Here is a 56,446-nt window from a genome sequence, read left to right as displayed (position 1 = left end):
AAATAACTGTCGCTAAATAAGGCACTCACATCAACTTTCCAGCCTTTTGAGTTAAAGAAGGGCAAGTACTGCAGCGATCGAACTCGGCTGCTCGCGCCGAGCCTTCCATAACGGCTTAATAAAAGAACTCTCATATTTAAGAAATTTTAGATTTATCAAAAATATTAGGCAAATCACGATACAACATCCTGTAACCACGCCAGGTATTACTTACATCTTGTGTTCCGCCACGAAGTAGTGAGAAAACCAAGCGATTAAGTGGTTCTAAAAACAATGTCACCCCCAAAAAAACCCAAGCTTGAAATGGCGAAAAGTGCTTAAATCCATATAACAAACGGCTACGTAATGAATAAAAAAGTCGGTGTGCTTTTACTTGGCTTGATGTACCTCCACCCAGATGAAAAGCTTGTGCTTCAGTGAGGTAAGACGTTTCCCAGCCTGACTGTTTAGCACGCAGTGAAAAGTCAACGTCCTCAAGATATACAAAGAACCGTTCATCAAACCCACTTAAGGATTCAAACATAGTCCGACGCATGAAAAAGAAAGCTCCAATCACGTGGTCGACTAATTTATCCGAATAATGATTCCATTCATCCATATGCACACCGCTTCCTCTTAGCCCTTGGAGTTTATTAAGCCCAACGGCCTGAGTAAAAAATCGTGATAGAGAAGGAAAGTATGCACAGGTACGAGCAACTTGCCCTTTTTCATCCACCAACTGAATCCCACAAATACCTACACCTTTGTTCACTTCATTTTCCATAAAGGCCATAGGTATATCCAATGAATTATCAAAAAGCTTAGTATCAGGGTTCAAAAAAAGAAGGTAACGAGAATTACATAGAGCCGCTCCTTGGTTACAGGCCGCACCAAAACCACGGTTAACTGAATTAAGAACAATATCAAGAGGTAAAGAAAGGGAGTCTAGACCCTTAAGTGAAGAGTCGCTTGAGCCATTATCCACCACGACTACACGACCTAGTGAAACACCACTATTCTGAGCCAAGATAATAGACTCTAAACAGTCGCGCAATTGCTGCCCAGCATTCCAGTTAACAATAATTATATCTAGTGATGCATTCATAGTTTTTTTTCAGAATTATTGATATTACCTGTATCTAACAACCAAATATTAATCAGACCGACTGGCAAAAATATTACCCAGATATAATCAAACTTTGCTAGATATGGGTTAGTCGCATTTGCAATCAAAAAACAAACAGTGCCTACAAAAACGGGCAACATATACACATTCAACCAGTGATCAGAGTGCATAATTTTCAAGCTCATCCAAAATATCCAAATCACTCCAACACTATAAAAAAGAAACCCGATTAACCCTGTTTGGAATAATAATGCAACATAACTCAACTCATAAGCCCAAGGCATATCTATAGAGCGTATAGAAGCAGAAGCTGATGCGCCATGACCTGCACCAAAAAATGGGTTTTTCTGCCACGCATCAAGTAGTGCAAAAAATTGCTCAGCACGCAACGATTCACCTACTCCCCCGCCACTAAATTTAAATCCAGCAACCAACTGCCCCCATATCATTACAACATCCAGACCAGCCACTAGAGTACCAAAGAAAAACAAAGTGCCTACCATCATCGATAAACCTGTAACTAAGCGCCAAAACTTCCTACTGGTAGCAACCCGGAATTGTCTGGCCATAAACATTCTCGCTATTATTACAATCAACGGAGAAATTGCCAATATTAGCCAAACAGCCCGGCGACCACTCAAAATCGCAATCACAATACCGAGAAAACAGGCAATCCATAACCATAACCTAAAAACAGATGTATCCTTATTAACAGGCCAAATAAGCACCATAGCAATAAGAAAAGGCACTAAGAAGTTAAGTGATGATATGTTATAAAGCCTATATTCTATATAGCCTTTATAAATCCCAATAGCCTGCCCCATATCTAATTTCAAATAAAGAAATTCAGGAAGCCATCCAATGGCATGTAACAAAAAAAGAATGGTATACAATGAAATAATTATCATCGAAAAAACCATTACCTTAAAAAGACCGTCTATGATTTTTTTACTACTAATCCCTGCAATCAAAAGCATATAAACAAAAGGCCATAACACATACACAGTACTCACTCGCAAAGCACCAGGAGCATTATTCAGCACACCTACCACTATAAACACCAACCCAATACACATCATAAATAATGTCCATCGTAAAATATCCATGTGCAGATGCACCGTGCCGTGCCTTAATAAAGCAATGCAAATCATCATTAAAATTATTGCCAGTAAAATAGCTTTAATTGGCTGATAAGTTGTAGGTACAAATAGCATCATAAAAAACAAAATATACGCAGGCCATACCAACCATTCATATCGGTATTGGAAAAACCATTTTCGAATATCAATATTCATATCGTGACAACATGTTTAATAAAAATTTTTGAAAGTGCTGCTTCAGAAAATTGAGGTGGAACATCATAACTATTATCTGTAATTATTTCACAGGCAGAAATAAATGATTCAGCCACCAAACCATCAGGATTTCTATAGTCTGTTAAAAAGAGTTGTTCCAATAATTGCCCAACACTCCATACCGCACCCGACTGTGTTGTTACAGTAAAAACTGGCTTTATAAGAGGTAAGTATTCGAATAACTTACTGGGTATTGCCGCTTGTGATACAGACAAAAGCAAAAGCCCATCAGCCTGCTGAAGAATCATCATCATTTCATCGCGTGGTACAGCATTCTTAATCTCGATTACCCAGCCTTTAGATTTAAATCGCTCTTTCCACAACGCGACCTCATCTACATCTGTCGCCTCTAGTTTTCCAAGCAATGTAACAACACCACAGGCTTTGCTACTTTCCAGACCCAAAAACAGCGCCTCAAGTAAGTGACCAACCTTTTGAGAAAGCCTAGATCCAGTAAATCGCCCTGCATGAACCAACTTAATTGGATCACTTTCGGAGCGGTTAATTATTTGTGTTAAGTTAAACAGCCCATCAGGGGGATAACCATTGGTTAAAACAACTGTTTTATCTTGGGTCAATGGCAAGCGACCGTTTAAAAGGGACTTCCAGACAGGTGATGTAACAAATATTTTATTCGCCTGCTCTAGTACTGTACGTTCAAGTCTAGCTTCACGCCATCGCTGTAACCTTGAATCACGTAAAAGTGGCTTCAATGGTTCATCTAACCATCCATCTCGCATATCAACAATCAGTTCAGACTTCAAATTTTTAGCTAAAATAGCAGCACCTATATGGGCTGATTCAGGTGGACTTGATGAAAGCACAAATGAAGCTCCAGATGAGTGTTCTAATACCGTTGGGTGTTTACCTGCTGCACGAGCCCACTGAATACCTGGATCGGGACAAAACAGCAAGTATGCCAATAAGCGACGTAGCCTATTCGGTTTACGCGTTTTAACTGGCTTACCATCCGGCTCAACATCACGATAAAGCCCTAATGGATCCCGAACAGTCAACTCTTCTCCCCACGCTTCAGAGCGCTGCCCTGTAACAGAGCCTGCACGAACCAGAACAATATAAAAACCTTCCGCAGCCAACCAGCGCACGAAACGATCAATCCGATAATTACCCACATGGCCTGCTTGTCGCCAGAAAGGAGCAAAGATAACTGCTTTTTTCATTTATTTAGATATCTCGTTATAATAATCAGCCAAATGCTCTGCCTGGCGTACTTGATGATACTCACTTTCTATATGCTTGCGCCCTTCTTTTGTCAAACTCAACCAATCGTCTGATTTAGATATCAGTGAATGTATGCATTCAGCTAGTTTCTTAACATCACGTTCCGGTGCTAAAAAATTAGCAAATGCAGAACCCACGACCTCAGGAATATCGCAGTGAGTGGTTGCCACTACCGGCATACCCGTTGCTAACATCTCAATGATAGAAACTGGTGCACCACCTTCGGTATCCCCATCTTTTGCAGTAACACTCGGCTGTAGAAAAAAGTGATGATTATAAGCCTCTTTTAACATTGATTGATGGGTTTGGTAACCAAGTAATCGAGTATGCTCTTTCAGACCACTATGCTCTAATTCCGAAAGAATAAATTCTTTTTCCCGGTGGCTCTCCAGATCCTGTCCTGCATCACCAATGATCGTCAATTGAATAGGTATCTTACGAGCAACAACTTGTAGTGCCTTAATCGCATAAGGGATACCTTTTTTTTCACGAAATGAGGCGGCAATCAATACCTTCAAAGGCTCATCGATACACCAACTACGAGGCTGAAATAGAATACTATCTACATCAACACCAAGATGTTGAACTTTAACTTTATGACTAGGACAACCTAGCAGCCTCACTACACACTCAGCCATGTGCGAACCTTCACACAACACCAAATCAACTTCACTAAATAATTGACGATACCGCTCTCGCCAAACGGGGCGCTGCATTGGAAGTTTATTTACATCCAGTCCGTAAAAAGTCACCACATGTTTAGCTTTGAGCTTTCGAATTGCTCCGAGGTTTGCCCACCCTACGTTACCGAAGTGAGAGTGAATAATATTTGTGCCAGATTTCCTGCTAATTTTCACCAAATAATTCAGGTACCGACGAACTCTTAATTTACGTAGCCCTTTATCCCACACCTGCCTAAAGCGTGATTCATATTCCAGGCAATGGAGATTTTCAACCGAAAATTGATCCAGATTTTCAGTACGTTCACAAACTACATGAGCTTCCACACCGAGTCGCTGCATCTGCTTAACCTGACTATACATCCAGGTCTGCGTCTGCGGCAGCCAAACGGGAAAGCTATGAACCACCTTCATTTTTTTATACTGACTTTCAATTTTTGAATGGCTCATTTCTTTATTACCGCTTAAAAAATAGTTGCAACTGCTCTTTCACAAACTCTTTCCTGAAAACAAAGTAAAGACCAACATAGGTCGCCCCTCCAAACAGAACCTGAAGAGTCAATTGAGCGACCGCTGGCAATGTTGATAAAAGTGGTGTTATACCAACAACTACCCCAACCATAGGTACAGCAAAAATGACTGGCTTAATCATCGAGCCAATAAACCCTGAAAAACAATTTCCAAGCAACCTTTTAACTATCGAATAATACCAAGCAAACAACAAAAGTGCTTGTAAACCCAGCAATGACCATGCAACCCCTTGAAGCCCCCCAACTTTAGCCCCTATAAATATTGTCAACGGAATAAAGGTAAACAACATCAAATTCCAGTAAAATGACCAATCTGCACGACCACACGCGAGAAGCAAACTCCCTCCAGCATTACCCGTAGAACGTATCAGTGAAAATAGGGCGAGCACCTGAATCAAAGGAACAATAGGCAACCATTGCTCTCCCAATACAACAGGAATCAATACGGGTGCCATAGCGGCAACCCCCATCAACACAGGTGCATTAATACTTGTCAATAAGTCTAACATTCTGAAGTACCCTCGTTTGAGCCTTACTTTGTCAGAGCTCACCTTGGCAAGTATGGGAAAAGCAACCTGGGTTAATACAGGGTTGATTTTGGAAATAGGTTGCAGTACCAAATTAAAAGCCATACTGTAATAGCCTAGTGCTTGAGAACCCAGTAATACTCCAATAACTAATTGATCGATACGGGAGTTAAAATAATTTAGTACATTTGCCCCCATTAAATGTAAACCAAATGACAGGTAAGATTTAACAGCCATATAATTAAAATAGAAACTGGGTAACATTTTCCGTTGCCACCCCACAAAAACCAACGACAGAGCTATCACTGAACTCTGAGCCAATTGCCCCCACACAAGTGACCATACCCCATACCCCTTCCATGCCAACATAATAGCCAACACAGTCCCAACAACTACGGCAAAAATTTCAATGATAGCCAACGGCTTAAACTGAAGCTGCTTTTGCAGCAACGCCTTGAACTGAACTCCCCAAGGCGAAATAAGAAAAGCGAGCGCAACCCACGGTAGTAACTGGTTCAGCTCTGGAGTGGAATAAAGAGCAGCAACGGCTGGAGTTATCAGCAACAATACGACGTACAACAAACCACCTAGCGCAATATTAAGCCAGTAGAGGCTGGATAGTTCAATATCCGTTGGGTTAGGTCGCTGAATAATCGCTTCACTCAAGCCCATCTGAGCAAACAATTCTGCAAAGCCTATTACAACTAACATCATCGCCAACAAACCAAATGCTTCCGGCCCCAGAATACGACCCAATACTACCAAGCGTATTACCTGGGTTATGGTAACCAGTATCATAGAGAGCGTAGTCCAGCGAACACCTCCCACTGCCGCTTGTGTAAGTGACATTTATAACTTCCTGACGACTACCATATACATCCATGCCCATTGTTCGCTTTTGTCAATACGATCCAGGATACAACTAATATCCTTAATTTTTTTAAGTGTACTCTGAAGAATCACTTGAGCCAAAAAAAAATTTGTAGAAGCATTAATTAGTCTGAACATAGTTTGTTTTACGCCTGCTTTCGAATTACTCTTGCAGGAATGCCTCCAGCAAATACATTTTCAGGAATATCGGTGGTAACGACTGAGCCAGCAGCGATAACAGCTCCAGACCCAATAATAACACCAGGGCTGATTACTACGTTTGCAAATACAGTAACATCACTACCTATAAGGACAGCTTCAAAAATATGATGGTTAATGTCTTTAGAATAATCTGTTCTACTAGCAAAGATGGAAACATTTGGACCACAATCAAACCTTTCACCAATATGCACTCCTCCATATCCGCACCCATAGATCACGCAGTTTGGAGAAATAATGCTACCATCGCCAATCACAATTGCCCCAGCAAAGTCACACCAGTCCATTCCACCTAAATGAAATATTGTTCCTGATTGAATTTTAACACTTAGCCCTAACTGAAGGTTCCTAATATCGCCTTTAAACATCACCCTCTGCTCAATAGAAACAGTAGGAAATTTTTTAAGCACATAAGACGAAGACTTACACTCACTCCAAAAATTCTTGAGATGCCTGAATATCACCTTTATTCGGCTCATGCTTTTTTCACTTTACTAATTATACTTGCTACTCTTGAGATGACCTTAAATCCAAAAGAATGAACCTGGATGACAGGACAAACAAGTTCCTTTGCACCAAAACTCCTTTTAAAACTCCGTACCCCTTCATGAGCACCGCTAGGATTAAAATCAAACCACCGATAACCATGTTCAGAGGAGTTTTTGATTATTTCATACATTAACAGATTGACAGGACGCATTTTAAAATACTCAGCCGAAGCTGCCCCATGCCAATAACCTACATGTTTTTTTGCATAAAGACATAATGCCCCCGCGACAACTTGATCATCATATATGGCCAACCAAAGTTTTATATTAGATGACGAAAGATCATACATATTTCGAAAAAGCATCCAGTCATATCTAGATGATACAGAGTCACCCCACCTCTTTAGCGAACCTTCATAAATTTCATAATAATCCTTCCAATCTTGAAGTGTAATTGCCTCTCTAATTTCAACCCCTGCTTTGCGTGCTTTGCGTGCGGCGGAAGCATGCCCCTTTGTCCATCCTTTGTATATCGTCTCGAAACCACATTTCAAGTCCAAAACATGGGTTTCATCGCTCTTTATATTTTTAGTATTTAGATTATGCTCAAAGGAATTATAAGGATTTAATCGCCATGTTAAATTTTTATAATTAGCTGCGATATATCCATGCAAAATACTTGCATGACTCTCCAATAGTTCACTAGCTGATAGCCAGCCACCAAATGTTCCTGCTGGGGACAACATATATTGTTTGACAAGCCCCTTTAATACCTGTTGCGACGAAAATGTTAATAGCGCTGACTTTCCATCTGAAAACGTAATAAGCTTCGCTTCAGGTCTCAATTTTCCTTGAGTATATTTTTGCCATACCTCTGCCCATTCACGAGAATGATAGTAGGTTGCATAATCACACTCTTCCCAAACACGACCCCACTCTTCTGCAGAAGGCAATCGTTCTTCCACAATCCTCAATTCCATTTTTATAAAACCTCCCCTACCACATCAATCACATCCGTCACATCCTTATCCGTCAATTTCGCAGACAAAGGTAAACTTATCGTCTGCCGTCCAATGCTCATCGCGTGCGGATAGTCTTCTGGCTTCCAGCCAAATGTCTGTTGATAGTAAGGGTGTTCGGGAATACTGAGGTAGTGCACCCCCACACCAATATTTCGTGCCGACATGGCACCAAGAAACTCATCCCGGCTAATACCACAATGCTGTTCGCCGATCAAAATGGTATAGAGGTGGTAGGCGTGACGGGTATCTGCTTCAATTTGTGCCGGTAAAGTAATAGGCAGATCGGCAAAAGCCTCATTGTAACTTTGCCATATTTCCTGACGTTTCAACCAGTACGTCTCAACTCTTCGCAACTGGTGGATACCGATGGCTGCTTGTAGATCCATCATGTTGTATTTGTAACCACACTCCACCACTTGATAATGTTTGTACCCCTCATCGCCAAAGCGCTTCCAGGCATCTTTACTCATACCGTGCAAACCCAACATTTTGATACGTGCGGCATCTTCCTCACACGTTGTGATCACCATGCCACCTTCACCTGTGACAATATTTTTGGTCACATAAAAACTGAAACAACCAAAATCACCAAAAGTACCTGCCTTTTGTCCATGATATTCAGTTTCTATAGCGTGAGCACAATCTTCAATAATTTTAAGTTCATGCTTATTGGCAATCTCACATAGAGCGTCCATATCGCAAGACCGCCCCGCAAAATGAACGGGGAGAATCGCCTTGGTTCTGGAAGTAATTTTTGCTTGCACCTCATTCGGATCAATATTCATAGTTACTGGATTAACATCAGCCAGCACTGGAGTGGCTCCAGCATGAATAATGGCATTAATCGTCGCACAGAAGGTGAGTGGTGTAGTAATTACTTCATCCCCTGCTCTAATGCCCGCAGCCAAAATACTAAGGTGCAGAGCAGCAGTGCAGGAATTTAGTGCCACTGCATTCTCTATTTCCTTATACTCGGAAAAATCCCGTTCGAACTGAGCCACCTTAGGGCCAGTACCGAGCCAGCCACTTTCCATTACGGCAATGACTTCCTCTATTTCGGCATTCTCAATGGCAGGGGAACCATAAACCAGCAACTCTTTTCTCATTTTATTCTCCGCTCAAATGTAACTGATTCATGCTAGTAATTTTTCTCAATCCAGTTTTGATAACTGCCATCCATCACCCTATGCCACCAATTTTCATTATCAAGATACCACTGCACAGTCTTCCTGATCCCCGCCTCAAAAATTTTTTCAGGTTTACAGTCCAACTCTTTAGTATCAAGAGGTCAGCTTGATCTTTATAATCAATGAGAACTATCCACTCCATTAAGTAGCCATTTACAAAAAAGGATTATCTGCAATTATTCCATAGTATTTTTGTGATGAATTAAAATCTTCAGAAAAGAGTCTGGAACATTTGGATCTTTCAGCAGCAGAAATTATCATCGAATCCCAGTAAGTCGTCCCATATTTTTGGTGCGTGTCAATGGCTCGGTATACAAGCTTCATATCCATTTTTGTAATTTTCAATAAAGATAATGCACTAATGGCTTCTCTTGCTTCTTCACTGGTTAAGGGTTCTGGGATTCGTTTAGTAACCACATTGAAAAACTCGCCAAAAACCTGAATCGACAACCAACCTTGGGCATTTCTAATATTTTTCAGAATCAAATCCTTTGCAATTTTTTGTTTTGCAGGATCTGAAGTATCATAGGCATACACCAAGATATTGGTGTCAAAAAATACACCTTCAGTCATAAAGATCTTCTCTAGTCCAGCTACGTTTCCCCATATCCCGCCCTAAAAGGTCAAAACTTCTTTCCAGCCTATTGATTTTACGTTCCTTTTCTGGATTTTCACGCTCGGCAACAGATTGAAGAAAATCCCTTATCATTGCAGTCATAGTGCTATTTTCATCAATTGCTATTTTCCTAACCTTTTTGATGACTTCATCATCTATATTTAGTGTAATATTTGTCATGATACACCCCTATTAAGTTTAACCCTTATTATGGTCGTAATCGTGAGATTGATCAAGCGCATCAAGGATGCCAGTCCGCTTGATCTCTTTTATTAAAGGCGTATATAAATGCTATTTTGAATAATTCCTATCCAGCCACTTTTTATAACTTCCATCCATCACCTCGCGCCACCAGTTTTCGTTATTTAGATACCATTGAATAGTTTTTTTAATCCCCGTCTCAAAAGTCTCTTTTGGTTGATAACCCAATTCATTCATTATCTTTGAGGCATTGATTGCATAGCGTCTATCATGTCCTAGGCGATCAGTGACGTGATTGATTAATTTGTTATGGGGCGCTCCTTTAGGATGATGCTCATCCATCAGTTCACAGACTAGGTTAACTATATCGATATTGGCCCATTCGTTGTTGCCTCCGATATTATAGACTTCTCCGATTTTGCCTTTTTTGAGTATCAACTCTATACCTTGGCAGTGGTCTTCTACATAGAGCCAGTCACGTATCTGTTTGCCATCTCCGTAGATCGGCAGTGGTTTGCCTTCCAGGCAGTTAACTATAGTTAATGGGATCAGTTTTTCCGGAAAGTGATACGACCCGTAATTATTGGAGCAGTTGCTGATTGTGGTGTTGAGGCCGTATGTATGTTGGTAACTGCGCACAATGTGATCCGATGCTGCCTTGCTCGCCGCATAGGGTGAGTTAGGCTGGTATTGGTGTTGCTCCGTAAAGGCTGGGGCTTTGGGTTCGAGTGTGCCGTAGACTTCATCGGTGGAGACGTGGTGAAAGCGATGCGCTGTTTTTTTATCGTCAAGCCAGACTTTTTTGGCTGCTTTTAGCAGTGAGTGTGTACCTTCAATGTTTGTTTTCAGAAAGGCATCAGGGCCGTGGATGGAGCGATCTACGTGTGATTCTGCTGCAAAGTGTACGAGGGTATCGATTTTCTCTTCTCGCAGCAGTTGTTCGATGCGATCGGTTTCGAGGATATCGGCATGAACGAAACTGAAGTTTTTTTGGCCTTCAACTGAGTCTAGGTTTGCTCGATTTCCCGCATAGGTAAGGGCATCAAGGGCAACCACTGTGCTCTCGGAATTTTGTTTTAACCAGTAGTGTACGAAGTTTGAGCCGATAAATCCGGCAGCACCCGTCACGAACAGTCGTCTGGCTTGGTGGCTCATAATTTTTTCCACTCTTTTAGTGTGTTATTTAAAGCGGCTTGCCAGTCGGGTTGCTCTATATCAAATATTTTCTTGATCTTACTGCAATCTAGTTTTGAGTTTTCGGGTCGTACCGCAGGGGTTGGATAGTCTGCGGTGGTGATGGCGTTGAGCTTGGGTATTATTTTTATTAAACCCATTTTTTTGCCTTGTGTGAGTATTTTTTCTGCAAAACCGTGCCAGGTTGTTGTTGGTGTACCGCTGTAGTGATAGGTTCCCCAAGGAAATGATGTTTGATCTTTTTCTGATAGCGCTTGCTCTGCGAGCTTTAATAGTGTGCTTGCGATATCCGCAGCGCAGGTGGGGCCGCCGTGCTGATCAGCGACGACACTGATTTCATCTCGCTCAATGGCAAGTCTGAACATGGTTTTGACGAAGTTGTTGCCTTCTGTTGCAAACACCCAGCTCACTCTTAAAATAATATATTTTTTGAGTATTTCTCTTATGGCTTGTTCTCCTTGCCATTTGCTTTGCCCGTAAACTCCGGTCGGGCTGGCTGGATCGTCTTCTTTGTAGGCTTGTTGTTTTTTGCCATCAAAGATGTAATCGGTGGAGATGTGAAATAAAGGTATATTGAGTGCTTGACTGATCACTGCCAAGTTGGTTGCGCCTTCTTTGTTTACTGCGTACGCAACTTCTATTTCTTGCTCAGCTTTATCTACGGCAGTATAGGCAGCTGCATTGACGATTATGTCGGGCTGGTGTTCGTTGACTATTTTTTGAACACTGTCCGCCTGGGTGATGTCCAGTCGGTCTTGGTCAAAGGCAACTATCTCATGATTGAGTGCTTGACCTTGTTTGACCAGCTCTGTTCCGACCTGGCCATTACAACCTGTAATTAATATACGCATCTTTTTACTCTCCAAAAACGGGCAGCTTGTCTTTGCTCTGCTCATTCAGTTTTGGATTATGGTTATCTTTTTCGGACAGGGTGTAATCCATTTGTGGCCATTCGATGCCGATATCGGCATCATTCCAAGCGATGCCTTGCTCTGACTGTGGATGGTAATAGTCGGTGCATTTATAGATGAAGTCGGCTTCATCGGAAAGCACGCAAAAGCCATGGGCAAACCCGGGGGGCACGTAAAACATACGGTGTGTTTCATCGTCTAGTATAATGCTTTCCCATTGGCCAAAAGTCGGCGAACCTTGTCGAATATCGACAGCAACATCGAATACTTTTCCACGACTGACACGCACCAGTTTTCCCTGAGGTTGCGTGAGTTGGTAGTGTAAACCACGTAAGACACCTTTTTGTGATCGCGAATGGTTATCTTGTATAAAGGACTTTGTAATACCCGATTTTTGAAACGCTTCTGCTCTATAGGTTTCGAGAAAAAAACCTCGGTTATCTCCGAAAACTTTAGGCTCAATAATGAGTACGCCTGACAGTTTGGTTTTTATAATATTCATGTTTTGCCCTTATATTTGAGCACTTCTTTTAGATATTGTCCGTAGTCATTTTTTGAGAGTGGCTGTGCAAGCTTGGATAGTTGCTTTGCATCAATATAACCCAGACGATAGGCGATCTCTTCTGGGCAGGAAATTTTTAATCCTTGGCGCTCCTCTATGATTTGAATGTAATTCGATGCTGCTAACAGAGATTCATGAGTGCCTGTATCAAGCCATGCATAACCTCGCCCCATCACTTCTACATTAAGTTCGCCGCGTTCAAGATAGACTTTGTTTACATCGGTAATTTCAAGCTCCCCTCTTGGAGAAGGCTTTATGTTTTTTGCGATATCGATGACATTATTATCGTAAAAATAGAGTCCCGTGACGGCATAGTTCGATTGTGGATTGACTGGTTTTTCTTCCAGATTAATCGCTTTGCCTTGCTCGTCAAAACTGACAACACCGTAGCGTTCAGGGTCTTTGACGTAGTAGCCAAAGACGGTGGCTCCTTTTTCTTTTTGGGTGGCGGCATGAAGTAGTTTAGGAAAGCCATGACCAAAGAAGATGTTATCACCCAATACAAGGCTGACGGAATCATTTCCTATGAACTTTTCACCGATAATAAACGCTTGCGCCAATCCATCGGGGCTTGATTGGACGGCATATTCAATAGAAAGCCCCCATTGACTACCATCTCCGAGCAAGGCTTCAAAGGAAACTTGGTCTCTAGGAGTCGTTATTATTAATATTTCCCGTATGTCCGCCAGCATTAATGTTGATAGCGGATAGTAAATCATCGGCTTGTCATACACCGGCATCAGTTGCTTACTGACTGATAGAGTCAGCGGGTAAAGACGGGATCCTGTGCCTCCTGCTAATATAATACCTTTCATTTAATATTTCCTATTCCAATAAACCCACTCTGCCGCCAAGCTTCATAAAGAATAATCGAAACCGCATTAGACAAATTTAAACTACGACTATTTTCCACCATTGGAATTCGAATACATTGACCTTCAGGAATCGTTTCTAATACTGAGTCAGGCAAACCTCTGGTTTCAGGGCCAAAAAGCAATGAATCTCCTGTTTTAAACTCGATTTCCGTATGATTTTTTTTACCTTTCGTCGAGCAGGCAATAATTCGCTCTGGCTGAGCGGCTTCAATATATGCATCTAAACCCGAATAAACACTCACTGATGCAAATTCACTATAATCCAGACCTGCACGACGTAATTTTTTATCGTTCAGTTCAAACCCCAGTGGCTGAATCAGATGCAACCTTGCTCCAGTATTGGCACAAAGGCGAATAATGTTACCCGTATTTGGAGGAATTTCTGGCTCAAATAGAACAATATGAAACATAACATACAAACGCTGGTCGAAATTGAGAGAGATTATACATGCAAAGAATAACAGCATGTATAAATTCTGTTTATTTGTGTAGATAACATGTGGATAAAAAAAGGGATTATTAAAACTCTAAGTTATCCACATTTTATTCAGAGCTAATACAACCTTTAAAACTAACTTATCATGAGAGATATATATAAACTAACTGTTTAATAGTAAAAACTATTTTTAACTTATCAACAGATTTATAGGGCTCTAATAGTAATAATAATAAGTTTTTTTTAATATCTTTCTATTTAATAAATAACAAAGAAAGGTCATAAAAATGGTGCCGATAAGGGGAATTGAACCTCTGACCTACTGATTACGAATCAGTTGCTCTACCAACTGAGCTATATCGGCACATAAAAAAGGATACAAACTTTAACTACTAAATCTCAGTTTGTTGGAAACAATTATAAAAAAAGGAATAATTTGATACAAGATCTTGTAGTATTTATTTATACGAGATAAAAAATTTGAGTAAAGAATAAAATATGGCCTCTATAAAAAGCAGCTTATCTATTTTACTGATTATTTTTCTTATTGCAGTCACGGCTGTGCTATCAAAGAATATTTCAGTTCAATCTATACAAAAAAATGAATCTGTTTTTCATAATCAACCGCTTGTTTTTGAAAAAAATATGGGACAGTTTGATTCAGGTATCGATTTTGTCTCTCGCAATGATCATCTGAATCTCTATTTAGCTGCAAATTATGCAAAAATTTCATTTTCTCGATCAAACACAGCCAACAATATAAAAATAAAATTTCTTGGTGCAAATAATCTTTCTAAAGTTCAAGGAATAAATCAAAAATCAGGAAAAATTCATTATTTTTCAGGACAAAAAAAAGAGGCTTGGCAGAATAATGTGTCTCTTTATGAAAAAGTGACTTATCAATCCATTTATCCTGGTATTGATTTGATTTATCATGCTAATCATGGTGTGCTTGAATATGATTTCGTTGTGGCACCGAATATTGACTATCAAACAATCAAATTAAAATTTGAAGGGACTGAAAATATTGAGCTAAGTGAAACAGGCGATCTTCTGCTTTACTTTAATCAAGGCACTATTGTTCAAAAAGCACCGCTGGTTTATCAGGAGAAAAATAATATAAAACAAATAATAGAGAGCCAGTATTTATTGGCAGATAATAACGAAGTCTCATTTTTGATTGCTGATTATGATGAAACAAGAGCGCTTATTATTGATCCTGTACTCACTTATGCCAGTTATTTAGGGGGCGCAGACAACGAAGAGGGTAATGATATTGCTGTCGATAGTGATGGCAATACTTATATCATTGGAAGTACAAAATCTGTTGATTTTCCCATAAATAATTCACTTCAAGATCAATATGGGGGTGGAGAGTACGATCTATTTATCAGCAAATTTGATGTTGATAATACCCATATTTTTACCTCCTATTTAGGCGGGTCAGGTGATGATAAAGGCTTATCTATTGCTGTAGATAATAATTATATCTACATTGTTGGTGAAACCAATTCCAGAGATTTTCCAACGATGCTACCGATACAGTCCGCTTTGGCTGGTGATAAAAACTGTAATGAAGGCAAAGATGATTGTAATGATGCTTTTATTGCCAAGCTGAGTGCTGATGGATCAACACTTCTTTTTTCAACTTATTTAGGGGGTGATAACAAAGAAATTGCTCGCTCTATTGTTGTTGATGATGAAGAAAATGTTTATATCGCAGGTGTGACAACTTCCTATAATTTTCCAGTACAAAATGAAATTCAAAGTACTTTAAAACAGCAGGAAGCTTCAGCCAGTGAATTAAGAAGAAAGTGCGGGGTTAATCTAAATATCAAAAATCATGGTGATGCTTTTATCAGCAAGATTGACACTAATAATTTCAATTATATTTTTTCCACTTACTTCGGTGGCACATGTGTCGATGCCGCTTTTGGTATTGATCTGGATAATAGTAAAAATATATTTGTAACTGGGATGACAGCATCGCCTGATTTTCCAGTTCAAGTTGATAGTGATCTTTGTTCTAATTCTGAAATAGAAGAGGAAACATGTTTGCCATTCCAGGAAGACTTTAAATTTCAAACTGATATTTTTTTACTAAAACTGAACCCTGAAGGTAACAAGATATTATATTCAACCTATTTTGGTGATGATGGCGCTGAAGTCGGTTTGGATATTGCTGTTGATCATGCTGGAGCCGCGTATATCACCGGCTATACTGACTCACCAAATTTAGCTCACTTAAACCCTTTTCAAGGAAGTCATGGAGGTCAAAGAGATGCTTTTGTTGCCAAATTCAGTTCAGAAAAAGGTGGGCTTCTCTACTCCAGTTATTTAGGGGGAGATAAAGATGATGAAGGTCACAGTATTGCGGTTAATACTCAATATGAAGTTTATATTGCTGGAAAAACAAGCTCTGATAATTTTCCTGTTTGTAATCCAATAAGGAGTGTTTATGGAGGAAAAGGTGATGCTTTTATCTCTAAGTTCTATCTCCCTTCTGATGAAAAAAGACTGGATAGTAACCTTTGTAAAATCCCCATGAGTAACGATGACCCAGGTTTACTTAAACTCGAGTATTCCAGTTATCTCGGTGGAAGCGCTAAAGACTCCATAAAAAGTATGGTACTAGATGAAGATATAAATTTTTCTGAAGTTCTTTTGGTAGGAAAAACAAAATCAACTGATTTAACAACAGTTAACCCTTTAGCAGGGTTCACAACGAACCAAGGCAAAGAGGATCTTTTTATTGCCAGATTAGAAGATAAGGGTAACCCGATTGATCTTTCCATTCTTGTCGATGATGTGCAAGATCCCGTGGAAGGTGAAGAAGATCTAAATTATATTATCACTCTGACAAACCAAGGTTCAAATGATGCAAATGACATTGTTATTTCCAGCACCTTATCTGAAGGTTTGGATTATATTTCGCATACAGTTGATGAGGGCGAATGTATTTATTCAAATTTAGTGGTGAAGTGCACTTTTGATCGGCTTGTGGCGAATAATCATGTGAATGTCAATATATTAGTTCGTGCAAGTCGGGGAGGTGTGCTGAGTAATACGGTACAAATTATAAGAGCCAATGAATCTGACCCGAATCTTTTAAATAATCGCTCTTTTGAAGAGACCAAAGTAGGTATTAAAGGCGGTGGTGGTGGTACTTTTAGTGCTATTAATTTATTATTTTTATTATTTTATACGGTTTTATTATCGAGAAAGCGTTTATGAAATATTCAATGAAAACCTTTTTAACTGTTATATTTTTAGCTCTCTTTATTTCATTTAAAGTTACTGCTAATCCTCTTGCTAATTCATCATTCCCAAGTGTGGATGGTGTGGTTCATTCGGTGGTTGAAGATAGTGCGGGTGGCTGGTTTATTGGGGGTGAATTCAGTGCTGTAGCAGGGGTTTCAACTAAAAATATTGCACGTATCAATTCTAACTATACTTTAGATGAAACCTGGAGCCCTAGCATTAATGGCTCGATACAGTTTATGATTTTATCAAAAGATGTCCTTTATGTTGCAGGGAAGTTCAGTGAAGTAGATTACCTGGCAAAATCTGACTCTGAAGAAATAACAACCATTACAAGAAACAATCTTGCGGGATTTAATCGTATTAATGGACAGCCTATGGCCTGGAACCCTGATGCAAATGGCTCTGTTCGTCAAATTATTTTAGATGAAAGTTGTAAAATGGCATTAGTCAAAGGTGAGTTTAGCCAGGTTGGGGGAACTCCATTTATAAATGAAGCACGTGTATCAACCATTCAACCATCAGCAGTTTGGGTGATTGATGAAACAATCAATCAACAAGATGTCGCAAATAGTGATCCAGATGCCCCCACGGTTTGGGTGACTCCGGCAGGTGGGATGTTTACAAAATCACAGGTGGCTACTTTTTCATGTAATGCGGGGGCAGGCAAAGCAGAAAATGAAGGGTGTACAGTTTACTGTGATGCTAGAAGCTTTCCTGGCCCGCCAACTACAGAAGAGTTAAATGAGTTTACGGGCCCTGTTGCTAACTCTGAATTTGCTTGTGATATACGCAAGCGACTCGGTGGCATTACAAATCAAATTGTCTATATTAAATTTTTAGCTGTAAATGAAAATGGAACCCCAAGTGAGATGCAGACAAAAGTATTTCTATTTGATCCCAAAAGACCCTTAACAACGGCGTGTCCATCAACAACAGTTTTCGATTCAAAAACAAAAAAAGTCACACTCCATTGCAGTGATATAGGTAAAGGGTGTGGTAAAACATATTATTCAACGGATGGCACTTACCCAACAGTTGATAATGCTTTAATCTATGAGGGTCCGTTTGAGTTGGATGGCAATAACACAAACTATATTGTACGTTTCTTTTCTGAGGATGAGGCGGGTAATCAAGAGGCGGTTAAACAAGAGAGTTATATCGGAATTTATGGAGGCTTTGGTGCGCTTCATCCGTTGTCTATTTTACTACCACTTTTGATTTTAGTTTATCGGCGTATCACATAAAAAGGAGCTGATGATGGCGATCAGGGCTTATCAAAAAATCGTTCCACAAATTGCACCCTCAGTTTATGTGGATGAAAGCGCTCAGGTTATTGGTCAGGTTGTTATCGGTGAAGATTCATCAGTATGGCCTTTGGTGACAATACGCGGTGATGTGAATCATATTACGATTGGAGCGTGTAGTAATATTCAGGACGGTTCAATCCTGCATGTGACTCATGCCAACCAAGAAACTCCAGAAGGCTACTCTTTAACGATCGGAAATCATGTCACGGTGGGTCATGGCGTTATTCTACATGGCTGTACGATTGGTGATTATTGTTTGATAGGAATGGGCGTGACGATTCTTGATGGCGCGGTGATTCCACCTTACACCATGATTGGTGCGGGTGCTCTTGTATCGCCAGGTAAAATTCTTAAAGGTGAGTCACTCTGGTTGGGGCAACCCGCACGTAAAGTACGATCACTGACTCAAGAAGAAAAAGACTTTCTACACTATTCAGCAAAGCATTATGTCGGACTAAAAAATAACTACCTAGACTCCATTTAAAGCATATTTAATCGCTTTTATACGCCGTTGCCATAGCTTATTTGCGAATGCTTGACCTTGGAGCCCCATCTCTAAAATCTCTTTTGTATTAACTGCGGCAGCAGCTCTATATGCCTGCCTAAAAATCTCTATTTGAGGATAGGGTTGATCTTCCATTCCTAACCTACCTTGTGAATCTGCCAGGCAGGTGATTAAAAATTCTTCAAAGCGCTCTGGTCGACGAAATGCATCCAGTGCCTGAATTGTTTTTAGCAGCGTGCTCGTTTTAAGTTCTTCAGCACGGTGACAGTGCGTGTGATAGCGCGTTACAAGAATAGCAAGGTCACGATGCTCACGAGGCACACGAAGACGCTTACATAACACCTTGGCTAATTTCACACCACGCTCTTCATGACCTGAATGTTTGGGTAAAATATCTTTAGGAGTGTTACCTTTACCCAAATCGTGAACCAGTGCTGCAAAGCGAATGGTTGATTCACTGGATAACTGTGCAGAACGATCCAATACCATCATTGTATGTATGCCAGTATCAACCTCAGGGTGATATTTGGCATTCTGTGGCACGCCATAAAGACTATTAACTTCTGGAAACAGTGGCTTTAATGCACCACATTGGCGTAATACTTCAAAAAAAATGGAGGGTTTATCTTCACATAATGCACGAACCACTTCAGCCCAGACACGCTCAGGAACCAATGCATCCACTTCTCCACTTGTCACCATACTTTTCATCAGAGTAAGGGTTTCATCGGCAATATAAAAACCAAATGATGCAAAACGAGCTGCAAAACGAGCGACTCGTAATATTCGCACAGGATCTTCACTAAAAGCGGGGGAGACGTGACGTAAGCGGCGGTTTTTTAAATCTTCAACGCCACCAAAGGGGTCAACGACCTCTCCTTCAGGTGATTCTGCTATTGCATTAATGGTTAAATCACGACGTGATAAATCTTCTTCCAGCGTCACCGAGGGCGAAGCAAATACTTCAAAGCCTTTATAACCGAGTGCTGTTTTTCGTTCGGTGCGTGCCAGAGCATACTCTTCGTGAGTTTTAGGGTGTAGAAAAACCGGAAAATCACGACCGACCTGCTTGAATCCCTGGGCGAGCATTTGCTGCTGGGTTGTACCCACGACGACCCAATCCTGATCTTTAACAGGCAATCCCAATTGCTTGTCTCTAACTGCGCCACCTACGGCATAAATTTTCAAGTTATTCCGTGCTCGTTTCTAAAGTAATTGTTATGTTTATTATTTGGCGTTATGATGTGTAAATATATATGTAATTATACACAAAGGTGCGCCCATGAGAACAAATATTGTAATTGATGATAATTTAATGATTGATGTGCTTCAAATTACTGGGTTAAAAACTAAGAGGGAGGCTGTTGAATTAGGCCTTAAGACTCTTATTAGATTGAAGAAACAAGAAAAAATAAAACAATTTAAAGGTAAGCTAGAATGGCATGATGATTTAGATAGAATGAGAACTGATTAGTGATAATGGTAGATTCAAGTGTTTGGATTGACTATTTTAATGGCAAAGAATGCCCCGAAGTAGTTTATCTGGATACTATTTTAGGTGTGAAACCAGTTGTAATTGGCGATAATATTCTGACAGAAGTTCTTCAAGGCTTTAAGGGTGATAAAGAGTACAAAACAGCAAAACAGTTACTGACTGCTTTGCCAGTGTTACAGTTGTCAAATAAAGTTCTCGCAGTTAAATGCGCAGATAATTATCGTGCTCTTAGAAAAAGAGGAGTTACAGTAAGAAAAACTATCGATACGATTATTGCCACTTATTGTATAGAGCAAAATATCAAACTTTTATTTACTGATAGGGATTTTTTGCCATTTGTTGAATTTTTGGGTTTAAAATATGCTATCTGAACATAACTCTGTGTTAGCTCAATATTAAGGGGGAGAAAAAATTGTTATTTGAATGGGACGATAATAAAAATTCAAAAAATATAGATAAGCATGGTATAGACTTTAATGATGCTATTACTATTTTCGACGACGATGAACGTATTGAAGCAGTAGATGGTCGAAACGACTATGGAGAAGCAAAGCCAGGGGTTTTAATGGCGGTATATACTTGGAGGAAAAATCAAACTTCTCGACGAATGATTTCTGCCCGTACTGCCAGTAAAGACGAGAGATCACTTTACTATAGAATGAAGCGAAATTAAGGAGAGTATTATGAGTAATGAAACTATAAACGAACGAAAAAAAGGTGATCCCACTAGCGGAAAAACAGATTATGAGAGATTAAAAAATCTGACAGAAGAAGAAATAGAAGAGAATGCAAAATCTGACTCGGATGCGCCCTTACTTTCCAATGATGACTTAAAAAAATTCAAGCATATCAATAAAAGCAAGGATTAAATCATGAAAAATGAAGTTATTAAAAACCATATAAAAGGACACAAGCACATAGGAAAGACAAACTGGAGCAAAATAATAGAGCGATCAGCTGAGGTAGTTGTAGATAAAGAAAACCCAGAGCTTGTATTTAAAAAAATATTCAATAAGCCAAATAAAACTAAAAAGAGCTAACAAGTAGCTCCATATTACACAAAAAAAAGCCCCTTCGGGCGGCCAATGAGCATGGCGTTGGATATATCAAGTGGGAACGGCGTTATGTTTAGTCAATTAAATCAGAGCGTGCAATTTGACCCACTTCAAGGCAAAATGTCAAAAAACATCTAAAATAATAAGCGACATTAACAATGCTTTGGGTTAAAGCTTTTCATATTATAGCCATGGTGACTTGGTTTGCGGGCTTATTTTATCTGCCTCGGTTATTTGTCTACCATGCAAGTTGTGATGACAAACTGGGTTCTGATCGCTTTAAAGTGATGGAACGCAAGCTTTACATCATGATGACCATTGGTGCAGTGATTACGACGGCACTCGGCGTGTGGTTACTCTACTCTTATGCATGGCAGAGTTACGCCCACATGGGCTGGCTACATATGAAACTGGCTTTAGTCTTGGGGTTATTTGTCTACCACTATTACTGTGGAACAATTGTAAAAAACTTTAGAGAGGATATAAATAAAAAAGACCATAAATTCTATCGCTGGGTTAATGAAGCACCTACGATATTCCTCGTTGTAATCACTCTTTTGGTGGTTGTAAAACCCTTTTAAAATGCTTTTTAAAGTCGCTTTTACAAAAATAAACGATTTTAAAAAGTATCTTTGATTAATAAGAAAAATCAATTACTAAAGTGATTGTTTAAGCGTGCTGTTATTATGCCGCAGGATATTTTTATGTAAAAAGTAACAAAGGATGTTTCACCTAAAATTATCCAAAAAGGGAGGGTTTATGGCACAGCAATTGAATGCGTCATTAGTGGGAGCTGCACTTGATTCAGCGCCCATCGGTATATTGATTTTTGATAAAAATGAACGGCTTGTTTGGGCAAATAAAACCATTGAAAAGTTGTTTGATATTAATCAACATGACTTGATAGGTCAGTTAGCTGGTGATTTTGTAGGCAAAAAATATAAATACATTTTTTCATTTAAAGAGAGTTTTTGTCTGGAATCAACCTCTGATAGTCCTGAGTGTTGGTTGAAGTGCTGGCAAGAAAAATCAAAAAACGATAATGAAACAATTCGTTATTATTTGGATGTTACAACCGAACACCAATTTCAGGCTGACTATAATAAACTAAGAGAGACCCTCAAGCAGAAGGCAACACATGACCCTGTGACAGGCTTGCTGAATGGTCGTGGTATGCAAAAAATACTCGAGCCTCTCATATCACGAAGCCGTCGCTATGAGAATGATCTTTCCATTATACGAATGCGCTTGCAGAGTGGCCAAAAGAGTCAATCAATAACAGATCATGAATTAGTCACAGCGGGCTATTTATTGAAAGATAAAATGCGCTGGGCAGATCATATAGGGCATTTGGAAGGAGGAGAGTTTTTGCTTGTTTTGCCTGAAACTTCGGGTGACTCCGCAGAAAAACTTGCGATCAAGCTCTGCTGTATTATTGAGGATTTAAAGGTCAATCATGCGGATCAGGAAGCACCAATCTCTGTATGTTGCAGTATTGCCATGTGGGTTAAAGGTGATAACGTAACAACTCTGTTACAGCGCGCTGAAGATGTTTTGAAAAATGCCATCAGTGAAAACCATCAAGTATTGGTGGCTTGATTTTCGATTAATTCAGTGGGTGGATCCACACCCACTGAGATAGTTAAAAGTTAAAGCTCTACGCCTGAATTTTAACTGTTTCGGGAATATTAACGGCCACGGCAACAGGAAGGTGGTCTGACATATTAAAGTCAATGACTTCCAGTTGGCCTGAATGAAGTGATGGGGTGACTAAAATATGGTCAAGGCTGCGTGTGGGTCGCCAGCTGGGAAATGTTTTTGGTTGAACCTCTGGTACACAGAGCTGCGTTTTTTTCAGTAAACTGTCCATTTCACTGCTATTTACTTGACAGTTTAGATCCCCCATCAAAACGACATGCTCATAATCTTGAACAAGCTCACTCAGATAATCAATTTGCAATTGGCGAGTACGTTTACCCAGCGCTAAGTGAGCTACAACGATAACCATAGGTTGTTCAGGTAAACCGTAATGAGCAATGATGGCACCGCGTCCACGTATCACACCAGGGAGTTTATGCTCTTCTACTTTTGTCGGGCGAATACGTGCCAGAAAACCATTACTATTTTGAGCAATACGCCCTAAGTTTCGGTTTGTTTGATAGTACCAGAAAGGAAAGTGCCCCCGCTGCGCCAAAAATTCGATCTGATTGATATCATGACTCCGAATACTGCCCGCATCCACCTCCTGTAATGCAACTAGATCAAATTCACTGACCATGTGGGCGATATGTTCAAGGTTACCGAGGTTTTTAGCATGTGGCAGAAAATGCTTCCAGCTATGAGTGAAATAGTGTCTGTACCGACTGGAAGCCATACCAACCTGTATGTTGTAACTCAATAGTTTAAGTTGCTTAATAGGTTTTTTGTGCGTAGGTGTTTCAAATAACCGATCCATCGGTGGCTTTTGTAGATCAAAAGAGTGCTTTCCTGAGCTTATATTTGGCAAACTGTTTCTCCCATAATTTCCATAAGTTTAGCGTTTTCACCGTAATCTACGGGGCAGTCAATAACGCTTACAGTATCGTCCATCAAAGCTTGTTTGATTAATGGCAAAAGCTCTTCGGTTTTTTCAACACGATAACCTTTTGCACCAAAAGATTCTGCATAAGTGACAAAATCAGGGTTATTAAATTTAACGTGGCTGATGCGTCCATATGCTTTTCGCTGCTTCCACTCAATCAAACCGTAGCTGCTATCGTTCCAGATGAGTATGACGATGGGTATTTTATAACGCAATGCGGTTTCAATTTCTTGGGAGTTCATCATAAAACCAGCATCTCCTGTGACTGCAATTATTTTACGGTCAGGGAAAGCTAGGTGAGCACCGATGGTGCCTGGTACAGCAATACCCATACTGGCAAAGCCATTCGAGATAATGCAGGTATTGGGAAGCTCGCAGCGAAACATACGTGCCATCCACATTTTATGTGCGCCCACATCACAAATTACAATATCTTTTTTGTCGAGCGCTGTGCGCAGATCCCAAATTATTTTTTGAGGTTTTACAGGAAATGAGAGGTCATCGGAGTGATGATTCATCTCATGGATCAACGCTTCACGCAGTGGGCGGTGCAAATCTCCACTTTGAGGTTTGGCTATGTCTGCAATGCGATTTAAACTGTCACCAATATTGCCGACGACACCGATATTGACAACATAACTGGAGTCTACCTCGGCCGGAGACATATCAATATGAATCAGCGTGCGATCACGTGTTTTATGCCACAAATGAGGGTGGTATTCGACGAGATCATAGCCAATACAGATGATGACATCCGCATCCTGAAAGCCACAACTGGTATAGTCTCTTGTTTGTAAACCGGCAGTGCCCAGAGCCATTGGGTGTTGAAAGGGAATCACACCTTTTGCCATAAAAGTATTAGCAACGGGTATATTTAATTTTTCTGCAAAATGAGCGAGCTGAGTGGATGCTTTTCCTCTAATCACTCCATTTCCGGCAAGAATTAAAGGGTTACGTGCTTCTGAGATTATTTTTGCAGCACGCTGCACACGATCAGCAGAGGGTTCAGGCATTTTTGATTGGTGAGCAGGAATCAGCATGACATCATCCGCTTCCATGTCCGCAATATTTTCAGGAAATTCGATAAAGCAGGCGCCAGTTTTTTCTGTTTGTGCTAATTTAAATGCTTTACGCACCACTTCTGAAATAATATTTGGGGAGACAAGTTGGGCGGAATATTTTGTTACGGGGCGAAAAATATTTTGTAAATCGAGCACCTGATGAGAAATTTTATGCAGACGATCTGTTCCAGCCTGGCCTGCAATAGCAATCAGGGGTGCATAATCCATATTGGCATCGGCAACGCCTGTGAGCAGATTGGTGGCACCAGGCCCGAGTGTGGCTAAACATACACCGGGCCGTCCGGTCAGTCGTCCATAGACATCCGCCATGAATGCCGCACCTTGCTCATGACGCGTTGTAATAAACTGGATGTCTGACTCCAGCAGTGCATCCATAAGTGCCAGGTTCTCTTCACCGGGAATACCAAATATATACTCGACACCTTCATTTTCGAGGTTTTTTATAAACAGCTCTGCAGCTTTCATTTTTGAAGCCGTCTGTTTTCTTTAGCAATCAGATAGTCAACCACCTCAAAAACTTTTTCAGCACCAATTTTACCGGGTCCTACACGATATTTTCCATTGATCACAATTGTGGGTGTTGATTTAACCCCCAATTTTTTGACTAATTGAATCGCTCTTTTTGTTTTGCTTGCAACACCAAATGAGTTAAAGGCCTTTTTGAATTTGGCTGTGTCAATACCTTGCTCTTCAAAAAAATTCTGAATTTGTGACTCATTATCCAGTGCTTTTCTACGTTGATGAATATAAGTAAAAGCAGCTTGGTGGGCTTGCTCCAGAATGCCTAATGCTTCTGCAGTGTAATAAAGCTTTGCATAATTTTCCCACTCAGGGCGGAACATCACTTGCAGGCGACTGAATTTTACATTTTCTGGCTTATCCTCCAGCCACTCTTCAATATCAGGTTGAAATTTAAAACAGTGTGGGCAGCTATAAGAGTAGGCTTCAATGACTTCAATATGACCTTTGTCACTTGTTGTTTGGATGGGAGGATTAATGATTTCATAGTCTACACCCGCTTGGTAACTCGCCCATAAAGTGCTGGGTAGCACTAGCAACAAACATAAAATAGAGACTCTGTTTTTTAAGAATTGCATCTTGTGATTCCTATATGATCAATAATTCAGTAAAAATAAAATAATAAACAACGGTTTGATTTATCACCACTCTGTGTGTAACGTCGCTACTTGAGCATTAAACGATTGAAGGAGTATATACCTATGTCACCCAGCCAAATCGAATTAACAAAGATTCTCAATCAACAGTATCTCTGTGAGTCTCTTACAATCAAAGAAGTTCAAACACTTTTAGAGTATATGGAGGTCGTTATTTGTGATAAAAAAGAGATCATAGCCGAGATTGGCGAAGTTGGGGATGCTCTCTATTTTGTTGTTGATGGCAAAGTGGCTCTACTTCATGAAGAGCATGGTAATGAGGTTGAGGTTGGCACGATGGGAGAGGGGCAGCTGATTGGTGAGATGTCATTTTTTGATCGTAAACCACGTGACTTGCGTATTGTTGCTAAAAAAGAGCAGACTCAATTATTGAAGCTTTCGCGCCCAATGTATGATCGCTTACGCGTTGAGCACCCCTATATTGCAGTTAATTTGCTTGAACATGCGATTGTCAGTCTGGATGAGCTGGTTCGTAGTGTCAGTCATGATGAAGCTCAGCTTTCTCGCTATATTTTTGGTAAAGGCAAGCGGTGACCCTTTAAGGTTAAATCATATCCATTGGGTCAACATCTAATGACCACCTGACTTTTCGTGCAGTCTTTAGTTTTTCCAGTTTGGGTATCCAGATTTTGAGCAGTCGGTGTAGATCAACGCGCTCTACGGATTGTAAAATAAGTTGCGCTCTGAAACGTCCGGCTCGTCGCTCCATAGGGGCGGGCACAGGGCCAAATATTAATATATTTTGATGTTCACTACTGTCAATCAACTCGGTTGCTTGTTCTAAAAATAAGCTCGGAAGTTTAGAGTTTGTTGCTTCTGCACGTAACAACGCCATACTGCAATAAGGGGGGAGTTCTGCTGTGAAGCGCTCTTGCATCACCAGCTTGGAAAATTCATGATATCCCTGCTGGATCAGTGCCTGTAACAGTGGGTGATCAGGGTGATGAGTTTGAATTAGTACTTCTCCCGGCTTTTCTTCCCGCCCAGCTCGTCCTGTTACTTGAATAATGAGCTGCGCCATGCGCTCACTCGCACGAAAATCAACACCAAAGAGTCCTTGATCCGCATCTATAATACCGACCAGAGTGACATTAGGAAAATGGTGACCTTTTGCTAGCATCTGGGTTCCGACCAATAACTGGCTGTGCCCTTCATGAATATTTTTCAGGCACTGTTCCATGGCTCCTTTACGAGATGTGCTGTCACGATCAATGCGCTCAATACCATAATCAGGAAAGTGTTGCTTTAGTATTTGTTCGACACGCTCGGTGCCATATCCCCGTGAAATCAGCTTTGTTTCCTGGCATTTTGGGCAGTTTGTTGGCATACGGTGTTGTGAGCCACAATGATGGCAGCAGAGCTTTAGTCGATTTTGGTGAAAAGTCATGGTGGCATCACAGCGTCGACACTCTGCAACCCAGCCACATGTATGGCAAATTACGCTCGGTGCATAGCCACGTCGATTAAGAAACAGTAAGACTTGATTACCTGCTTCAAGGTGATGTCGAATGGCTTTCAGCAGCGAAAGAGATAAATTGCTTTCCATCGCACGGTTACGAATATCCAGCAATTTTATCGTTGGTTTTTGTGCGCTACCGGCTCGTTTTGTCAATTTAAGAGATTGGTAACGTCCCAAAAACACATTACGCAAACTCTCGAGTGACGGGGTGGCTGAACCTAATATGATAGGTACGTTGGCTTGGCTTGCTCGCATGACAGCAACATCACGCGCATGATAACGAAAGCCCTCCTGCTGCTTAAACGATATATCGTGTTCTTCGTCAATAATAAAAACACCAGGAGCGTGCAGCGGCAAGAATAGTGCTGAACGTGTTCCAATCACAATCGCTGCCGTACCATCTTTTGTCTGTAACCAGGCATTCAGACGCTCCCGATTGCTTATTTCTGAATGAACAACGACCAGTGGTACAGAAAAACGTGCTTTAAAGCGCTCAACCAGTTGAGGTGTTAAACCAATTTCAGGGACTAACACCATCGCTTGACGGTTTTTTTGAATGACGGCTTCAATAATACGAAAATAGACCTCTGTTTTACCGCTTCCTGTCACGCCATCCAATAAAAAAGTCTGAAACTTTGAGAGTGATTCTGTGACTGATTGAACCGCTTGCTGCTGATTTTGATTTAATTCAAGTAATGACTCTTTGAATTTTTTTGTTTTAGGGCTAGAGGCTACTGTGGGTGCTTTGCACGCTTCCAGCCATCTATTATTAATAAAAATATTAATAATGCGCCGCCAACTTTGAGTCACTTCTGAGAGTTGAGGGGCACTGAGTCCTTGTTTATGTTTTTGGAATAGTTTTAGAAATATTTTCTGTTGAGGTGCTTGTTTGAGCTCATCAATATCAACCTTAAGGCCCGTTAGCGTTAGTTTCCAGTGATTAATATTTTTATAATCGGCCTCTTTTCCTTGCCTTAGCAGAGGCGGAAGTGCGCTATTAATGACTTCACCAAGCGGGTAGTGATAATAAGTGGCTGCGAAGCGGCTTAATTGAAAAATATCATGGGATATAACAGGTTGTTGATCTAATATCTCGATCGCCTCTTTCAGACGATATTGAGGTTTTACACTATTTTTGCAAACCTCAACTAAAACGCCAATATGGTCGGAGCGACCGAATGGAATTCGAATTCTTATGCCCGGTTGAAGCTCACAGGAGCCTGAGTCTATCGCGCCATCTGATTTTGGAGGAAGGTAGTCAAAAAGAGAGTATAAAGGAACAGGAACAGCAATACGCAATATCGTTAGTGGGTTTTTTTGCTTTTTTTCAGCGTGACCCATTACGTGTTGAGTATATATTAGCTGCTGCGTGTTACCGAAAACTCAGCCAAGGAGATAAGTGCTTGTTTATAGGGAGACTCAGGAATAATTGAGAGTGCATCAATCGCTTTTTGAGACTCTTTCCAGGCCAGATCAGTTGTGTATTTCAATGCGCCTGTCGATATGATTGCACTCATTACGCTATCTATATTTTCAAGGCCACCCTGTTCAATACTATGACGAATAATTTCGACCTGCTCAGGGGTGCCTTTACGCATTGCATAAATAAGGGGAAGCGTAGGTTTGCCCTCTGCAAGGTCATCACCTACATTTTTCCCCATCTCTTCCGCAGAGGCACTGTAATCCAGCACATCATCAATGAGCTGAAATGATGTACCTAAATAGCGTCCATAGTCTGCCATTGCACTCTCTTCTTCTTTCGATGAGTGATTCACAACAGCGCTTAATTGTGCGGCTGCTTCGAATAGTTTCGCTGTTTTAGAGTAAATGACTTTCAGGTAGCTTGCTTCTGTTGTGTTGGCATCATTGCAATTAAGCAGTTGCATGACTTCGCCTTCAGCAATGGTATTAGTGGTTTCTGCCAAAATAGACATCACTTTCAGATTTTTGATTTCAACCATCATCTGAAATGCGCGCGAATAGAGAAAATCACCGACTAGAACGCTGGCTTCATTACCCCATACTGAGTTTGCTGTTTTTTTACCGCGACGCAACTCAGAAGCATCAACAACATCATCATGTAACAGAGTTGCGGTATGAATAAACTCAATGATTGCCGCAAGATTAATATGATCTTGTTGCCGATAACCGACCGCACCCGCACTCAGCAGTGTTAATAATGGACGAAGCCGTTTACCACCACTACTTATAATGTATTGGCCGAGTTGGTTGACAAGTACGACTTCAGAAGAGAGCCGGTCTTTGATGATCAGGTTAACCGTATTCATGTCATCAAGGACAAGCGATCTGATGCTTTCAAAAGTCATATAAGCAGCATCGGGTTCTTTTATACAGTAAGATTTCTGCATATCTCTAGACTTTGGTTTAATTTAAATACTTTAATAAAATTATTCTCAGTAGTGATTGTAGAAGTGAACGGTCATCATACACAAGTTTTTTCATGAAAATAAACAAATTTGATTTGGTTAGCCATAGCGAGTAGAATCGCGCGTTCGTTTCACGGTCGGGCAAGGGCATTTTGCATACTGCCGTCCGTCTGGATCAAAAGAATATTTGGAGAATTTTATGTACGCGGTAATCAAAACCGGCGGTAAACAGTACCGCGTTGCCAATGGGGATACGATCAAAGTAGAAAAAATTGATGTCGAGGAAGGAGTTAATATCGATATTGATCAGGTGCTTATGGTTGCCGATGGTGATGATGTAAAAGTTGGCGCACCTTTTGTTGACGGTGGAAAGGTATTAGCGACTGTGATGAAACATGGTCGTGGTAAAAAAATTAAAATCGTTAAATTTCGTCGCCGTAAACATTCGCGTACCCAGATGGGACATCGCCAATGGTATACCGAGTTGCATATCGTCGGTATTTCTGCTGGTTAGGAGCGTCCAAGTTATTTCGTGACCGTTCCTTAACGATAAATTAATACGATAGATATTGGAGAAAGATAATGGCTCATAAAAAAGCAGGTGGTAGTACTCGCAATGGTCGTGACTCGGAGTCTAAGCGATTAGGCGTAAAACGTTACGGAGGACAGGAAGTCCTTGCGGGTAATATTATTGTCAGGCAGCGTGGAACACGCTTTCACCCAGGGCTTAATGTAGGGTGTGGTCATGATCACACGTTATTTGCTAAATCAGCGGGTAAAGTCGTATTTGAGATCAAAGGCCCTAAAAATCGCCAGTTTGTAAGCGTGGTTCCTAATTGATCACTCTATAGCGCTATATGACTCAATAAAAAGCCCCGTTTTACGGGGCTTTTTTCGTTTAATAATCTAATTTTTAATGCCATGAAATTTATAGATGAAACCGTTATTCATGTTTATGCCGGAAAAGGGGGGAATGGTTGCCTGAGTTTCCGACGTGAAAAATATATACCCAGAGGTGGCCCCGATGGCGGTGATGGGGGAGACGGAGGAAGCATCTATCTAGTCGCTGATGTGAGCTTAAATACGCTTGTTGATTTTCGTCATACTCGAAATTTTAGAGCCGAGAGCGGTCAGAATGGAATGAGTCGTAATTGCACAGGAAGAAAAGGGAGTGATAACTTTATTCGAGTGCCTGTTGGAACGGTTGTTTGCGATGATGAAACGGGTGAAGAGATTGGTGACTTAGTCAGCGAAGGCCAAAATCTACTGGTTGCACAAGGTGGATTTCATGGTTTGGGGAATATTCGCTTTAAATCCAGTGTGAATCGTGCTCCACGTCAAACATCAAATGGTTCTCCTGGTGAGGCACGAAAGCTACGCTTAGAGCTTAAGTTACTTGCTGATGTAGGGCTTCTTGGGTTTCCCAATGCAGGTAAATCGACACTGGTTCGCTCTGTTTCTGCTGCCGAGCCAAAAGTAGCAGACTACCCCTTTACAACTCTGCATCCAAGCTTAGGGGTTGTGAGCCCTGCTCCTTACCGTAGTTTTGTTATGGCCGATATCCCTGGGCTGATTGAAGGCGCTGCGGATGGTGCAGGTCTGGGCGTGCGTTTTCTCAAACACTTATCACGTACTCGTTTATTGTTGCATATCGTTGATATCGCACCTTACGAAGAAGAGTCTGACCCAGCCAAAGCCGTGCTTGATATTGAGAACGAGTTAAAAAAATATAGTGAGCAACTCTTTAAACTACCCCGTTGGTTAGTGTTTAATAAATGTGACCTACTTTCTGAAATAGAGGCGAACGAACGTTGTCAAAATGTTGTTCGGCAGCTCAATTGGAAGGGGCCAGTATTTCAAATATCAGGGATGAGTAAAGTAGGAACACCTCAGCTCTGTTATGCCATTATGGAGTATTTAGAGCAAGAGGCAGAAGAGAATAGTAAAACTTGATTTGAGCAGGTGATAAATAAAGTGAAAACTCGAGAACAATTAGGGCGTTCAAAGCGCTGGATCATTAAAGTAGGCAGCTCCCTTCTCACAAATCATGGTAAGGGGCTTGATTATGAGCTCATAGATGACTGGGTCAAGCAAATCGCTCAGTTACACCATGAAGGGCATGAAGTGATACTCGTTTCATCAGGTGCTGTTGCTGAGGGAGTGACGCGCCTGAATTGGTCGCATCGTCCAGATGCACTGCATGAGTTGCAAGCGGCGGCGGCTGTTGGACAAATGGGGTTAATTCAAGCTTATGAATCCCGCTTTCAAAAGTATGATCTGCATACTGCTCAAATTCTATTAACTCATGCAGATCTTTCTAATCGGCGTAGATACCTTAATGCACGAAGCACATTGGCGACGTTGTTGAAGATGGGTGTCATTCCGGTTGTTAATGAAAATGATACGGTTGCTGCGGATGAGATCCGTTTTGGTGACAATGATACCTTGGCAGCGCTCGTTGCAAATTTGGTGGAAGCTGACTTGCTGGTTATTTTAACGGATCAAAATGGCATGTACGATAGCGACCCTAGAAATAACCCTGAAGCTCAATTAATCAGCGAGGCACAGGCTGGAGATCCCGAGCTGGATCAACAAGCCGCAAGTGGGGCGGTAGGCGAATTTGGTCGTGGTGGTATGTTAACCAAGGTAAGAGCCGCCGTACGAGCTTCTCGTTCAGGCACATCGGTTATTATCGCATCGGGTCGTGAAGAGAGTGTTTTGTCAAAGATCGCCTCAGGTCAATCAGTCGGTACATTGCTTCACCCCAATCAAGATTCATTGGCCGTGGCTCGTAAGCGCTGGTTGGCTGAGCTGCAGCCTCAGGGCTCACTGAGGCTTGATGATGGCGCTGTTATGGCATTAAAAAGCAGCGGTGGAAGTTTGTTAGCCATTGGAGTTGTTGATGTCAAAGGTACATTTACTCGAGGTGATCTTGTGATCTGCATGAATGAATCTGGACAAGAAGAGATCGCACGGGGGCTGGTGAACTACAATGCTGATGAAGTAGAGAAGATTAAAGGTAATAGTTCTGACACTATTCAGAGTTTAATCGGCTATCTTAGAGAGACAGAGGTTATTGGCAGAGATAATCTGGTGTTGACCCAATCAGAATAACAAATGAAAACAAACAAGCAGTGCGCATTTGGCAGGCACTGCTCGTTCCTTAGAAATTCATTTTTACATCGCTTGGATGTGTGAATTCAAACGGCTCTTATGGCGAGCGGCTTTATTTTTGTGAATAATACTTTTATTCACCATAGTATCAATGATAGGGACTGCTGCTTTATAGGCACTTTCAGCCGTTGTTTTCTCGCCACCAGAAATGGCCTTCAATACATTTTTAATTGCTGTACGCATTTTTGAACGATTTGCCGTATTACGTTGACGGCGTGTTTCCGCTTGTCTGGCACGCTTTGCAGCCTGTTTAGAATTTGCCAAGTTTTGACTCCTACTGTAAGTGTCATAGTGTGATTAAAAATAACGCTGGATTATGCGTTTCTATTTTCGATTTGTCAAATCATCAATCAATTCAAGTAACTTGTTGATTTTTATTGAGTTAATTAGATATCAACATTTTCAACGGATAATGCATGCTTTTCTATAAAATCACGTCGTGGCTCAACTTGATCGCCCATCAATGTTGTAAAAATTTCATCTGCGCTCATCGCATTTTTAATGGTAACAACTAATAAGCGCCGTGTTTCAGGATCCATTGTCGTTTCCCATAATTGATCAGGGTTCATCTCCCCTAATCCTTTATAACGTTGAATATTTAAACCACGTGATGCTTCTTTTAGAAGCCAGGCAATCATCTGTTTAAAGCTGAAAATAGCTTGCTTTCTTTCGCCGCGTTGAACATAGGCATCATGACCTAATAAGCCGTTCAAACTTTGACCTAACTTTTGAATGCTGCGGTATTCAGCTGAATCAAAGAAGTGTTGGTCAAGAATGTGTTGCTTGGTATTGCCATGATTAAGCTCATTAATAGTGATTTGATATTCAGATGGGTCTTTATATTCGAGAGTAATATTAAAGTGTGATTGAATATTGTCATCGTTGTTTAATGTTTCTTCCAAATTCTGACACCATAAATTCAATGCAGAATGGTCATCTTTGTTAAATGTCGAATAAATCATTTTTTCAAAGACGGCAGGGTGCGTTCTACTGGAGATGCGATCAATAACCGACATAACCATTTGGTGTTCACTTATTAAATTTTCTAAGGCCTCCCCTTTTATCGCTGGAGCATCACTATTAACAAAGAGCCCTGCGTTATCCAGTGCGGACTGTAAAAGATATTGGTTTAATTCAAAGTCATCTTTTACATAGCGTTCTTGACGCCCTTTTTTTACTTTGTAAAGCGGTGGTTGTGCAATGTAGATATGGCCTCGTTCAAAAAGTTCGGGCATTTGACGATAGAAAAAAGTCAGCAAGAGGGTGCGGATATGTGAGCCATCTACGTCTGCATCGGTCATGATGATAATGCGGTGATAGCGCAATTTATCTGGGTTATACTCATCTTTACCAATTCCACAGCCAAGAGCAGTAATCAGCGTTCCAACCTCTTGGGAAGAGATCATTTTATCAAAACGAGCTTTTTCTACGTTTAGAATTTTTCCCTTCAGTGGTAAAATGGCCTGATTACGACGGTCCCTTCCCTGCTTTGCTGACCCACCCGCAGAGTCGCCCTCCACAATAAATATTTCAGATTGCGCGGGGTCTTTTTCCTGGCAGTCAGCCAGTTTTCCAGGCAACCCGGCAATATCCAAAACTCCTTTTCGGCGAGTCATTTCTCTCGCTTTACGCGCGGCTTCACGTGCACGCGCAGCCTCAACCATTTTTCCCGCTAATATTTTGGCTTCTGCGGGGTTTTCTAAAAGAAATTCATTAAGTTTTTCATTAACAATGGACTCAACGACAGGTTTTACTTCTGAAGAAACCAGTTTGTCTTTTGTTTGAGACGAAAACTTAGGGTCAGGTATTTTGACTGAAAGCACTGCAGTTATGCCTTCTCGTGCATCATCTCCTGTTGTTGATACCTTCTCTTTTTTTGTAATGCCCAGACTTTCAATATATTGATTTAAAGTGCGTGTTAACGCGCCACGAAAGCCAGCAAGGTGTGAGCCGCCATCGCGCTGAGGAATGTTGTTGGCATAACAAAAAATATTCTCTTGATAAGAGTCATTCCACTGCATGGCAACTTCAACGACGACATCAGATTTTTCGGCACTAAAATGCAAAATAGTATTATGAATGGGTGTTTTGTTTTTATTAAGATGCTCAACAAAGGCTTTTATTCCACCCTCATACTTAAAAATATCTGTTTTACCTGATTTTTCATCAATTAATTCAATATGTACACCAGAGTTTAGAAATGACAGCTCACGTAGACGCTTTTCCAGGATTTCATAGTGCATTGTTAAATCACCAAACGTTTCTCCGCTAGGTTTGAAATAAATTTGTGTTCCGGTTGAGTCAGCTAAGCCAGATTCTTTAATAGGTGATACGGGGTTGCCATGTTCGTAATTTTGCGTGTAAATTTTTCCGTTGCGATGAATGGTCAAAGTTAACTTTTCAGACAAGGCATTTACGACAGACACCCCTACTCCATGTAATCCACCAGAAACTTTATAGGAGTTGTCATCAAATTTTCCCCCGGCATGTAAAACGGTCATGATGACTTCAGCGGCAGAAATCCCCTCTTCCGAGTGAATATCAACAGGAATGCCACGGCCATCATCTTGAACGGTTATTGAATCATCTGCATGAATCGTTACGACTATTTTTGAACAGTGCCCTGCAAGTGCTTCATCTATAGAGTTGTCAACAACCTCGAACACCATATGGTGCAAGCCTGTTCCGTCATCAGTATCACCAATATACATGCCGGGTCGCTTTCGGACAGCATCAAGCCCTTTGAGCACTTTAATGTTGGATGAATCGTATGTTGGTGATGTATCTGAACTCATGTTGATAGCTCCGATTAATGATCGTTGTGGGTTGATTTATTAGGGCTCGCTGGATTATACCATCTCTTTGACTTCACCATGTTTCACGTGAAACAATCGCGTGTTTTCAAATGTCTCTAGAGCTAACATTTTAGGATCGGTGGTCGTTACAAAAATTTGTGTGCCTAAAGAGTATAGAGAGCCTAGTAATGTACTGCGGTGACTTTTATCTAGCTCTGCAGGTAAGTCATCAATAAGAATGGTGTTTGAGTTATTTGATTTTTTTGAAAAGAGTGCGCATTGAGCTAAATAGAGTGCGCAGGTAAAAAGCTTTAACTGTCCACCTGAGAGTTTTTCTTGCACTGGTTGTCCATCTACCTTAAACAAGAGGTCTGAGCGATGAGGGCCTTTCTCGGTAAATCCAAACTTCATATCTTTGTTGTAGGTTTTAGTTAGCATAGAGATGTATTCCAATTCTAGAGGCCATCCCGCTAAATACTCCATTGATATAGGGCCAATATCAATCAACTCATTTAAGTAATGAATTAATCGTTCAAAAAAAATATTCACGTAAATTTTTCTTGATGAATGAATTTTCAGGGCATGTTCTTTTAGCTCTTGATTCCAAAAACTATAGAGCGGCTTTTCACTGATTTTTTGCCTGAGCAGTGAGTTACGCTGTTTTAATGCTTTTTGATATCTGACTGAGTGCTCTAAAAAGGAGTGTTCCACGTGGAACACTCCCCAATCTAAAAACTTTCTTCTCAGGCTAGGCCCTTGGAAAAGTAAGCTTTTACTGTCAGGGGTGATTAAGGTCAGAGGTAAATGTTTTATAAGATCGGATGATTTTTTAAGCGGTTGGCCTGAAAGTTGTATTCTGATTTTTTTGTTAGAAAACTCTAAGCCAATTTTTTTCTCGTAGCCAGTGTTATTAATACTTGTAGTGCAAAATATTTGAAAAGAATTTTTATCTTTAGTGATAATGTTTTTTTGTTTTTGAGTTCTAAATGATCGGGCGCGACCCAATAGGTAGATCGCTTCCAATAGACTGGTTTTCCCACTGCCATTATCTCCATAAAAAACATTCACATTGGGTGATAATTTAATATCAACACTCTTTAGATTTCTCAGGTTATTGATGAGTAGGCGGTTAATTGTCATTTTTTGATAGGAGTAGCGACTTAATCAATTTATATGTGCATAGGCATGACAACATATTTCGAGTTATGATCTCCTTCACCTTTGATTAGGCAGCTGCTATCAGAGTCTTTTAATAAAAGATGAATACTTTCTGTTGTGAGAATTGATATTGTTTCTAGAAGATACGTTACATTAAAGCCAATTTTTAGATTTTCACCGCTGTAAATGATTTCAATCTCTTCTTCGGCTTCCTCTTGTTCAGGGTTGTGTGTGTCGATTTGTAATAAGTTGTCTGAAAAAATCAAGCAAACACCACGATATTTTTCATTGGATAAAATCGAGGTCCGTGCTAATGCTTGTTTTAAGTTCTCCCTGTTAACAACAACCTCTTTGTCGCTATCACTAGGTATGACTCTGTTGTAGTCAGGATAATTCCCATCAATAAGCTTTGAAGTAAAACTCATACTTTTTGTTTTAATCTGAATGTGGTTGCTGCTGATTGAAATGTAAATCTGTTCGTCGTTATCTTCTAGTAGACGTGCTAACTCCAGTATGCCTTTTCTAGGCACAATAATTTTTGAGCTTTGATTGTTTGTATTGCAATCAATTTCACTGAAAGCAAGCCGATGTCCGTCTGTGGCGATCGCTTTAATGGTATTTTCTGATATATCGAGTAAAAGGCCATTAAGGTAATAACGAACATCCTGCAGGCCCATTGCGAATGTGGTTTTTCCCAAAAGCTCTTTCAGTTGAAATTGTTCAATTGAAAACTCTGTTGGATCTTTCAGAGCCTCAATGTTGGGAAAATCTTCGACGGGAAGCGTCGAGAGTATGAACCGACTGCGGCCTGACTGGATCGTCACTCGTGAGTTTGGTGAGGTTGTGAATTTTATTTCAGAATTTGGTGGCAAGGCTTTGCAAATATCAATAAGTTTTCTAGCAGGCAGTGTGATTTCAAATGGTTCCGCAACTTCATAGGGAATAGCGGAAACCATCTCAATTTCAGTATCTGTTCCGACAAAGGTTAATGTGTTGCCATCAGCTTTAATTAATAAATTAGATAGAACAGCCAATGTCTGTTTTTTTTCTATAATACCACCCACAGTTTGCAGTGGTTTTAATATATCTTCTCTGTTAATTAATATATTCATTATGCATTCTTTAGTTTGTTACGGTTAAAGTTAGTTGTAAAAATTACAAAATACTTTTATTTTTCATGTAGTTAAGAGTTTTTCGTCTGTATTAAAAAGTTATATTAAAAGGTTTTATCCCTTCCCCTTTTTTATTCACATGATATAAATATTATGTTGTGAGGGTTCTTAATAAATTAGTATAATCCTCACCTATCCGGCGATCCGCTTCTCGTAATTCTGTAATTTTTCGGCAGGCATGCAGTACAGTTGTATGATCCCTGCCACCAAAAGCGTCTCCTATTTCAGGTAGGCTGTGGTTGGTGAGCTCTTTTGAAAGGCTCATGGCGACTTGTCTTGGGCGAGCTATGGCACGAGTTCTTCTTTTTGAAATCAAATCTGTAACGCGCATTTTATAGTAGTCTGCCACCATTTTTTGAATATTTTCAATGGTGACAAGTTTGTCTTGCAAGGAGAGCAGGTCTTTTAATGCTTCTTTGGTGAGTTCAAGTGTAATGGCTTTCCCTGTAAATCGGGAATTAGCAACAACACGTTTCAATGCCCCTTCAAGTTCGCGTATATTAGATCGGATGCGTTTGGCAATAAAAAAAGCAACTTCATCAGGAAGCTCAATATTTGCCTGGGCCGCTTTGCTCATCAAAATAGCAACACGGATTTCTAGCTCAGGCGGCTCAATAGAGCAAGTCAGCCCCCAGCCAAAACGAGATTTAAGGCGATCCTCAAGTCCATCAATCTCTTTGGGGTAGCGATCGCATGTCATAATGATCTGTTGTTGGCCTTCCATGAGTGCATTAAATGTATGAAAAAATTCTTCTTGTGAGCGCTCTTTGCCAGCGAAAAATTGAATATCGTCAATGAGTAAAGCATCAAGTGTTCGATAATAGCGTTTGAACTCATTGATGGTGTTGTGCTGGAGCGCTTTTACCATGTCTGCTACAAAGCGTTCGGAGTGTAGATAGGCGACACGTGCTTGTGGCTTGTGCGTAAGCATCATATTGCCTACAGAGTGCATCAAGTGTGTTTTCCCAAGTCCAACCCCCCCATAAATGAATAAAGGGTTGTAGGCTTCACCTGGGTTTTCAGCCACTTGTTTTGATGCAGCGCATGCCATCTGGTTTGACTTCCCCGCAACAAAATTTTCAAAAGTATAGTTACCTTGAAGTGCGCTGGTGCTGTTGTTGGTTACGTTGCGTTGCGTTATTTGTTGATTAAATTTTGGTTCTTTTGAAGTTGGAGCGACCGTCGATTTTTTTTGTATTGAGCCCATTTCGAGGGTGACCAAGGGCGGCTTGCCAGTCAAGTTCTTGATTGTTGTTTCAATGTCATTGAGTAAACGTTCATTGACCCAGTCCATAACAAATCGATTCGGTGCCAGTAGGTTCAGGGTTCCATTTTTTTCAACGGCTTGCAAGGGGCGAATCCAGGTATTGAACTGTTGGGCGCTCAGATCACCTTCTAGTCGCTCCAAGCACATTTGCCACAAAGATGAACTCACAAATTTTGCCTCTTCTTAAATTATTTTTTAAACTGGATTTTTAAATTATGCAGGATGCTCTTGCTTGATTATACGTCTTGAAATAAGTTATCCACAAGTCTTTCTGTTGATATTTTCTTTAATTTTTTGTGGGAATTGACTTGACAAAACCTATCATAAATAGGTACATTTCGCCGTTTGCACATTTTGCATTGAAAACAGAGTTAAAGAAACTAAATAATTTTAAAGCAGGTAATTTAAATGAAAAGAACTTTTCAACCCAGTGTGATTAAGCGTAAACGTACCCATGGATTTCGTTCGCGCATGAGCACTAAAGCAGGCAGAAAAATTCTTAATGCGCGTCGAGTTAAAGGAAGAGTTCGCTTGAGCGCTTGAGCTTACACAGCTTTACAAGGCAATACAGGTTAACTCGACCTGATGAATTTCAGCGGGTCTTTGACGATGCACGCCGTTATTCAGCCAATGGCCTATTAATTTTGGGGCGAAATAATGAGCTTAGCTACCCTCGTTTAGGGTTTGCAATTTCAAAACGCTCAATTAAATTTGCTTCAAAACGTAATCGTATTAAACGACTTGCACGCGAGAGTTTTCGCCATCATAAGTGCTCATTGGGTGGTATTGATCTTGTTGTTTTAGGTCAAGGTTCACTCGTGACAAAAACCAACGACCAAATTGCAAAAGCTTGTAGCATGCTTTGGCAAAAACTTGTATAAATGAAAAAAACAGTTATATTTTTCATACGTGGTTATCAGAGCTTGATAAGTCCGTTTTTTGGAAAAAATTGTCGTTTTCATCCAAGTTGCTCAAGTTATGCTGAAGAAGCCATTAAGCTCCATGGTGTGCTTGCTGGTGGATGGCTAACGATTTGCCGGTTAGCACGTTGCCACCCATGGCATGATGGCGGAATAGATTTCGTGCCTCAACCTTTAAAAAGACACTCCCACGATGGATAATCTTCGCCCTGTTCTTTATATCTCTTTAGCATTTGTTCTGTTTTTATTATGGGATGCATGGTCTGATCAAAATCAGCCTCCCGCGACAGAAATTTCAGCGACAGCAACAGCCAACAATCAGGCTCTTGATGTGCCTGATGCGCCTATTACTGCTCAAACGTCTGCATCATCAGAGTCATACGATGTCCCTTCAAACAACGGAGTGATTGATGACCAAACTCAGTTTATTACAGTAAAAACAGATGTTTTTGATCTGAAAATAAGCACCACTGGGGGCGATATTCGTGAACTGAATTTATTAAAATACCCCGTTGATTCCAAACAGCCCGAAAATAAGGTTAAATTTTTACAAGATACAGCAAGTAAACGCTTTATTATTCAGTCGGGTTTACTCTCTAAAGGTGCAGCACCTGATCATCATGCTGTTTTTGGGGCTGAAAAAAGTGCATATGAGTTATCTCCTGGCGATGAACAGATAAAGGTGGCTCTTCGTTGGCAAGGTGCTGATGGAGTTGAGGTCTATAAAACATATACATTCCATCGTGATAGTTATGTGATAGATCTGGAACAGACGGTTGTGAATGGTTCTGGAGAGAGTTGGAAAGGTCGCCAATACCGCCAGTTGCAGCGTACAAGCGGTGAAGAGAGTGACTCTTTTTTCATCTATACCTATACTGGTGGTGTTATTTATAGTGACAGCGAAAAGTATGAAAAAATAGATTTTTCCGATATGTCTTCACAAAATTTAAAGCGTGATGTAGCTAACGGCTGGGTTGCAATGATTCAGCATTATTTTGTTGCTGCCATTATTCCTATGAAGGGAAATATGGAGCACTTCTTTTCAAAATCCTTGGGTTACGATCGTTATTTATTAGGGGCTGTGTCACCAGAGCAAGTGATTGTTGCAGGTGATCAAGCAACTTTTAAAACAGAGCTTTTTGTTGGCCCTAAATTACAGGGCAAGATGGAAGAGTTGGCACCTGGTCTGGAATTAACAGTTGATTATGGAATGCTCACAATTTTGGCTAAACCACTTTTTATCCTTCTGGATTTTATTCACCAGTTTGTTGGTAATTGGGGGTGGTCAATTGTTGTCGTTACACTGTTAATCAAGCTGGCATTTTTCCCGCTTTCGGCCAAAAGCTATCGCTCAATGGCGAATATGCGTCGCCTGCAGCCACGTATGGCTACTTTGAAAGAGCGTTATGCGGATGATCGAGCGGGTATGGCAAAAGCAACCATGGAGCTGTATAAAAAAGAAAAAATCAATCCAGTGAGTGGTTGTTTGCCCATGTTGCTACAAATTCCGGTATTTATTGCTCTCTATTGGGTGCTACTGGAAAGTGTTGAGTTGCGACAAGCTGATTTCATGTTGTGGATAACGGATCTGTCTAGCAAAGACCCTTACTTTATACTGCCGCTGTTAATGGGTGCATCAATGTTCGTTCAGCATAAATTGAATCCCGCCCCAACGGATCCAATGCAAGCTAAACTGATGATGATGATGCCTTTTATTTTTACGATTTTCTTTGCATTTTTCCCTGCCGGACTCGTACTGTATTGGGTTACAAATAACCTTATTTCCATTAGTCAGCAGTGGTATATTACTCGCAATATCGAGAATGAAGCTAAGCCTAATAATTCATAGGTAATCTAGGCTGTAAGCAGTTGCTTCACTGTTTTTAAGGTGCGCTAATGTCTCTTGAAATTGACACTATTGCAGCATTAGCAACGCCTCCAGGTCGTGGTGGGGTGGGGATTATTCGTATTTCTGGCAAGCGGGTTATTGATATTGCTCAAGCCGTTTTAGGTTATTTGCCAGAGCCCAGGCATGCAGATTACCGGCCTTTTTATGATCTAAACAAAGAAACGATTGATCAAGGTATTGCACTTTACTTTCCTGCGCCTCACTCTTTTACTGGTGAGGATGTGCTGGAGCTTCAAGCGCATGGCGGGGTTGTTGTGATGGATATGCTGTTGCAGCGCGTGGTTGGGCTGGGTGCGCGTCTTGCAAGGCCTGGCGAATTTTCAGAGCGTGCCTTTTTAAATGATAAATTAGATCTTGTTCAAGCGGAAGCAATTGCAGATCTTATTGCAAGCAGCTCCGTTCAAGCTGCGCGAAATGCACTTCGATCACTTCAAGGCGAATTTTCAGAAGAGGTTAAAGCACTTGTTGAGCGCCTGATTCATTTACGTATTTATGTTGAGTCTGCAATTGATTTTCCAGAAGAAGAGATTGACTTTCTATCGGATGGAAAAATTGAAGGGTTATTGAGTGAAGTCATAAATACATTAGTGAATTTGACCCAATTAGCTAAACAAGGAAGTTTGCTCAGGGAAGGCATGAATGTTGTGATTGCTGGCCATCCTAATACAGGTAAATCAAGTCTGCTTAATCGGCTTGCACGTCGTGACGCGGCAATTGTGACTGATATTCCAGGGACGACACGGGATGTTTTAAAAGAGCAAATTACGATTGAAGGAGTCCCTCTGCATATCACTGATACGGCTGGACTGCGAAAAAGTGATGATCCAGTTGAGCTGTTAGGGATTGCTCGAGCACATGAAGAGATCAAACAGGCAGACTGTATCTTATTCGTCATGGATGATCGAGAAGATTTTTTGCTACAGAAAGAAATTATTGATGCCAATTTTCCAGAAAAAACACCACTTCTTATTGTTAGAAATAAAATTGATCTGACGGGGAAAAAGGCTCGCTTGCATAAAGGTGAGCAGGGGATGGAGCTGCTACTGTCTGTAAAAGAGGGCTATGGTATTGATCTGTTGTGCCAGCATTTATTAGATATAATGGGCTTCCAGAAAAACAGTGAAGGAGTCTTCATGGCTCGAAGGCGTCACCTTGATGCATTAACGAGAGCCCATGAGTGTTTGCAAAGAGGAAAAATACAATTGCTTGAGTTCAAGGCGGGTGAGTTATTAGCTGAAGAGCTGCTGCTGGCTCAAGGTGCTTTAAACGAAATTACAGGTGAATTTAGTTCAAATGATTTGTTGGGAAAAATATTTTCCAGCTTTTGTATTGGAAAATGACGGTTTTTTTGTGATAGTGTTAAAGGTTCTGACAAATGATATTGAGCGGAATGGAAAATGGATGTAATCTAAGCAATGACGATGTCTGAAATCTTCATAAATAATTTTAATAAAATAATTAGAGAGAATGTAATGAAAAAAAAATTTATCCCTATTGTTGGTGGCTTGATTTCTATCGCTATGTTGAGTGCGTGTAGTTCAGTTGGAACAAAAGCATTGACTGCGGCTGATGAAGCAAAAGTAGATGCAGCGGCGGCACAATCAACGGCTAATAAAGCATTGAGCGCAGCTCAAAGTGCACAAAGTAGTGTTGCAGGTGCAAGTGACGCAGCAATGTCAGCCGAAAACAAAGCTCAGCAAGCGCTGAATGCAGCAGAGCAAGCCAAGGCAGAAGCGGCTCGTGCACTAGAAGCGGCTAATTCAGCAATCGACCGTTCGGATCGGATGTTTGAAAAATCAATGAGCAAATAAAGTCGAATAAAGCCTGGTGGCTATGTAAGTTATCAGGCTTTTTCCCCTCTAAATAACTCAGTTACTCTACTGGGAAAGCACCTTTTTATTTTCTGTATGTATTGGTATTGGAATGCCTGATTTCTGTTTAATAATTTGATGAATCATTTCAGGTGAGTTGACTAATAGTGCTAAATTATCAGCACTGAGGGTGGACGGCAGGTTATCGAACAGTGATGGAATATCCCATTCAGCTAGGGTTGGATGCGCTTCTATATATATATTTTCATGATGCTTTCCGACCTTAAAAGGCTGATTGATGACAGTAACGGGTGTTTTTCTCGGAGCCATGTAGATGAATTTGGCAATATCTTCTGGATATAATCGAATACACCCATAACTAACACGCATTCCAATGCCGTGAGGCTTGTTGGTTCCATGAATAAAATAGGCACTACTCCCTAGCTGCATTGCAAATTTGCCAAGAGGGTTTTTATCGCCGGGAGGAACAACACGGGGTAAATCCTGGCCTTCCGCTTTGTATGCTGCTCGAACGTCTGGGGGAACCGTCCATGATGGGTTTTCTATTTTGGCCGTAATTACTGATTGGCCTAACGGCATTAAGTGCCCCTCTTTGCCGATGCTAATTGGATAAGTAATGACCATAGGTTTTTGGCCTTTTTTTGGCTTGGGATAGTAATACAGCCGCATCTCGGGCACGTTAATCACAATACCTTTTCTAGGCGCATTGGGTAATATATATAAAGAAGGTATAACAACAAAAGAGTTTTTATCAGGTTGCCATGGATCAATATCTGGATTGGCCTGGGTAATTTCGACATAACCCACATTATATTGACGTGCGATATCTAGTAACGTGTCCGAATCACTTAATTGAACGGCAATGAGTTGACCAACTACATCATTGTCGGGTGTCGGCAGAAAAAAGGATTCAGCAAAACTTCGAGAAGATAAAAGAAAGAGTAATAGCAGTGTTGGCCAAACTGAAATATTCATATGAACTATATTACCAATGACCTTTTTACTATATATAAAAGAGGTTCCTTAAATAGCTCATTAAACATCTGATCAATAAAAAGGTAAACAGTTATTCGCTTTTTTGTTTGAAAATGATATTTGCATCACTTAAATGACCTTACTTTAGGCCATTATCGGTTACTAAAGAACCTCTGTGTGTAGTAAATGCGACTCTATCCAGTCGACCAATGATTTCCAAGAAATTGGGTAATTCTTCTTTTTGTGTTCCAATTATTCTTTGGCCTTCTAACTTTATAAATACACAGAGGCTCGCCCTAGTCACTCGTTTAGGTGATAAAAACCTTGTAAAACCTGATGCAACGAAAAAGCATCACGATGGCCTGCCAATTCACGAATAGAGTGCATTGCAAATGTTGGTACGCCCACATCCACTGTTTTAACACCAATGCCACTCGCGGTAATCGGGCCAATCGTTGAACCACAGCCCATATCACTCCGCACCACAAAACTCTGAACGGGCACCTGTTGCTGCTCGCAAAGATAACGAAACAGTGCCGCTGTTTCACTGTTGGAAGCATAACGCTGATTTGCATTTACTTTGATGACTGGCCCTTCATTCAGTATCGGCCCATGATTGGCATCATATTTTTCTGCAAAATTAGGGTGCATCGCATGTGCATTATCAACTGAAACCATTACCGAGCGATCCAGCGCTCTCAGCATACACTCTTGAGTATCACAAATACGTGAAAGTACCGACTCCAGAAAAGGCCCTTGCGCTCCACAAGCGGATGCACTGCCAACCTCTTCATGATCACTACACACCATTAAGTTAAAGTGCTGATGGTCAGCCTCTGATTCAATCAAGCTCTTCATCAACGTAAAACAGCTTAATAAGTTATCAAGCCGTGCACTGGCAATAAATTCTTGATGAAACCCGATCAATGCTGGGGGCTGTGTATCATAAAGGCTGATTTCATAATCAAGTACTTTTTCAGCCTCAATGGATGAGTGCTGCTCTAATAATTGCTGAAGCAATAAATCATGGAAGTCAGGTTGATTTCCCTTTTCCGATAGAAATAGCAACGGAGGCAAATCTTTTTGTGGATTGACGGTACGCTCTTTATTTGCATTCCTGTCGAGATGAATCGCCAGGCTGGGAATCATTGCAACGGGATATTTAAAATCAATCAACGCGCTTTCCAGTACACCTTGATCAGTGAGGTAGCTCACTCGCCCAGCCATTGAAAGATCACGATCAAACCACGGGTTTAACAGCACACCACCGTAAACCTCAACACCTAACTGATAATAACCATACTTCACGATTTCAGGCTGCGGTTTAACTTTTAAGCACGGACTATCTGTATGTGCACCCGTCATTCTGAAGCCGGACTCAGCAACATCCCCATACCCCATAGTAAAAGCGATAATAGAAGAGTCATTGCGCGTTACAAAATAACGACTGCCTGGTACAAGCACCCAGTGCTCCGCTTCATTCAACCGTTCAAAGCCGGCTGATAAAAGCGGCTCCGCCATTGCTTCAACCGCATGAAATGGCGTGGGGGATGCGCCTAAGAATTGCAATAACTCCTGATTGAACTGCGTGTTTTTCATTTTTGGACTCTAATCATATAAGTAATCTTTATAAAAACAGCTACGGGTAAACAGGGCGTGTTAGAATTCACAATTTACAAAGCTTCTAAGTATATAGCATAATAACTGCGTTTTTTAGGCTCGACATCAACCCATTAATATTCGTATGAAAACAGGTCACTTTATAATTTTTGTCGTTTTTTGCACCATGATCGCTATGACGCTCATCGGTTGCGGTCAAAAAGGTGATCTTTACTTGCCACTTGAAACGCCAGAGTCGACCTCCAATTAACTAAAAACTTATACTTATGGATCATTTCAACTATCAAAATGGGCAGCTATTTGCTGAAAATGTCGCACTAAAAATAGTTGCCGAAACGTATGGCACGCCTTGCTATGTTTATTCCCGTGCCACACTGGAGCGCCACTGGCATGCATTTAATGATGCATTTAAAGATCACGATCATTTAGTCTGTTATGCCGCTAAAGCCAACTCCAATATTGCTGTGCTTAATCTTTTAGCAAGGCTGGGGTCGGGCTTTGATGTTGTCTCGGGTGGCGAGCTTGCGCGCGTGATACGTGCTGGAGGTGACCCATCCAAAGTTGTTTTTTCCGGCGTGGGCAAACGTTTTGATGAAATTGAGCAAGCACTCAAAGCGGGCATTTACTGCTTTAATGTCGAATCTAGGCAAGAGTTGGAGCGTATTGAGACCATTGCGAGGCAACAGAGTCAGCGCGCACCGGTTTCACTGCGCGTCAATCCCGATGTCGATGCTCGAACCCACCCCTATATTTCAACGGGTCTGAAAGAGAACAAGTTTGGTGTAGATATCAAACAAGCACCTTCACTCTATCGCTATGCCAAGTCACTTTCTCATCTTGATGTGATTGGAATTGACTGCCATATTGGCTCACAGATCATCGATATTGCGCCGTTTATTGACGCTATGAAACGTGTCATCCATCTTGCGGATCAACTCAAAGCCGATGGCATTCAAATTAAGCATCTTGATTTAGGGGGCGGTCTGGGCATTTCCTATCAGAATGAAACACCTCCGCAACCTGCTGAGCTGGCCGCAGCAATAACAAAAGAGATCAGTGGAAAAAACTATAAAATCATTATCGAACCAGGAAGAGCCATTATGGGCAATGCAGGCATACTTCTAACCCAAGTGGAATATATAAAACAGGGTCATAAAAACTTTGCGATTGTTGATGCCGCAATGAATGATTTAATGCGCCCTGCACTCTACAGCGCCTGGCAAGAAATTATTCCCCTACAACAAAAAAATGAGGGGGGAAAAAAGCTTTATGATGTCGTTGGGCCTATTTGTGAAACTGGAGATTTTCTGGGAAAAGAGCGGAAACTTAATATTCAACAAGGTGATCTACTCGCAATTCGCTCTTCCGGTGCTTATGGTTTTACTATGAGTTCAAATTACAATACTCGCACTCGCATTGCCGAAGTGATGGTTGATGGCGAGGCTGTTCATTTAATCCGGCAACGTGAAACGGTTGAATCGCTCTTTGAAAATGAACACCTTTTGCCATAGATTGATCTTGAAAGCTGTGCTGAGATTCACGTCTCAGCACGAACATGTAATCAAGAACAGAACATCGGTGGCAATGCTACATTTCGAGCACGGCCAAAACCAAGCCCTTCAAAATCTATTTCGTCGTACTCATTAGCTGACCCCATAAACTCAAAGTATTCATTTTGCTCCGTCATAACTAATACTTCACAACTATCTTGGGAATAAATCATATCTGCGCACGTCTCTATTTCAAACATTGACCCATCCTGTTATAACAAGGAATACCTGAACCACCTCTCTTTTTACGGCACTTACAGCTATTGCTTTAAGTCGCATGTCACAATTTAGCAACCCCACCTAAAACCCTGCAAGTAAGAAGCACTCAGTAGAAAAAAATGGTGATCCATTTAGCCAAAATCAAGGCATAATTCCGGTCAAACATGTATATTAATACATAGCTATTTTTATGTGACTTTACATACAGAAAGAAAAATAACACTACATTGACCCATCCACGCGATTAACCTATGAAAAAAAAATCACTGTTAAAATCCATTGCCAGTGTTGGCAGCATGACCATGTTGTCGCGTATTCTGGGGTTCGTGCGCGACATCATTATTGCTCGCCTTTTTGGTGCAGGAATTGCCGCTGATGCATTTTTTGTTGCGTTTAAAATTCCCAATTTTATGCGAAGGTTGTTTGCTGAAGGTGCATTTTCACTGGCATTTGTACCCGTATTAAGTGAATACAAAACACAACGTGAACATGAGGATGTGCAACAGCTAGTCAATCATGTCTGCGGTGTATTAGGTGGCGTGCTGTTTTTTATCACACTCATCGGTGTGATCGCTGCACCTGTATTGGTGATGATCTTTGCCCCTGGCTTTCTTGATGAGCCTGACCGATACAGCCTCACCACTGATATGTTACGCATCACATTTCCTTATATATTTTTTATTTCTCTCGTTGCATTCGCCGGAGGAATATTAAACAGCTACGGCCAGTTTGCCGCTCCTGCATTTACACCGGTATTTTTGAATTTATCACTTATTGCTTGTGCAATATGGCTTGCGCCACTGCTTGATCAGCCGGTAATGGCGCTGGCATGGGGGGTATTTTTTGGTGGTGTGATTCAGCTGCTGTTTCAACTTCCTTTTTTATATCGCCTACGCCTGTTGCCTCGCCCTCGCTACAAAAAAAATGATGAAGGTGTCGGGCGAATCATGAAACTGATGATTCCAGCTCTTTTTGGATCATCAGTGGCACAAATCAATTTATTACTCGACACACTCATCGCCTCTTTTTTAGTTGCAGGAAGCGTCAGTTGGCTCTATTTTTCTGATCGTCTGGTTGAGTTTCCATTAGGTCTTCTGGGCATTGCGGTCGCGACAGTCATTCTACCCAGCTTGTCTACCAAGCATGCTGAAAAATCTGCACAAGATTTTTCTCATACACTGGATTGGGCATTACGGTTAGTGGTGATACTCAGTGTGCCTGCCGCTGCAGCTTTAGCGATTCTTGCAGGGCCAATGCTCGCGACACTTTTTCAATATGGTGAGTTCAGTGGTTATGATGTCAGAATGGCTCGTGAGAGCTTGATGGCTTACTCTTTAGGCTTAGTCAGCTTTATCACTATCAAGGTGCTGGCGACCGGATTTTATGCGCGGCAAAATACAACAACTCCAGTCAAAATAGGCATCATTGCCATGGTGGCTAATATGGCAATGAATCTCGCACTGGTATTACCGTTAGCGCATGCGGGTCTGGCGCTTGCCACATCACTCTCTGCGCTTTTGAACGCTGTTTTACTTTATCGTGCCTTGCGTAAAGAGGGCGTATATCAGCCTGAATCGGGCTGGGCGATTTTGATCCTAAAAATTATGGTCGCTACAACGGCCATGGTCACTGTTATTTGGTGGGGAGCGGGCGAACTCAGCCAGTGGCTTGAATGGAGCTGGTATGAACGTGCAGTGCAGCTATTTTTATGGGTTACAGTCGGTGCGATTGTTTATTTTATCGCATTATTGCTCATGGGCATCCATCCAAAACAGCTATTGAAACAGAAAGATTAATATCAAAACAGCTCTTCTTCCACAACAGGCTGTCCGTCTTCGCCGCCTGTCATAATCACGGCATCGCTTTGAATTTTCTGCTGCGGTACATTTTCTTCTCTGAATGTTTCAATGATAGCGTCCGCTTGGTCGACACTGGCTAACATGCCTGTTTCAGGGGAAATTTTTACAGAGACTAAACCTTCTGGCTGTATGAGCTCATGCTCAGGAACACCTTTTAGTGCATCCCGCATATAACTGACCCACATAGGTAGTGCTGCTTTACCACCACTCTCTTGTGCACCTAATGTTGCGACCTGATCAAACCCGACCCAAGCGACCGTCACAACACTGGAGTTAAACCCGGCAAACCAAGCATCAAATTGATCATTCGTAGTTCCGGTTTTACCCGCCAGATCATTACGTCCCAAAGCCATGGCACGTTGCCCCGTGCCTCGTTTAATCACATCACGCATCATGCTGGTGATTAACCAGATATTTTGCTTTGAAACAACTTGCTCCGCTGGTATAGGTGCACCATCACCTGCGTCTATTTCGGGCGAACGAGCAATCACCCCATATGCTTCAGATCGTGGGGAGGTTTTTACTATTTCATCACGCCTGAAATTATTATTAATGTCTACAACTTCAGGGCTAGAAGATGCTTCACATTCACGACAAACAGTAACAGGCTGCGCCTGCTCCATGATTTCACCATTCGCACCCACAATACGCTCAACGAAATAAGGCTCCACCCGATAGCCGCCGTTGGCCAGCACAGTATAGGCGTTCGCCAACTCCAATGGTGTGACAGCAGCACTGCCAAGGGCAAGTGATAAATTACGGGGTAACCGGGCTTTATCAAAGCCAAACTGTGCAACATATTGCGTTGTGTAACCGATGCCAATACTGCGTAACAGTCGAATAGAGACCAGATTACGTGATTTTGTCAGCGCTTCACGCAAACGGGTCGGACCATAAAACCTGCCACTATAATTCTCGGGTCGCCATACACTTTCCAGCTTTGAGTCTTCAAACACAACCGGTGCATCATTGACCAACGAAGCTGCTGTAAAGCCTTTATCCAATGCCGCTGAATAAATAAATGGTTTGAAACTGGAGCCCGCTTGACGCTGTGCTTGAGTCACTCGATTAAATTTACTTCTCGCAAAGTGAAAGCCACCCACCAAGCTGATAATACGCCCATTTTCTGGATCCAGAGAAACCAGAGCGCCGTTAATGGTCGGTATCTGGGTTAAGTGCCACGGAACCTCTTCACTACTTCCTTTTTGTAGCCAAATAATATCTCCAACACCCAAAATATCACTTGCGACCTTAGGCGCTGAGCCTCGGTAGTCCACATCAATATAAGGTCGTGCCCACGATAGGCCATCCCATGAAACGAGCGTCGTTTCACCAGAGGGCAACTGGGCAACGACCGATTTTTTTCCAATTTCAACCACTAAAGCGGGTGTTAGCTGGCCAAATGAGCGATATTTTTTAAGCGCAGATTGCCAGGCAGATGGATCATCGACATCAATTCGCTCTTCTGCGCCCCGATAGCCATGACGACGATCATACTCCAGCAGTGCTTGGCGTAACGCTTTATTTGCAGATTGTTGTAGACGGCTGTCCAGTGTTGTAAATACTTTGTAACCATGGGTGTAAGCTTCCTGTCCAAAGCGGTCAACCATATATGATCGTGCCATCTCAGCCACATAAGGCGCTTCAAGATCCGTTGAAAACCCATGGTTTTTTGCATCATCCACTTCATTTTTAGCCTGCTGATACGTTTCTTGGTCGATATGGCCCAGTGCCACCATGCGTTTAAGTACATAGTTGCGGCGCACTAATGCTCGTGGTGGATTTATAATAGGGTTCATTGTTGACGGCGCTTTGGGCAAACCTGCCAGCATGGCCATTTGGGCAATCGTCAACTGATCCAGTGGTACGCCATAATAGGTCTGCGATGCAGAAGCAATGCCATAAGCTCGGTTACCAAAATAAATTTTATTAAAATAGAGCTCGAGAATCTCCTCTTTACTCAATTCACGCTCAATTTTGAGTGAAAGCAGAATTTCATTGAGTTTACGCAAGTAAGTTTTTTCAGGGCTCAGGAAGAAATTACGTGCCACCTGCATCGTGATAGTACTTCCGCCTTGCGCCTTTTCACCCGTCGTCATCAATATAAATGCAGCACGTAAAATTCCTTGATAATCAACCCCAGGGTGCTCAAAAAACCGATCATCTTCTGCAGATAGAACAGCCTTTACCATCATATTGGGCAGCTCAGGATAACGAACGGGAATACGCTTCTTTTCACCGAATTCGCCTATTAACTTGCTATCTTGAGTATAAATTCTCAGTGGCACTTGTAATTGCGTTTCTTTTAAATGATCTGTCGTAGGAAGTTTTGGTGTTAGATAGAGATAAGTTCCGAGTACCACAGCCATCACGACCAGAGCTGTGCTAGCAAACAGCGCCAAAACAACGCGGAAAATACGAGACTTTTTCTTCATAGTTCAGATAATAAGTTCTAAAGTAACACGGTCAAAATGGCGAAGTATAACTCAATTACATTGGTGCCATGGCAGGAACAGAGTCACATTGATACATATTATTGATTCAAAGTTAAGTTTTTGTAACTAAATAGATCGCGCAATACATAATGTCTAGCCGCGAGCATATGAAAAAAGATGTGGAATAGACCCAAATTAACCTCTAATCTTCTTTTTAGGATATTGATAATTTAGTATAACTAACGTTCCATTCTGCTTTTAAAGCTGGCTCAATTATCGAACAGTTACCCCTTGTCACTGCAAACTTGACCAGCCGTCGCTTGATTTTTAAGTTGCTTCATCCCGATCCAGTACACTCGCCGCCTGCACAAAAATTACAAAATCAGCTAATTTTGAGACTGGATGATGCTTAACCGGACAGTAGTGGCGGGATTATTAGGCCACTACAACTCGGCTTTTTTGGATTCCATTTATAACAGGTTTATAATCACTGTTTTTAAGTTATGGCATTGTTGAGATAAGAACCTGTCCATAAATCAGGTTATTGACGGGTCTAAGTAGGGAGCTTCTGTGTTGCAAAATAAACTATTTTGGTATTACAACCGCTTCAGGTGTATGTCCGTTGCTGAAGTGTCGCATCGGGCGGCTGCAACGTTATCATCAAAATTGCAAGAAAAAGGTTTTTTCATTGCAAAACCTGCTCGGGTTGTCAGTGGTTTTGATAAAACTCCGGCGACATTGTGGTTAGGTGGCCAGTGTGCGGATGAGGCTGGGTTATTGAAGGCTGCTGATCGAATTTTAGAAGGTTATCTGACTATATTTGCCCAGGAAAATTGTGCGATCGGGCATCCGCCTGAATGGAATAAAGATCCCCTGACAGGAACGGTGTCACCTTTGGATTTTGGTAAGACGATGAATTACCGAAGTTCAGATGTTGTGGGTGATATTAAATATTTGTGGGAGCCTAACAGGCATTTGCAATTGACAACATTAGCTCAGGCATATTATGTATCGAAAAATACTAAATATCTGGATGGCCTAGCTGTGCAATTGGATTCCTGGCTAGAGCAGTGTCCTTATTTGCAGGGGGCACATTGGGTCAGTTCATTAGAGCATGCCATTCGCTTGATTAACTGGAGTTTTATTTGGCAATGGATTGGTGGGGCAGATTCTGAAATTTTTGAAGGAAAAGACGGGCTTACTTTGCGAAATAAATGGTTAACGTCAATTTATCAGCATGCACATTTTATCCGAGGGCACTTTTCACGTTTTTCATCAGCTAATAATCACTTGATGGGCGAATTATCGGGTCTATTCATTGCAACCGTCACCTGGCCTTATTGGCCTGAGTTTGAAAAATGGCAAAAATCGGCACAAAAAGAGCTGATTCATGAGGCTGAAATTCAAAACGGTAAAGATGGAGTGAATCTTGAGCAGGCCATTTCGTATCAGCAGTTTGTGCTGGATTTCTTGATACTTCCGATGTTGGCCGGAAAAGCCAGTGGAATTCAATTTCCTGAAAGTTACCATAAAACAATTGAAAAAATGTTGGAATATTTGGCCTCAATCATGGATGTTGCAGGTAATATTCCAATGATTGGTGATGCTGATGATGGTTATGCAGTCAGGCTTTCTCAAGAAAATGGGTTTTGCCCTTATCGTTCATTATTGGTCACGGGATCAATCTTGTTTAATCGTGCAGATTTTAAACAAAAGACGGGCACTCTTGATGACAAAACAGCTTGGTTGTTGGGAGAGAAAGCGCAAGAAAAATTTAATGCCATAGGTAGAGAGCCTTCAGTTAAACTGCTCCCTGTGCATCGTGCATTTCATTCGGGTGGATATTATATTTTAGGCCAGGAATTTGAACAGCCGAATGAAATTCGTATGGTTGTGGATGCGGGGCCGCTCGGTTATCAATCCATTGCAGCACACGGCCATGCCGATGCTTTAGCCATCTATTTATCCATTGGGGGACGTGAGTTTTTAGTGGATCCAGGGACATACTCTTATCATGCTGAAAAAGTGTGGCGAGACTACTTTCGTGGGACTTCAGCGCATAATACGATCAAGGTTGATGGACAGGATCAATCTGTGATTGGTGGCAGCTTTATGTGGATGGAAAAAGCCAACACTCAGTGTGACTTATGGACGCTTGATCCTGAAGAAGAGCAGTTCTCAGGGGAGCATGATGGTTATATGCGTCTGAGTGATCCTGTTAAACATCAGCGTACGATTGTTTTTTCTAAAAAAGAGTCGAAATTTTTAATCACAGATAGGCTCGAATGTGATGCTGAGCATCTGATTGAGCAGTTTTGGCATTTTTCAGAAGCGTGTGATGTCACTATTGATGGCCATGAAATTACAGCTATTAACGAGGGTGTGCAGATGGTCATGACGCTGCCATCAAATGTTGAAATCAAGAGCTGTCGAGGGCAAGAATCGCCTCCTTGTGGCTGGGTTTCACGTCGATTTGATGTGAAAGTACCGAGTACAACTGTGATTGTAAGTCAGAAAATTAAGGGAGAAACAGAGTTTACTGTTGAGGTAGTTTGTAAATTTTCTTAAATTTATTTATATTCCGACCCTAAAAACAAAAAGCCCCACTGTTTCCAGCGGGGCTTTTTTAGTCGCTTGAATTAGCAGACCGGAATGATTTACATCATGCCGCCCATACCACCCATGCCGCCCATGCCGCCCATATCAGGCATGGCTGGAGCACCTGACTCAGCAGGTTTGTCAGCAATCATCGCTTCAGTAGTGAGCATCAAGCCCGCAACAGAAGCTGCGTTTTGCAATGCAGAGCGTGTGACTTTGGTTGGGTCAAGAATACCCATTTCAATCATGTCACCATATTCACTGGTCGCTGCATTGTAACCGTAGTTACCTTTGCCATTAGCCACTTCATTCAAAATCACAGAGCTTTCATCGCCTGCATTTTGTACGATTTGACGTAGAGGCTCTTCCATTGAACGGCGTGCGATTGAAATGCCTGTGTCCTGGTCATGGTTATCACCTTTAAGGTCTTTAATTGCAGCAATGGCACGAACCAGAGCAACACCACCACCGGCAACAACGCCCTCTTCAACAGCAGCGCGTGTTGAATGTAGAGCATCTTCTACGCGAGCTTTCTTCTCTTTCATCTCAACTTCAGTCGCTGCACCTACTTTAATAACAGCAACACCGCCTGCTAATTTAGCAACACGTTCTTGAAGTTTTTCACGGTCGTAA

Annotated in this window: 56 protein-coding genes, 1 tRNA gene and 1 pseudogene (1 of these 58 running past the window's edge); 25 read left to right on the top strand and 33 right to left on the bottom strand. The window is 41.3% G+C overall.

Annotated elements, in window-relative coordinates; all coding sequences use genetic code 11:
• Positions 1-136: 136 nt before the first annotated feature.
• The 17 genes and pseudogenes from L3J70_07635 to L3J70_07555 form a co-directional block, all read right to left on the bottom strand.
• A complete protein-coding gene (locus L3J70_07635) occupies positions 137-1,084 on the bottom strand; it encodes a glycosyltransferase (protein ID MCF6236228.1) in 948 nt (315 codons plus the stop codon).
• Positions 1,081-2,400 (bottom strand): hypothetical protein, encoded by a 1,320-nt coding sequence (locus L3J70_07630; GenBank protein ID MCF6236227.1) that lies wholly within the window; start codon positions 2,398-2,400, stop codon positions 1,081-1,083. The genes L3J70_07635 and L3J70_07630 overlap by 4 nt, the downstream gene beginning before the upstream one ends.
• Complete coding sequence (locus L3J70_07625) at positions 2,397-3,641, bottom strand: hypothetical protein (GenBank protein ID MCF6236226.1); 1,245 nt, start codon at positions 3,639-3,641, stop codon at positions 2,397-2,399. The genes L3J70_07630 and L3J70_07625 overlap by 4 nt, the downstream gene beginning before the upstream one ends.
• Positions 3,642-4,832 carry a glycosyltransferase gene (locus L3J70_07620; protein ID MCF6236225.1) on the bottom strand — a complete coding sequence of 397 codons (1,191 nt, stop codon included), beginning with the start codon at positions 4,830-4,832 and terminating at the stop codon, positions 3,642-3,644.
• 7 nt (positions 4,833-4,839) lie between these two features.
• Positions 4,840-6,288, bottom strand: coding sequence for an MOP flippase family protein (locus tag L3J70_07615; protein MCF6236224.1), 1,449 nt, complete (start codon positions 6,286-6,288; stop codon positions 4,840-4,842).
• 167 nt (positions 6,289-6,455) lie between these two features.
• Complete coding sequence (locus tag L3J70_07610) at positions 6,456-7,007, bottom strand: hypothetical protein (GenBank protein ID MCF6236223.1); 552 nt, start codon at positions 7,005-7,007, stop codon at positions 6,456-6,458.
• Positions 7,004-7,996, bottom strand: a complete 993-nt coding sequence (locus L3J70_07605; protein MCF6236222.1) for a GNAT family N-acetyltransferase — start codon at positions 7,994-7,996, stop codon at positions 7,004-7,006. Before L3J70_07605 ends, L3J70_07610 begins: the two co-directional genes overlap by 4 nt.
• 2 nt (positions 7,997-7,998) lie before the next feature.
• Entirely contained in the window at positions 7,999-9,144 is a 1,146-nt protein-coding gene (locus L3J70_07600) for a DegT/DnrJ/EryC1/StrS family aminotransferase (protein ID MCF6236221.1), read from the bottom strand.
• Between the two features lie 32 nt (positions 9,145-9,176).
• Positions 9,177-9,314: pseudogene (locus L3J70_07595) on the bottom strand (dTDP-glucose 4,6-dehydratase).
• A gap of 64 nt (positions 9,315-9,378) precedes the next feature.
• Positions 9,379-9,798, bottom strand: a complete 420-nt coding sequence (locus L3J70_07590) for a PIN domain-containing protein (GenBank protein ID MCF6236220.1) — start codon at positions 9,796-9,798, stop codon at positions 9,379-9,381.
• Complete coding sequence (locus L3J70_07585) at positions 9,791-10,021, bottom strand: DUF6364 family protein (protein ID MCF6236219.1); 231 nt, start codon at positions 10,019-10,021, stop codon at positions 9,791-9,793. The genes L3J70_07590 and L3J70_07585 overlap by 8 nt, the downstream gene beginning before the upstream one ends.
• A 111-nt stretch (positions 10,022-10,132) precedes the next feature.
• Entirely contained in the window at positions 10,133-11,197 is a 1,065-nt protein-coding gene (gene rfbB / locus L3J70_07580) for a dTDP-glucose 4,6-dehydratase (protein MCF6236218.1), read from the bottom strand.
• A complete protein-coding gene (rfbD, locus tag L3J70_07575) occupies positions 11,194-12,087 on the bottom strand; it encodes a dTDP-4-dehydrorhamnose reductase (protein ID MCF6236217.1) in 894 nt (297 codons plus the stop codon). The genes rfbB and rfbD overlap by 4 nt, the downstream gene beginning before the upstream one ends.
• 4 nt (positions 12,088-12,091) lie before the next feature.
• Positions 12,092-12,649, bottom strand: coding sequence for a dTDP-4-dehydrorhamnose 3,5-epimerase (gene rfbC, locus L3J70_07570; GenBank protein ID MCF6236216.1), 558 nt, complete (start codon positions 12,647-12,649; stop codon positions 12,092-12,094).
• Positions 12,646-13,524, bottom strand: a complete 879-nt coding sequence (gene rfbA, locus L3J70_07565; protein MCF6236215.1) for a glucose-1-phosphate thymidylyltransferase RfbA — start codon at positions 13,522-13,524, stop codon at positions 12,646-12,648. The genes rfbC and rfbA overlap by 4 nt, the downstream gene beginning before the upstream one ends.
• A complete protein-coding gene (gene trmL, locus L3J70_07560) occupies positions 13,521-13,994 on the bottom strand; it encodes a tRNA (uridine(34)/cytosine(34)/5-carboxymethylaminomethyluridine(34)-2'-O)-methyltransferase TrmL (GenBank protein ID MCF6236214.1) in 474 nt (157 codons plus the stop codon). The genes rfbA and trmL overlap by 4 nt, the downstream gene beginning before the upstream one ends.
• A 314-nt stretch (positions 13,995-14,308) precedes the next feature.
• Positions 14,309-14,384: transfer RNA gene (locus tag L3J70_07555), tRNA-Thr, on the bottom strand.
• Between the two features lie 134 nt (positions 14,385-14,518).
• Here L3J70_07555 and L3J70_07550 point away from each other — a divergent pair.
• From L3J70_07550 to L3J70_07540, 3 genes are read left to right on the top strand one after another with little or no spacing between them, the layout of a single operon-like run.
• A complete protein-coding gene (locus L3J70_07550) occupies positions 14,519-17,254 on the top strand; it encodes an SBBP repeat-containing protein (GenBank protein MCF6236213.1) in 2,736 nt (911 codons plus the stop codon).
• Positions 17,251-18,528, top strand: coding sequence for a chitobiase/beta-hexosaminidase C-terminal domain-containing protein (locus L3J70_07545; GenBank protein MCF6236212.1), 1,278 nt, complete (start codon positions 17,251-17,253; stop codon positions 18,526-18,528). Before L3J70_07550 ends, L3J70_07545 begins: the two co-directional genes overlap by 4 nt.
• A gap of 10 nt (positions 18,529-18,538) precedes the next feature.
• The gene (locus L3J70_07540) at positions 18,539-19,075 is read left to right on the top strand and encodes a gamma carbonic anhydrase family protein (GenBank protein ID MCF6236211.1); all 537 of its coding nucleotides are present in this window, start codon (positions 18,539-18,541) and stop codon (positions 19,073-19,075) included.
• On the opposite strand, the gene L3J70_07535 is transcribed toward L3J70_07540, so the two are convergent.
• The gene (locus L3J70_07535) at positions 19,061-20,284 is read right to left on the bottom strand and encodes a multifunctional CCA addition/repair protein (GenBank protein MCF6236210.1); all 1,224 of its coding nucleotides are present in this window, start codon (positions 20,282-20,284) and stop codon (positions 19,061-19,063) included. The genes L3J70_07540 and L3J70_07535 overlap by 15 nt on opposite strands.
• Positions 20,285-20,378: 94 nt before the next feature.
• Here L3J70_07535 and L3J70_07530 point away from each other — a divergent pair, with 94 nt between their 5' ends.
• The 7 genes from L3J70_07530 to L3J70_07500 all read left to right on the top strand — a co-directional run bounded on the left by L3J70_07530 (position 20,379) and on the right by L3J70_07500 (position 23,245).
• Positions 20,379-20,570, top strand: coding sequence for a type II toxin-antitoxin system VapB family antitoxin (locus L3J70_07530; GenBank protein MCF6236209.1), 192 nt, complete (start codon positions 20,379-20,381; stop codon positions 20,568-20,570).
• Positions 20,570-20,962 (top strand): PIN domain nuclease, encoded by a 393-nt coding sequence (locus L3J70_07525; GenBank protein ID MCF6236208.1) that lies wholly within the window; start codon positions 20,570-20,572, stop codon positions 20,960-20,962. Before L3J70_07530 ends, L3J70_07525 begins: the two co-directional genes overlap by 1 nt.
• 41 nt (positions 20,963-21,003) lie before the next feature.
• Entirely contained in the window at positions 21,004-21,264 is a 261-nt protein-coding gene (locus L3J70_07520; GenBank protein MCF6236207.1) for a BrnT family toxin, read from the top strand.
• 10 nt (positions 21,265-21,274) lie between these two features.
• Positions 21,275-21,460, top strand: coding sequence for a hypothetical protein (locus L3J70_07515; GenBank protein MCF6236206.1), 186 nt, complete (start codon positions 21,275-21,277; stop codon positions 21,458-21,460).
• A gap of 3 nt (positions 21,461-21,463) precedes the next feature.
• The gene (locus L3J70_07510) at positions 21,464-21,631 is read left to right on the top strand and encodes a hypothetical protein (GenBank protein MCF6236205.1); all 168 of its coding nucleotides are present in this window, start codon (positions 21,464-21,466) and stop codon (positions 21,629-21,631) included.
• A gap of 173 nt (positions 21,632-21,804) precedes the next feature.
• Positions 21,805-22,227: a protoporphyrinogen oxidase HemJ gene (hemJ, locus tag L3J70_07505; protein MCF6236204.1), complete on the top strand. Its 423-nt coding sequence runs from the start codon at positions 21,805-21,807 to the stop codon at positions 22,225-22,227.
• 178 nt (positions 22,228-22,405) lie between these two features.
• Positions 22,406-23,245 carry a diguanylate cyclase gene (locus L3J70_07500; protein MCF6236203.1) on the top strand — a complete coding sequence of 280 codons (840 nt, stop codon included), beginning with the start codon at positions 22,406-22,408 and terminating at the stop codon, positions 23,243-23,245.
• 58 nt (positions 23,246-23,303) lie between these two features.
• Here L3J70_07500 and L3J70_07495 read toward each other — a convergent pair whose 3' ends face one another.
• The 3 genes from L3J70_07495 to L3J70_07485 are packed head-to-tail and all read right to left on the bottom strand — an operon-like array spanning position 23,304 to position 26,406.
• Complete coding sequence (locus tag L3J70_07495) at positions 23,304-24,152, bottom strand: endonuclease/exonuclease/phosphatase family protein (GenBank protein MCF6236202.1); 849 nt, start codon at positions 24,150-24,152, stop codon at positions 23,304-23,306.
• A complete protein-coding gene (locus tag L3J70_07490; protein MCF6236201.1) occupies positions 24,140-25,774 on the bottom strand; it encodes an acetolactate synthase large subunit in 1,635 nt (544 codons plus the stop codon). The genes L3J70_07495 and L3J70_07490 overlap by 13 nt, the downstream gene beginning before the upstream one ends.
• Entirely contained in the window at positions 25,771-26,406 is a 636-nt protein-coding gene (locus tag L3J70_07485; GenBank protein MCF6236200.1) for a thiol:disulfide interchange protein DsbA/DsbL, read from the bottom strand. The genes L3J70_07490 and L3J70_07485 overlap by 4 nt, the downstream gene beginning before the upstream one ends.
• A 123-nt stretch (positions 26,407-26,529) precedes the next feature.
• Here L3J70_07485 and L3J70_07480 point away from each other — a divergent pair, with 123 nt between their 5' ends.
• Entirely contained in the window at positions 26,530-27,018 is a 489-nt protein-coding gene (locus L3J70_07480) for a cyclic nucleotide-binding domain-containing protein (GenBank protein MCF6236199.1), read from the top strand.
• 10 nt (positions 27,019-27,028) lie between these two features.
• On the opposite strand, the gene L3J70_07475 is transcribed toward L3J70_07480, so the two are convergent.
• Together L3J70_07475 and ispB are read right to left on the bottom strand one after the other, a co-directional pair.
• On the bottom strand, positions 27,029-29,284 hold the full coding sequence (locus L3J70_07475; protein ID MCF6236198.1) for a primosomal protein N': 2,256 nt from the start codon (positions 29,282-29,284) through the stop codon (positions 27,029-27,031).
• 17 nt (positions 29,285-29,301) lie between these two features.
• Positions 29,302-30,270 carry an octaprenyl diphosphate synthase gene (gene ispB, locus L3J70_07470; GenBank protein MCF6236197.1) on the bottom strand — a complete coding sequence of 323 codons (969 nt, stop codon included), beginning with the start codon at positions 30,268-30,270 and terminating at the stop codon, positions 29,302-29,304.
• Positions 30,271-30,529: 259 nt separating this feature from the next.
• Here ispB and rplU point away from each other — a divergent pair, with 259 nt between their 5' ends.
• The 4 genes from rplU to proB all read left to right on the top strand — a co-directional run bounded on the left by rplU (position 30,530) and on the right by proB (position 33,444).
• Positions 30,530-30,844, top strand: a complete 315-nt coding sequence (gene rplU / locus L3J70_07465) for a 50S ribosomal protein L21 (GenBank protein MCF6236196.1) — start codon at positions 30,530-30,532, stop codon at positions 30,842-30,844.
• Between the two features lie 68 nt (positions 30,845-30,912).
• Positions 30,913-31,170 (top strand): 50S ribosomal protein L27, encoded by a 258-nt coding sequence (gene rpmA, locus L3J70_07460; GenBank protein ID MCF6236195.1) that lies wholly within the window; start codon positions 30,913-30,915, stop codon positions 31,168-31,170.
• A gap of 81 nt (positions 31,171-31,251) precedes the next feature.
• Complete coding sequence (cgtA, locus tag L3J70_07455; GenBank protein ID MCF6236194.1) at positions 31,252-32,283, top strand: Obg family GTPase CgtA; 1,032 nt, start codon at positions 31,252-31,254, stop codon at positions 32,281-32,283.
• A 21-nt stretch (positions 32,284-32,304) separates the two neighbouring features.
• Positions 32,305-33,444, top strand: coding sequence for a glutamate 5-kinase (gene proB / locus L3J70_07450; GenBank protein MCF6236193.1), 1,140 nt, complete (start codon positions 32,305-32,307; stop codon positions 33,442-33,444).
• A 63-nt stretch (positions 33,445-33,507) separates the two neighbouring features.
• Here proB and rpsT read toward each other — a convergent pair whose 3' ends face one another.
• The 5 genes from rpsT to dnaA form a co-directional block, all read right to left on the bottom strand.
• On the bottom strand, positions 33,508-33,768 hold the full coding sequence (rpsT, locus tag L3J70_07445; protein MCF6236192.1) for a 30S ribosomal protein S20: 261 nt from the start codon (positions 33,766-33,768) through the stop codon (positions 33,508-33,510).
• A gap of 122 nt (positions 33,769-33,890) precedes the next feature.
• Positions 33,891-36,299, bottom strand: coding sequence for a DNA topoisomerase (ATP-hydrolyzing) subunit B (gene gyrB, locus L3J70_07440; GenBank protein ID MCF6236191.1), 2,409 nt, complete (start codon positions 36,297-36,299; stop codon positions 33,891-33,893).
• Positions 36,300-36,353: 54 nt separating this feature from the next.
• Positions 36,354-37,439: a DNA replication/repair protein RecF gene (gene recF / locus L3J70_07435; GenBank protein MCF6236190.1), complete on the bottom strand. Its 1,086-nt coding sequence runs from the start codon at positions 37,437-37,439 to the stop codon at positions 36,354-36,356.
• Positions 37,440-37,468: 29 nt separating this feature from the next.
• Positions 37,469-38,569 (bottom strand): DNA polymerase III subunit beta, encoded by a 1,101-nt coding sequence (gene dnaN / locus L3J70_07430; protein MCF6236189.1) that lies wholly within the window; start codon positions 38,567-38,569, stop codon positions 37,469-37,471.
• 151 nt (positions 38,570-38,720) lie between these two features.
• Positions 38,721-40,043: a chromosomal replication initiator protein DnaA gene (gene dnaA / locus L3J70_07425; GenBank protein MCF6236188.1), complete on the bottom strand. Its 1,323-nt coding sequence runs from the start codon at positions 40,041-40,043 to the stop codon at positions 38,721-38,723.
• Between the two features lie 261 nt (positions 40,044-40,304).
• Between dnaA and rpmH the strand changes: the two genes are divergently transcribed.
• The 6 genes from rpmH (at position 40,305) to L3J70_07395 (ending at position 44,536) form a co-directional block, all read left to right on the top strand.
• Entirely contained in the window at positions 40,305-40,439 is a 135-nt protein-coding gene (gene rpmH / locus L3J70_07420) for a 50S ribosomal protein L34 (GenBank protein MCF6236187.1), read from the top strand.
• Positions 40,436-40,777 carry a ribonuclease P protein component gene (rnpA, locus tag L3J70_07415; GenBank protein ID MCF6236186.1) on the top strand — a complete coding sequence of 114 codons (342 nt, stop codon included), beginning with the start codon at positions 40,436-40,438 and terminating at the stop codon, positions 40,775-40,777. The genes rpmH and rnpA overlap by 4 nt, the downstream gene beginning before the upstream one ends.
• Positions 40,778-41,017 carry a membrane protein insertion efficiency factor YidD gene (gene yidD, locus L3J70_07410; protein ID MCF6236185.1) on the top strand — a complete coding sequence of 80 codons (240 nt, stop codon included), beginning with the start codon at positions 40,778-40,780 and terminating at the stop codon, positions 41,015-41,017.
• Positions 41,010-42,665, top strand: coding sequence for a membrane protein insertase YidC (gene yidC, locus L3J70_07405; GenBank protein MCF6236184.1), 1,656 nt, complete (start codon positions 41,010-41,012; stop codon positions 42,663-42,665). Before yidD ends, yidC begins: the two co-directional genes overlap by 8 nt.
• Positions 42,666-42,712: 47 nt before the next feature.
• Complete coding sequence (mnmE, locus tag L3J70_07400) at positions 42,713-44,065, top strand: tRNA uridine-5-carboxymethylaminomethyl(34) synthesis GTPase MnmE (protein ID MCF6236183.1); 1,353 nt, start codon at positions 42,713-42,715, stop codon at positions 44,063-44,065.
• Positions 44,066-44,197: 132 nt separating this feature from the next.
• Complete coding sequence (locus L3J70_07395; GenBank protein MCF6236182.1) at positions 44,198-44,536, top strand: alanine-zipper protein; 339 nt, start codon at positions 44,198-44,200, stop codon at positions 44,534-44,536.
• A gap of 66 nt (positions 44,537-44,602) precedes the next feature.
• Here the strand turns inward: L3J70_07395 and L3J70_07390 are convergent, their stop codons facing one another.
• Entirely contained in the window at positions 44,603-45,532 is a 930-nt protein-coding gene (locus L3J70_07390) for a L,D-transpeptidase family protein (protein MCF6236181.1), read from the bottom strand.
• 300 nt (positions 45,533-45,832) lie between these two features.
• A complete protein-coding gene (locus tag L3J70_07385) occupies positions 45,833-47,131 on the bottom strand; it encodes a M18 family aminopeptidase (protein ID MCF6236180.1) in 1,299 nt (432 codons plus the stop codon).
• Positions 47,132-47,327: 196 nt separating this feature from the next.
• On the opposite strand from L3J70_07385, the gene L3J70_07380 reads away from it, so the two are divergent.
• Both L3J70_07380 and lysA read left to right on the top strand, forming a co-directional pair.
• Positions 47,328-47,402, top strand: a complete 75-nt coding sequence (locus tag L3J70_07380; GenBank protein ID MCF6236179.1) for a lipoprotein — start codon at positions 47,328-47,330, stop codon at positions 47,400-47,402.
• A 16-nt stretch (positions 47,403-47,418) separates the two neighbouring features.
• Entirely contained in the window at positions 47,419-48,663 is a 1,245-nt protein-coding gene (lysA, locus tag L3J70_07375; protein MCF6236178.1) for a diaminopimelate decarboxylase, read from the top strand.
• Positions 48,664-48,713: 50 nt separating this feature from the next.
• On the opposite strand, the gene L3J70_07370 is transcribed toward lysA, so the two are convergent.
• Entirely contained in the window at positions 48,714-48,902 is a 189-nt protein-coding gene (locus L3J70_07370) for a hypothetical protein (protein ID MCF6236177.1), read from the bottom strand.
• 270 nt (positions 48,903-49,172) lie between these two features.
• Here L3J70_07370 and murJ point away from each other — a divergent pair, with 270 nt between their 5' ends.
• Positions 49,173-50,717 (top strand): murein biosynthesis integral membrane protein MurJ, encoded by a 1,545-nt coding sequence (gene murJ, locus L3J70_07365; GenBank protein ID MCF6236176.1) that lies wholly within the window; start codon positions 49,173-49,175, stop codon positions 50,715-50,717.
• Between the two features lie 2 nt (positions 50,718-50,719).
• Here murJ and L3J70_07360 read toward each other — a convergent pair whose 3' ends face one another.
• Positions 50,720-53,215, bottom strand: coding sequence for a penicillin-binding protein 1A (locus L3J70_07360; protein ID MCF6236175.1), 2,496 nt, complete (start codon positions 53,213-53,215; stop codon positions 50,720-50,722).
• A gap of 570 nt (positions 53,216-53,785) precedes the next feature.
• On the opposite strand from L3J70_07360, the gene L3J70_07355 reads away from it, so the two are divergent.
• On the top strand, positions 53,786-55,783 hold the full coding sequence (locus L3J70_07355) for a heparinase II/III family protein (GenBank protein ID MCF6236174.1): 1,998 nt from the start codon (positions 53,786-53,788) through the stop codon (positions 55,781-55,783).
• Between the two features lie 89 nt (positions 55,784-55,872).
• Here the strand turns inward: L3J70_07355 and groL are convergent, their stop codons facing one another.
• A protein-coding gene (groL, locus tag L3J70_07350; protein ID MCF6236173.1) for a chaperonin GroEL crosses the window boundary here: on the bottom strand, positions 55,873-56,446 show its end. The gene runs 1,073 nt beyond the window's last position; only the last 574 of its 1,647 coding nucleotides appear in the window; the start codon falls outside the window, past its right edge — the gene reads right to left on this strand; it ends in the stop codon at positions 55,873-55,875.

This window comes from Gammaproteobacteria bacterium, from assembly GCA_021648145.1.
GTDB lineage: Bacteria > Pseudomonadota > Gammaproteobacteria > JAADGQ01 > JAADGQ01 > S141-38.
This window is presented reverse-complemented; position numbering and strand designations above follow the sequence as displayed.

Excerpts from the sequence above, each read along its gene's own strand:
- L3J70_07635 (MCF6236228.1), bottom strand. The coding sequence starts at position 1,084 with ATGAATGCATCACTAGATATAATTATTGTTAACTGGAATGCTGGGCAG.
- L3J70_07630 (MCF6236227.1), bottom strand. The coding sequence starts at position 2,400 with ATGAATATTGATATTCGAAAATGGTTTTTCCAATACCGATATGAATGG.
- L3J70_07625 (MCF6236226.1), bottom strand. The coding sequence starts at position 3,641 with ATGAAAAAAGCAGTTATCTTTGCTCCTTTCTGGCGACAAGCAGGCCAT.
- L3J70_07620 (MCF6236225.1), bottom strand. The coding sequence starts at position 4,832 with ATGAGCCATTCAAAAATTGAAAGTCAGTATAAAAAAATGAAGGTGGTT.
- L3J70_07615 (MCF6236224.1), bottom strand. The coding sequence starts at position 6,288 with ATGTCACTTACACAAGCGGCAGTGGGAGGTGTTCGCTGGACTACGCTC.
- L3J70_07610 (MCF6236223.1), bottom strand. The coding sequence starts at position 7,007 with ATGAGCCGAATAAAGGTGATATTCAGGCATCTCAAGAATTTTTGGAGT.
- L3J70_07605 (MCF6236222.1), bottom strand. The coding sequence starts at position 7,996 with ATGGAATTGAGGATTGTGGAAGAACGATTGCCTTCTGCAGAAGAGTGG.
- L3J70_07600 (MCF6236221.1), bottom strand. The coding sequence starts at position 9,144 with ATGAGAAAAGAGTTGCTGGTTTATGGTTCCCCTGCCATTGAGAATGCC.
- L3J70_07590 (MCF6236220.1), bottom strand. The coding sequence starts at position 9,798 with ATGACTGAAGGTGTATTTTTTGACACCAATATCTTGGTGTATGCCTAT.
- L3J70_07585 (MCF6236219.1), bottom strand. The coding sequence starts at position 10,021 with ATGACAAATATTACACTAAATATAGATGATGAAGTCATCAAAAAGGTT.
- rfbB (MCF6236218.1), bottom strand. The coding sequence starts at position 11,197 with ATGAGCCACCAAGCCAGACGACTGTTCGTGACGGGTGCTGCCGGATTT.
- rfbD (MCF6236217.1), bottom strand. The coding sequence starts at position 12,087 with ATGCGTATATTAATTACAGGTTGTAATGGCCAGGTCGGAACAGAGCTG.
- rfbC (MCF6236216.1), bottom strand. The coding sequence starts at position 12,649 with ATGAATATTATAAAAACCAAACTGTCAGGCGTACTCATTATTGAGCCT.
- rfbA (MCF6236215.1), bottom strand. The coding sequence starts at position 13,524 with ATGAAAGGTATTATATTAGCAGGAGGCACAGGATCCCGTCTTTACCCG.
- trmL (MCF6236214.1), bottom strand. The coding sequence starts at position 13,994 with ATGTTTCATATTGTTCTATTTGAGCCAGAAATTCCTCCAAATACGGGT.
- L3J70_07550 (MCF6236213.1), top strand. The coding sequence starts at position 14,519 with ATGGCCTCTATAAAAAGCAGCTTATCTATTTTACTGATTATTTTTCTT.
- L3J70_07545 (MCF6236212.1), top strand. The coding sequence starts at position 17,251 with ATGAAATATTCAATGAAAACCTTTTTAACTGTTATATTTTTAGCTCTC.
- L3J70_07540 (MCF6236211.1), top strand. The coding sequence starts at position 18,539 with ATGATGGCGATCAGGGCTTATCAAAAAATCGTTCCACAAATTGCACCC.
- L3J70_07530 (MCF6236209.1), top strand. The coding sequence starts at position 20,379 with ATGAGAACAAATATTGTAATTGATGATAATTTAATGATTGATGTGCTT.
- L3J70_07515 (MCF6236206.1), top strand. The coding sequence starts at position 21,275 with ATGAGTAATGAAACTATAAACGAACGAAAAAAAGGTGATCCCACTAGC.
- L3J70_07510 (MCF6236205.1), top strand. The coding sequence starts at position 21,464 with ATGAAAAATGAAGTTATTAAAAACCATATAAAAGGACACAAGCACATA.
- hemJ (MCF6236204.1), top strand. The coding sequence starts at position 21,805 with ATGCTTTGGGTTAAAGCTTTTCATATTATAGCCATGGTGACTTGGTTT.
- L3J70_07500 (MCF6236203.1), top strand. The coding sequence starts at position 22,406 with ATGGCACAGCAATTGAATGCGTCATTAGTGGGAGCTGCACTTGATTCA.
- L3J70_07490 (MCF6236201.1), bottom strand. The coding sequence starts at position 25,774 with ATGAAAGCTGCAGAGCTGTTTATAAAAAACCTCGAAAATGAAGGTGTC.
- L3J70_07485 (MCF6236200.1), bottom strand. The coding sequence starts at position 26,406 with ATGCAATTCTTAAAAAACAGAGTCTCTATTTTATGTTTGTTGCTAGTG.
- L3J70_07480 (MCF6236199.1), top strand. The coding sequence starts at position 26,530 with ATGTCACCCAGCCAAATCGAATTAACAAAGATTCTCAATCAACAGTAT.
- L3J70_07475 (MCF6236198.1), bottom strand. The coding sequence starts at position 29,284 with ATGGGTCACGCTGAAAAAAAGCAAAAAAACCCACTAACGATATTGCGT.
- ispB (MCF6236197.1), bottom strand. The coding sequence starts at position 30,270 with ATGACTTTTGAAAGCATCAGATCGCTTGTCCTTGATGACATGAATACG.
- rplU (MCF6236196.1), top strand. The coding sequence starts at position 30,530 with ATGTACGCGGTAATCAAAACCGGCGGTAAACAGTACCGCGTTGCCAAT.
- rpmA (MCF6236195.1), top strand. The coding sequence starts at position 30,913 with ATGGCTCATAAAAAAGCAGGTGGTAGTACTCGCAATGGTCGTGACTCG.
- cgtA (MCF6236194.1), top strand. The coding sequence starts at position 31,252 with ATGAAATTTATAGATGAAACCGTTATTCATGTTTATGCCGGAAAAGGG.
- gyrB (MCF6236191.1), bottom strand. The coding sequence starts at position 36,299 with ATGAGTTCAGATACATCACCAACATACGATTCATCCAACATTAAAGTG.
- recF (MCF6236190.1), bottom strand. The coding sequence starts at position 37,439 with ATGACAATTAACCGCCTACTCATCAATAACCTGAGAAATCTAAAGAGT.
- dnaN (MCF6236189.1), bottom strand. The coding sequence starts at position 38,569 with ATGAATATATTAATTAACAGAGAAGATATATTAAAACCACTGCAAACT.
- dnaA (MCF6236188.1), bottom strand. The coding sequence starts at position 40,043 with ATGTGCTTGGAGCGACTAGAAGGTGATCTGAGCGCCCAACAGTTCAAT.
- rpmH (MCF6236187.1), top strand. The coding sequence starts at position 40,305 with ATGAAAAGAACTTTTCAACCCAGTGTGATTAAGCGTAAACGTACCCAT.
- yidD (MCF6236185.1), top strand. The coding sequence starts at position 40,778 with ATGAAAAAAACAGTTATATTTTTCATACGTGGTTATCAGAGCTTGATA.
- yidC (MCF6236184.1), top strand. The coding sequence starts at position 41,010 with ATGGATAATCTTCGCCCTGTTCTTTATATCTCTTTAGCATTTGTTCTG.
- mnmE (MCF6236183.1), top strand. The coding sequence starts at position 42,713 with ATGTCTCTTGAAATTGACACTATTGCAGCATTAGCAACGCCTCCAGGT.
- L3J70_07395 (MCF6236182.1), top strand. The coding sequence starts at position 44,198 with ATGAAAAAAAAATTTATCCCTATTGTTGGTGGCTTGATTTCTATCGCT.
- L3J70_07390 (MCF6236181.1), bottom strand. The coding sequence starts at position 45,532 with ATGAATATTTCAGTTTGGCCAACACTGCTATTACTCTTTCTTTTATCT.
- L3J70_07385 (MCF6236180.1), bottom strand. The coding sequence starts at position 47,131 with ATGAAAAACACGCAGTTCAATCAGGAGTTATTGCAATTCTTAGGCGCA.
- lysA (MCF6236178.1), top strand. The coding sequence starts at position 47,419 with ATGGATCATTTCAACTATCAAAATGGGCAGCTATTTGCTGAAAATGTC.
- L3J70_07370 (MCF6236177.1), bottom strand. The coding sequence starts at position 48,902 with ATGTTTGAAATAGAGACGTGCGCAGATATGATTTATTCCCAAGATAGT.
- murJ (MCF6236176.1), top strand. The coding sequence starts at position 49,173 with ATGAAAAAAAAATCACTGTTAAAATCCATTGCCAGTGTTGGCAGCATG.
- L3J70_07360 (MCF6236175.1), bottom strand. The coding sequence starts at position 53,215 with ATGAAGAAAAAGTCTCGTATTTTCCGCGTTGTTTTGGCGCTGTTTGCT.